This is a genomic window from Neobacillus sp. B4I6, assembly GCF_050434045.1.
Classification (GTDB): Bacteria; Bacillota; Bacilli; order Bacillales; family Cytobacillaceae; genus Neobacillus.
The window spans coordinates 749729-807399 of the sequence record NZ_JBNPWB010000002.1 but is presented as its reverse complement, the minus strand read 5'-3'; the positions used below and the strand labels follow the sequence as shown (position 1 = coordinate 807399).

At 37.5% G+C, this 57671-nt stretch carries 61 protein-coding genes and 1 other RNA gene (2 of these 62 running past the window's edge); 13 read left to right on the top strand and 49 right to left on the bottom strand.

Annotated elements, in window-relative coordinates; translation table 11 throughout:
* Nucleotides 1-754 carry the 3' end of a b(o/a)3-type cytochrome-c oxidase subunit 1 gene (locus QF028_RS05940; protein WP_429464504.1) on the top strand. The gene continues 911 nt to the left of window position 1, outside the view, so 754 of the gene's 1665 nt are visible here — the last part of the coding sequence; its start codon lies beyond the left edge, outside the window; its stop codon occupies nt 752-754.
* A gap of 252 nt (nt 755-1006) precedes the next feature.
* Here QF028_RS05940 and QF028_RS05935 read toward each other — a convergent pair whose 3' ends face one another.
* Nucleotides 1007-2530: a carboxypeptidase M32 gene (locus tag QF028_RS05935; RefSeq protein WP_429472198.1), complete on the bottom strand. Its 1524-nt coding sequence runs from the start codon at nt 2528-2530 to the stop codon at nt 1007-1009.
* 553 nt (nt 2531-3083) lie between these two features.
* The gene (locus QF028_RS05930) at nt 3084-3317 is read right to left on the bottom strand and encodes a DUF2249 domain-containing protein (protein ID WP_215010457.1); all 234 of its coding nucleotides are present in this window, start codon (nt 3315-3317) and stop codon (nt 3084-3086) included.
* 117 nt (nt 3318-3434) lie between these two features.
* On the opposite strand from QF028_RS05930, the gene QF028_RS05925 reads away from it, so the two are divergent.
* The gene (locus QF028_RS05925; RefSeq protein WP_429464503.1) at nt 3435-3587 is read left to right on the top strand and encodes a hypothetical protein; all 153 of its coding nucleotides are present in this window, start codon (nt 3435-3437) and stop codon (nt 3585-3587) included.
* 17 nt (nt 3588-3604) lie between these two features.
* On the opposite strand, the gene QF028_RS05920 is transcribed toward QF028_RS05925, so the two are convergent.
* On the bottom strand, nt 3605-5968 hold the full coding sequence (locus QF028_RS05920; RefSeq protein WP_429464502.1) for a nitric-oxide reductase large subunit: 2364 nt from the start codon (nt 5966-5968) through the stop codon (nt 3605-3607).
* Nucleotides 5969-6193: 225 nt separating this feature from the next.
* Between QF028_RS05920 and QF028_RS05915 the strand changes: the two genes are divergently transcribed.
* The 5 genes from QF028_RS05915 to QF028_RS05895 are packed head-to-tail and all read left to right on the top strand — an operon-like array spanning nt 6194 to nt 8966.
* Nucleotides 6194-6886, top strand: coding sequence for a Crp/Fnr family transcriptional regulator (locus tag QF028_RS05915; RefSeq protein WP_429464501.1), 693 nt, complete (start codon nt 6194-6196; stop codon nt 6884-6886).
* Nucleotides 6887-6932: 46 nt separating this feature from the next.
* Entirely contained in the window at nt 6933-7166 is a 234-nt protein-coding gene (locus QF028_RS05910) for a DUF2249 domain-containing protein (protein WP_429464500.1), read from the top strand.
* 21 nt (nt 7167-7187) lie between these two features.
* Nucleotides 7188-7394: a DUF2249 domain-containing protein gene (locus tag QF028_RS05905; RefSeq protein WP_168244874.1), complete on the top strand. Its 207-nt coding sequence runs from the start codon at nt 7188-7190 to the stop codon at nt 7392-7394.
* Nucleotides 7395-7408: 14 nt separating this feature from the next.
* On the top strand, nt 7409-8653 hold the full coding sequence (locus QF028_RS05900) for a hypothetical protein (protein ID WP_429464499.1): 1245 nt from the start codon (nt 7409-7411) through the stop codon (nt 8651-8653).
* A gap of 13 nt (nt 8654-8666) precedes the next feature.
* A complete protein-coding gene (locus QF028_RS05895; RefSeq protein WP_429472195.1) occupies nt 8667-8966 on the top strand; it encodes a metal-sulfur cluster assembly factor in 300 nt (99 codons plus the stop codon).
* Nucleotides 8967-9025: 59 nt separating this feature from the next.
* Here the strand turns inward: QF028_RS05895 and QF028_RS05890 are convergent, their stop codons facing one another.
* From QF028_RS05890 to QF028_RS05855, 8 genes are all read right to left on the bottom strand, one after another.
* Complete coding sequence (locus QF028_RS05890) at nt 9026-10948, bottom strand: ATP-dependent DNA helicase (protein WP_429464498.1); 1923 nt, start codon at nt 10946-10948, stop codon at nt 9026-9028.
* Nucleotides 10949-11008: 60 nt separating this feature from the next.
* The gene (locus tag QF028_RS05885) at nt 11009-12163 is read right to left on the bottom strand and encodes a THUMP domain-containing class I SAM-dependent RNA methyltransferase (RefSeq protein WP_214997605.1); all 1155 of its coding nucleotides are present in this window, start codon (nt 12161-12163) and stop codon (nt 11009-11011) included.
* A gap of 172 nt (nt 12164-12335) precedes the next feature.
* An RNA gene (gene rnpB, locus QF028_RS05880) (RNase P RNA component class B) lies at nt 12336-12741 on the bottom strand.
* Nucleotides 12742-12820: 79 nt separating this feature from the next.
* On the bottom strand, nt 12821-13123 hold the full coding sequence (gene gpsB / locus QF028_RS05875) for a cell division regulator GpsB (protein ID WP_066257064.1): 303 nt from the start codon (nt 13121-13123) through the stop codon (nt 12821-12823).
* 146 nt (nt 13124-13269) lie between these two features.
* A complete protein-coding gene (locus QF028_RS05870) occupies nt 13270-13827 on the bottom strand; it encodes a DUF1273 domain-containing protein (protein WP_214712116.1) in 558 nt (185 codons plus the stop codon).
* A 130-nt stretch (nt 13828-13957) separates the two neighbouring features.
* Complete coding sequence (locus tag QF028_RS05865) at nt 13958-14404, bottom strand: CotD family spore coat protein (protein WP_429464497.1); 447 nt, start codon at nt 14402-14404, stop codon at nt 13958-13960.
* Nucleotides 14405-14850: 446 nt separating this feature from the next.
* Nucleotides 14851-16107, bottom strand: a complete 1257-nt coding sequence (locus QF028_RS05860; protein ID WP_429464496.1) for a ribonuclease H-like domain-containing protein — start codon at nt 16105-16107, stop codon at nt 14851-14853.
* Between the two features lie 16 nt (nt 16108-16123).
* Nucleotides 16124-18400, bottom strand: coding sequence for a DEAD/DEAH box helicase (locus tag QF028_RS05855; protein WP_429464495.1), 2277 nt, complete (start codon nt 18398-18400; stop codon nt 16124-16126).
* Between the two features lie 210 nt (nt 18401-18610).
* Between QF028_RS05855 and QF028_RS05850 the strand changes: the two genes are divergently transcribed.
* Entirely contained in the window at nt 18611-19309 is a 699-nt protein-coding gene (locus tag QF028_RS05850; RefSeq protein ID WP_429464494.1) for a Crp/Fnr family transcriptional regulator, read from the top strand.
* Between the two features lie 34 nt (nt 19310-19343).
* On the opposite strand, the gene hcp is transcribed toward QF028_RS05850, so the two are convergent.
* Complete coding sequence (hcp, locus tag QF028_RS05845) at nt 19344-20642, bottom strand: hydroxylamine reductase (RefSeq protein WP_429464493.1); 1299 nt, start codon at nt 20640-20642, stop codon at nt 19344-19346.
* A 191-nt stretch (nt 20643-20833) separates the two neighbouring features.
* On the opposite strand from hcp, the gene QF028_RS05840 reads away from it, so the two are divergent.
* Nucleotides 20834-21316 carry an Hsp20/alpha crystallin family protein gene (locus QF028_RS05840; protein ID WP_088088761.1) on the top strand — a complete coding sequence of 161 codons (483 nt, stop codon included), beginning with the start codon at nt 20834-20836 and terminating at the stop codon, nt 21314-21316.
* A gap of 211 nt (nt 21317-21527) precedes the next feature.
* On the opposite strand, the gene QF028_RS05835 is transcribed toward QF028_RS05840, so the two are convergent.
* On the bottom strand, nt 21528-22091 hold the full coding sequence (locus tag QF028_RS05835; RefSeq protein WP_410886048.1) for a YppG family protein: 564 nt from the start codon (nt 22089-22091) through the stop codon (nt 21528-21530).
* 191 nt (nt 22092-22282) lie between these two features.
* Here QF028_RS05835 and yppF point away from each other — a divergent pair, with 191 nt between their 5' ends.
* Nucleotides 22283-22492, top strand: a complete 210-nt coding sequence (gene yppF / locus QF028_RS05830) for a YppF family protein (protein ID WP_098931669.1) — start codon at nt 22283-22285, stop codon at nt 22490-22492.
* 33 nt (nt 22493-22525) lie between these two features.
* Here yppF and QF028_RS05825 read toward each other — a convergent pair whose 3' ends face one another.
* The 3 genes from QF028_RS05825 to QF028_RS05815 form a co-directional block, all read right to left on the bottom strand.
* A complete protein-coding gene (locus tag QF028_RS05825; protein ID WP_429464492.1) occupies nt 22526-22882 on the bottom strand; it encodes a DUF1798 family protein in 357 nt (118 codons plus the stop codon).
* Between the two features lie 180 nt (nt 22883-23062).
* The gene (locus tag QF028_RS05820; protein ID WP_168244888.1) at nt 23063-23338 is read right to left on the bottom strand and encodes a hypothetical protein; all 276 of its coding nucleotides are present in this window, start codon (nt 23336-23338) and stop codon (nt 23063-23065) included.
* A gap of 351 nt (nt 23339-23689) precedes the next feature.
* Entirely contained in the window at nt 23690-24667 is a 978-nt protein-coding gene (locus QF028_RS05815; protein ID WP_429464491.1) for a DUF2515 domain-containing protein, read from the bottom strand.
* 196 nt (nt 24668-24863) lie between these two features.
* Between QF028_RS05815 and recU the strand changes: the two genes are divergently transcribed.
* Both recU and QF028_RS05805 read left to right on the top strand, forming a co-directional pair.
* Complete coding sequence (recU, locus tag QF028_RS05810; protein ID WP_429464490.1) at nt 24864-25475, top strand: Holliday junction resolvase RecU; 612 nt, start codon at nt 24864-24866, stop codon at nt 25473-25475.
* 29 nt (nt 25476-25504) lie between these two features.
* Nucleotides 25505-28147, top strand: a complete 2643-nt coding sequence (locus tag QF028_RS05805; RefSeq protein WP_429464489.1) for a transglycosylase domain-containing protein — start codon at nt 25505-25507, stop codon at nt 28145-28147.
* A 24-nt stretch (nt 28148-28171) separates the two neighbouring features.
* Here the strand turns inward: QF028_RS05805 and QF028_RS05800 are convergent, their stop codons facing one another.
* The 18 genes from QF028_RS05800 to QF028_RS05715 all read right to left on the bottom strand — a co-directional run bounded on the left by QF028_RS05800 (nt 28172) and on the right by QF028_RS05715 (nt 43899).
* Complete coding sequence (locus QF028_RS05800; RefSeq protein WP_429464488.1) at nt 28172-28534, bottom strand: YpoC family protein; 363 nt, start codon at nt 28532-28534, stop codon at nt 28172-28174.
* A complete protein-coding gene (nth, locus tag QF028_RS05795) occupies nt 28527-29189 on the bottom strand; it encodes an endonuclease III (RefSeq protein ID WP_168244893.1) in 663 nt (220 codons plus the stop codon). The genes QF028_RS05800 and nth overlap by 8 nt, the downstream gene beginning before the upstream one ends.
* Before the next feature lie 61 nt (nt 29190-29250).
* Nucleotides 29251-29952, bottom strand: a complete 702-nt coding sequence (locus QF028_RS05790) for a DnaD domain protein (protein ID WP_429464487.1) — start codon at nt 29950-29952, stop codon at nt 29251-29253.
* A gap of 116 nt (nt 29953-30068) precedes the next feature.
* Nucleotides 30069-31265 (bottom strand): pyridoxal phosphate-dependent aminotransferase, encoded by a 1197-nt coding sequence (locus tag QF028_RS05785; RefSeq protein WP_429472193.1) that lies wholly within the window; start codon nt 31263-31265, stop codon nt 30069-30071.
* Nucleotides 31266-31298: 33 nt separating this feature from the next.
* Complete coding sequence (locus QF028_RS05780; protein WP_429464486.1) at nt 31299-31772, bottom strand: DUF5590 domain-containing protein; 474 nt, start codon at nt 31770-31772, stop codon at nt 31299-31301.
* Between the two features lie 14 nt (nt 31773-31786).
* Nucleotides 31787-31957, bottom strand: a complete 171-nt coding sequence (locus QF028_RS05775) for a YpmA family protein (RefSeq protein WP_088088772.1) — start codon at nt 31955-31957, stop codon at nt 31787-31789.
* Between the two features lie 117 nt (nt 31958-32074).
* On the bottom strand, nt 32075-32929 hold the full coding sequence (locus QF028_RS05770; protein WP_429464485.1) for a hypothetical protein: 855 nt from the start codon (nt 32927-32929) through the stop codon (nt 32075-32077).
* A 78-nt stretch (nt 32930-33007) separates the two neighbouring features.
* Nucleotides 33008-35809 (bottom strand): ATP-dependent DNA helicase DinG, encoded by a 2802-nt coding sequence (gene dinG / locus QF028_RS05765; protein WP_429464484.1) that lies wholly within the window; start codon nt 35807-35809, stop codon nt 33008-33010.
* A 167-nt stretch (nt 35810-35976) separates the two neighbouring features.
* Nucleotides 35977-36360, bottom strand: a complete 384-nt coding sequence (panD, locus tag QF028_RS05760) for an aspartate 1-decarboxylase (RefSeq protein ID WP_429464483.1) — start codon at nt 36358-36360, stop codon at nt 35977-35979.
* Nucleotides 36361-36389: 29 nt separating this feature from the next.
* Complete coding sequence (panC, locus tag QF028_RS05755) at nt 36390-37238, bottom strand: pantoate--beta-alanine ligase (protein WP_429464482.1); 849 nt, start codon at nt 37236-37238, stop codon at nt 36390-36392.
* Nucleotides 37235-38071: a 3-methyl-2-oxobutanoate hydroxymethyltransferase gene (panB, locus tag QF028_RS05750; protein WP_429464481.1), complete on the bottom strand. Its 837-nt coding sequence runs from the start codon at nt 38069-38071 to the stop codon at nt 37235-37237. Before panB ends, panC begins: the two co-directional genes overlap by 4 nt.
* A 241-nt stretch (nt 38072-38312) precedes the next feature.
* Nucleotides 38313-39290: a biotin--[acetyl-CoA-carboxylase] ligase gene (locus QF028_RS05745; protein WP_429464480.1), complete on the bottom strand. Its 978-nt coding sequence runs from the start codon at nt 39288-39290 to the stop codon at nt 38313-38315.
* Nucleotides 39275-40474, bottom strand: coding sequence for a CCA tRNA nucleotidyltransferase (locus tag QF028_RS05740; RefSeq protein ID WP_429464479.1), 1200 nt, complete (start codon nt 40472-40474; stop codon nt 39275-39277). Before QF028_RS05740 ends, QF028_RS05745 begins: the two co-directional genes overlap by 16 nt.
* A gap of 10 nt (nt 40475-40484) precedes the next feature.
* Complete coding sequence (gene bshA, locus QF028_RS05735) at nt 40485-41612, bottom strand: N-acetyl-alpha-D-glucosaminyl L-malate synthase BshA (protein WP_429464478.1); 1128 nt, start codon at nt 41610-41612, stop codon at nt 40485-40487.
* A gap of 2 nt (nt 41613-41614) precedes the next feature.
* The gene (gene bshB1, locus QF028_RS05730; protein ID WP_429464477.1) at nt 41615-42325 is read right to left on the bottom strand and encodes a bacillithiol biosynthesis deacetylase BshB1; all 711 of its coding nucleotides are present in this window, start codon (nt 42323-42325) and stop codon (nt 41615-41617) included.
* Entirely contained in the window at nt 42318-42734 is a 417-nt protein-coding gene (gene mgsA, locus QF028_RS05725; RefSeq protein WP_168244905.1) for a methylglyoxal synthase, read from the bottom strand. The genes bshB1 and mgsA overlap by 8 nt, the downstream gene beginning before the upstream one ends.
* Nucleotides 42735-42745: 11 nt before the next feature.
* Nucleotides 42746-43549, bottom strand: coding sequence for a 4-hydroxy-tetrahydrodipicolinate reductase (gene dapB / locus QF028_RS05720; RefSeq protein ID WP_429464476.1), 804 nt, complete (start codon nt 43547-43549; stop codon nt 42746-42748).
* A gap of 5 nt (nt 43550-43554) precedes the next feature.
* Nucleotides 43555-43899, bottom strand: a complete 345-nt coding sequence (locus tag QF028_RS05715) for a nucleotide pyrophosphohydrolase (RefSeq protein WP_214997579.1) — start codon at nt 43897-43899, stop codon at nt 43555-43557.
* 196 nt (nt 43900-44095) lie between these two features.
* On the opposite strand from QF028_RS05715, the gene QF028_RS05710 reads away from it, so the two are divergent.
* Complete coding sequence (locus QF028_RS05710) at nt 44096-44968, top strand: YitT family protein (protein WP_429464475.1); 873 nt, start codon at nt 44096-44098, stop codon at nt 44966-44968.
* 46 nt (nt 44969-45014) lie between these two features.
* On the opposite strand, the gene ypjB is transcribed toward QF028_RS05710, so the two are convergent.
* The 15 genes from ypjB to aroC all read right to left on the bottom strand — a co-directional run.
* Entirely contained in the window at nt 45015-45809 is a 795-nt protein-coding gene (gene ypjB, locus QF028_RS05705) for a sporulation protein YpjB (protein WP_429464474.1), read from the bottom strand.
* A 66-nt stretch (nt 45810-45875) separates the two neighbouring features.
* Nucleotides 45876-46469 carry a DUF1405 domain-containing protein gene (locus QF028_RS05700; protein ID WP_214997577.1) on the bottom strand — a complete coding sequence of 198 codons (594 nt, stop codon included), beginning with the start codon at nt 46467-46469 and terminating at the stop codon, nt 45876-45878.
* A gap of 81 nt (nt 46470-46550) precedes the next feature.
* Nucleotides 46551-47324 carry a menaquinol-cytochrome c reductase cytochrome b/c subunit gene (locus QF028_RS05695; RefSeq protein WP_214997576.1) on the bottom strand — a complete coding sequence of 258 codons (774 nt, stop codon included), beginning with the start codon at nt 47322-47324 and terminating at the stop codon, nt 46551-46553.
* Nucleotides 47325-47387: 63 nt separating this feature from the next.
* Entirely contained in the window at nt 47388-48062 is a 675-nt protein-coding gene (gene qcrB / locus QF028_RS05690; RefSeq protein WP_214997575.1) for a menaquinol-cytochrome c reductase cytochrome b subunit, read from the bottom strand.
* Between the two features lie 2 nt (nt 48063-48064).
* Nucleotides 48065-48571 carry a ubiquinol-cytochrome c reductase iron-sulfur subunit gene (locus QF028_RS05685; RefSeq protein WP_251033374.1) on the bottom strand — a complete coding sequence of 169 codons (507 nt, stop codon included), beginning with the start codon at nt 48569-48571 and terminating at the stop codon, nt 48065-48067.
* Nucleotides 48572-48714: 143 nt separating this feature from the next.
* Nucleotides 48715-49179 carry a YpiF family protein gene (locus QF028_RS05680; protein ID WP_429464473.1) on the bottom strand — a complete coding sequence of 155 codons (465 nt, stop codon included), beginning with the start codon at nt 49177-49179 and terminating at the stop codon, nt 48715-48717.
* A gap of 124 nt (nt 49180-49303) precedes the next feature.
* Nucleotides 49304-49870 (bottom strand): ReoY family proteolytic degradation factor, encoded by a 567-nt coding sequence (locus QF028_RS05675; protein WP_214997573.1) that lies wholly within the window; start codon nt 49868-49870, stop codon nt 49304-49306.
* Between the two features lie 32 nt (nt 49871-49902).
* Nucleotides 49903-51168 carry a tetratricopeptide repeat protein gene (locus tag QF028_RS05670; protein ID WP_429464472.1) on the bottom strand — a complete coding sequence of 422 codons (1266 nt, stop codon included), beginning with the start codon at nt 51166-51168 and terminating at the stop codon, nt 49903-49905.
* A 21-nt stretch (nt 51169-51189) separates the two neighbouring features.
* Nucleotides 51190-52092 carry a hypothetical protein gene (locus QF028_RS05665; protein ID WP_429464471.1) on the bottom strand — a complete coding sequence of 301 codons (903 nt, stop codon included), beginning with the start codon at nt 52090-52092 and terminating at the stop codon, nt 51190-51192.
* 332 nt (nt 52093-52424) lie between these two features.
* The gene (gene aroA / locus QF028_RS05660) at nt 52425-53714 is read right to left on the bottom strand and encodes a 3-phosphoshikimate 1-carboxyvinyltransferase (RefSeq protein WP_429464470.1); all 1290 of its coding nucleotides are present in this window, start codon (nt 53712-53714) and stop codon (nt 52425-52427) included.
* A 27-nt stretch (nt 53715-53741) separates the two neighbouring features.
* The gene (locus QF028_RS05655; RefSeq protein ID WP_429464469.1) at nt 53742-54848 is read right to left on the bottom strand and encodes a prephenate dehydrogenase; all 1107 of its coding nucleotides are present in this window, start codon (nt 54846-54848) and stop codon (nt 53742-53744) included.
* Between the two features lie 27 nt (nt 54849-54875).
* The gene (gene hisC / locus QF028_RS05650; RefSeq protein WP_429464468.1) at nt 54876-55973 is read right to left on the bottom strand and encodes a histidinol-phosphate transaminase; all 1098 of its coding nucleotides are present in this window, start codon (nt 55971-55973) and stop codon (nt 54876-54878) included.
* A 54-nt stretch (nt 55974-56027) separates the two neighbouring features.
* Nucleotides 56028-56399 (bottom strand): chorismate mutase, encoded by a 372-nt coding sequence (aroH, locus tag QF028_RS05645; protein WP_429464467.1) that lies wholly within the window; start codon nt 56397-56399, stop codon nt 56028-56030.
* Nucleotides 56400-56413: 14 nt separating this feature from the next.
* Nucleotides 56414-57484 carry a 3-dehydroquinate synthase gene (gene aroB / locus QF028_RS05640; RefSeq protein WP_429464466.1) on the bottom strand — a complete coding sequence of 357 codons (1071 nt, stop codon included), beginning with the start codon at nt 57482-57484 and terminating at the stop codon, nt 56414-56416.
* Nucleotides 57484-57671: the 3' end of a chorismate synthase gene (aroC, locus tag QF028_RS05635; RefSeq protein WP_429472192.1), read on the bottom strand. It continues 985 nt past the right edge of the window; the window shows 188 of its 1173 coding nt (coding positions 986-1173); its start codon lies off the right edge, out of view — the gene reads right to left on this strand; the stop codon is at nt 57484-57486. The genes aroB and aroC overlap by 1 nt, the downstream gene beginning before the upstream one ends.

Sequence of the window (57671 nt, the reverse complement as noted above, 5' to 3'; positions counted from 1 at the left end):
GACTGCCTTCTCTCTTTTCGCAACCTTCGAGAGATATGGTCGCTCAAAAGGAGCAAAAGGACTGTTTGGCTGGTTTAAGGTTCTGCCATGGGGAGATGCTCGTTTCACAGTTCCATTTATTGGTATGGCATCATTTATTCCTGCTGGAGCTGGCGGTATTATCAATGCATCCAACCAAATGGACCAGGTAGTTCATAATACTATTTGGGTGACAGGTCACTTCCATTTAACTGCTGCAACATCGGTTGTATTAACGTTCTTTGGAATCTCCTATTGGTTGGTACCACATTTAACTGGACGTAAATTGACAAAGGCAATGAATAAATTAGGAATAATCCAAGCATGGGTTTGGTTTATTGGAATGGCATTCATGTCAGGTGCAATGCACTTCCAAGGTCTCCTTGGCGGTCCAAGACGTTCCGCTTTCTCTACATACGGCGGGGCAAAGCAAGCAGCAGAATGGATTCCTTATCAAATCGCTCAAGCAGTCGGCGGGACTATTTTATTCCTAGGAATTATTCTGGTAATTATCATATTTATCAATCTTGCCTTCTTTGCTCCAAAAGGGGAAGAAGAATTCCCTGTTGCTGTTGCAGAAAATCTTGAAGAAAAAGCACCAATGGTATTTGAAAACTGGAAATTGTGGCTTGGAATTGCAGCAGCCCTTATTCTTTTTGCTTACACGATTCCGTTTATCGATATTATTCAAAATGCCCCTCCAGGTTCAAAAGGATTTCAGACTTGGAGTAAATAGTAATAAGAAAAGCGCAAGCGCCCGATTAGCGGCGTATGGACTGGAGCACTTTGACTGAGATAAAGGAAACACGGAGAGCGCTAGCGCATTCGTGCTTGACTTATCGTAGGGAAAAGGGCGAAGTCCATACGCCGCTGGGCGCTGGAGCTAGACAGTTATCTAAGTTCAAAAACTTATATTTTCTTATCTTGTAGGAAAAGGCTTCAATCTCATCGATTGAAGCCTTTTTGTATCATTGTTACATTGCTTTAATCACAATGAGCCTTTTTTATTTAACAAATAAATCTTTCTATATTTCTCATAAAGATAATCAATTAAATATTTAGGATTTAGGCCTTCTCCTGTAACATCCTGTAAGATTTCAAACGGTTTTTTCATTTTTCCATATTGGTGGATATTTTCGGTCAGCCATTCTTTTATCGGCAGAATGGTACCGTCTTCGACTAATTGATCAAAATTTGGAAGATTATCCATCATTTTATGCTTAAATTGTGCTGCATACATGTAGCCTAAGGCATAAGATGGAAAATAACCAAAGCTGCCTCCTGCCCAATGGACATCTTGAAGAACTCCCTGTGCATCATTTTCAGGACGAATTCCTAAGTATTCTTCGTACTTGTCATTCCAAATAGTCGGTAAATCCTTCACATCGATCTCATCATTGAATAAGCCTTTTTCAATTTCATAGCGGATAATAACATGAAGCGGGTATGTTAATTCATCTGCTTCAATTCTAATAAATGAGGGTTTAGATTCGTTTATAGCGCGGTAGAAATCTTCAATTTCCACTTGGTCAAATTGACCATTTGCATACTCTTTTAAAAGATCGTAGTTATTTTTCCAAAATGGTAAACTTCGTCCAAGGATGTTCTCATAAAAAAGAGACTGAGATTCGTGAATTCCAGTTGATGTTCCTGAACAAAGAGGAGTCCCAATCAAGTCTTTTGAAACATTCTGTTCATATAAAGCATGACCGCCTTCATGAATCGTACCAAAAACTGCTGTCCGAAAGTCGTATTCGTCATATTTGGTGGTAACGCGGACATCGCCAGGATTTAACCCAATTGCAAAAGGATGAACGGTTTCATCCAGTCTTCCTGCTTGAAAGTTATAACCTATTTTGTCAAGGATCTTCAAACTAAATTCACGTTGTTTTTCCTTTGGAAATTTTTCAAATAGAAAATCCGTTTTTGGTTTATGTGAAGATTTTGAAATTTGTTTAACCAAAGGAACTATTTTATCTCTTAATTCACCAAATACTTGATCTAAAACTTTCATTGTGATGCCAGGTTCGTACATATCTAATAACACATCATATTTATTATCTTCATGACCCCAATAAGTGATAAACTTTTTTGTCATCGCGACAAGCTTTTCTATGTAAGGACTAAATAAGGCAAAATCCGAATTTCCCTTCGCCTCCTCCCACACACTCTCTGCCTTTGACTGGAGAATCACAAATTCCTTGTATTCTTCAGCTGGGATTTTTTTATTTCTTTCATATTCTTTTTTACATTCTTCGAGGATTTTGCGTGTCTTTTCTGACAGTGATTGTTTTGATAAATTAGCTATGTATGCTGCCATCTCTTCAGAAGTAGACATTTTAAATACTTCGGACGATAACATCCCAATTACCTCGGACCGTTGTTCCACCCCTTGCTTCGGGGCCCCAGTTCTTAGATCCCAATAAACTAATCCAAGTGCTTCGTTGTAGGCAGACATCTTTTTCACATAATCTAGAAATTCTTTTTCTAATAGTTCATATTTCAAAGCAATCCCCCCCTTTTAATTCCCATTAAAATTTTAACACATTATTCTGAAAAGTATGCAAAATACTGTTCACAAGTGAATAAAAAAAACAACAGAATGAATTTCTGTTGTCAGATTGTCGAGAAAGGGTATTTTTCTCGGCAATTTTTTATTCTCAGCATTTAATTATTCATTGTACCTGCTAATGGGCCTGTTGATTTCCGCGGAAGGTACGCAGACTCCTGCGGGAGGACGGGGCTGGGGAGACCCCGCAGGCGCTAGCGCCGAGGAGGCTCCCCGGCACGCCCGCGGAAAGCGAAGTGCCTGGAGCGAAAATCAACAGACATGTTGCAAAGCCTATATATTAATAATATTATAATAAATTAACGCGGTGAATGGTTAAAGTTATTGTAGAAAATAAAAGGCTGTCGAAAGTTTCTCGACAGCCTGACAACAGAATGAATTTCTGTTGTAAAATAAATTTATAAGGAAAAGAGGATGTTAGATGGAAAAGAACTAAATAAAGCACTACGAAATGGTTAAAAAACTGGGATTGTTAAGAAGTCACTTTTTTCACCGATTACTTCTTAGCAATGGCTACTCTCCATGTTTCTGGACCTTCCTCAAGGTACTCCCAAGAGAATTGCTCAGGTCTTTCCATCATGAATTGATATAATAGTGGTCTAGGGTCATGGTCATTTACAATCATCATTGTCTCACCTGATGCTAAACCGTCAAATCCGCCAAAGATTGTTGGATGTTTTTCACGTGGTGGAAAATCTGGTACATTAATGACTTTTGCGTAAGTTTGCATTATTATCACTCCCATTAGTTTGTTAACTTCTTTTTTATTATAAGGAAACTTGGTCTAAAACTTAGTGAGTGGTATCACACCAATAAGATGATTTTGTTAATACAGGGGGTATGACCTATGAAGGAACTAATTGGAAAGTGTAACTCCTGCAGTAAAGAAATTTATTGCTTAGATGGCTTCTTTAACGGTATCCATACCGAGGAGAAAGAGATTTATTGTTTTGAATGCCACGAAACATTGATTTTGAACAAAGAAAATCCGCAAAGCTGACCTTTGCGGATTTTCTATTAATCTTCGTCAATTGAAAGATCTATAACAGGAAGTTTTTCTCCTTCTTTGTGGGTTGGCTTCCGTAAATTAAAGATTGCTTTAGTACAGAATAACAATAATACTACCACTCCGATTAAGAAAATGGTGTCAGGCACCGCACGCCATGTTAATAATGTTTCAACAATATCCTTTTGTAGGAATGATGCTGAACGAGAAGCAGCATAACCATGATTAAAGGCTTCTTTGATTTGGATGAAACCAACAGGAAGCAAGGATAGGAAAACCATTCCTGCAAGTCCAACGTTTAACATGATACAGCTAAATTTAATCCACTTATCATTCCATGCCTCTGGTTTTACAATGTTTCTCAATGAGTAAAGTAATACTGCACATGCAAACATTCCGTACACACCCATCATGGATCCATGACCGTGAGCAGGTGTTAAGAATTGTCCGTGTTCAAAATAGCTGACTGCTGGTAAGTTAATTAAAAATCCAAGCACACCTGCGCCAACTAAGTTCCAAATAGCAACAGAGATTAAGAACCAGAACGTTCCTTTGTAAGGAAAATCTACTCCACCCTCTCGCATCATCTTATATTGCTCATATGCTTCAAGGATTAACAATGTTAACGGAATTACTTCTAATGCTGAGAATACAGCTCCAAGAGCCAGCCAAACTTCTGCTGAACCATTATAGTAGTAGTGGTGACCGATTCCAATTACCCCACTGCCTAAGAGCAGGATCAATTGGAAATAAAGTTGTCTTACTGTAGATTTTTTCGTTACAAGACCGAGTTGAACCAATAAGAAACCAATAACAACAACCGCAAAAACCTCAAAAATACCTTCTACCCATAAGTGAATAATCCACCAGCGCCAGTAATCTGCAAATGTGAAGCTTGTACCTGGGTTGATAAACAAGGCAAAGATATAGAATGCTGGTACCGCGATTGCTGAGTAGAATAATAGGTGAATAAGTCCGCCTTTATCATTCTCTCTCTTCAGACCAGCCCTGACACCTCTATAAACAATAAACAGCCAAATTAGCATACCGACAATCAAAATAAGCTGCCAGATACGTCCAAGCTCAATGTACTCCCAGCCAGTATGACCAAATAAGAACCAGTTGTTTCCTAAGTAGCCATTTGCACCTAGCCATTCTCCGATCATACTTCCGACAACAAGGACAACCAGTGCCCAGAATAAAATATCTACTAATAACCCTTGTTTCTTAGGCTCATAACCTCCAACTAGCGGCGCTACATATATTCCCATTCCAAGCCATGCCGTAGCGATCCAGAAGATAGCAAGCTGTAGGTGGTAACCTTTTGTAATATTAAATGGAAGAATATCGTGAATCCACTTCATACCAAAGAAACTATCAGGTTCAATATAATAGTGAGCTAGTAACGCCCCAAACATACACTGGACAAAGAATAATGCTGCCACAATGACGAAGTATTTTCCTGTTTTCACCTGAGAGCTCGTCACCGGTACTTTCCGTAAATCAATTCGTGGGAAATTACCTTCTTTATAGGCTTCCTGCATACCAAATTGATAACGGTAGAAAACAAATAGGATAACTCCAACCATTAATACAAATAATGTTATGCTAGCACCGCTCCACCAAATAGCAGAAAAGGATAATTGGTTTCCTGCGTCTTCATAGTAAGGCCAATTATTAGTATACGTGATTTTATCACCTTCACGGACTGTACTTGAAAGCCATGCAGTCCAGAAAAAGAAATCAGATATTTGGGTGATTTGATCCCCTTTTGCAACATAAGCTCGATCGTCTTTAGGCATATCCCCTTCTTTAATAAGGTTTGCCTTTAACCCCCAACCGTCGCCTTTAGTAAATATCTTTTTATAGTACTCTCTTACTTTTTCAAGTCCATACGCTTGAGCATTTGTTAGTTTCATTGTATCGCTATTGCTATCATAACGATTTTTACGCATTTCTTTTATTACTTTATTTTTTATAACAGATTTTTGATCTTCATTTAATGAAGCATAATTTTTACCGAATTCAGCATTTGCTTTAAAATCTTGCATTCCTTCAGTATAGAGCTTTAAAGCTTCCGCTGTATAATCGGGACCCATATAAGAACCGTGACCTAAAACGGTACCATAATCCATTAAACCGTACTTTTGAAAAACGGCCTGTCCGCCCATAATTGTATCTTTTGTAAATAAAACGTCACCCTTTTCATTGGTAACTTCTACAGGTCTTGGTGCCTGCTCTTTAAAGATCCAATAGCCACCTACTAGTAATACCGTGAAGTTCAGTAAAATGGTTATAACTAATATTGATTTAAGCATTGCATTTTTATTTGTCTTCACCACTTTTTTTGTTGGTGTTCCCCGTTGTATTTCCATTCCAAATTCACCCTTTCATAGTTTGTCACAAATCGTATTGTAACTTTCACAAGACCGTCACACAGTGAAGCAACTCATCGTACTCCTGTGATATTTCCCACACTACAGTTCCGACTGAGAATTATTTTCATAAAAACGAGTTATCTATGACGGAGGTCACATAATTACAGTGAAAACACTGCTACAATTTAGTCAAACAGAATTACTAATACGAAGGTGATGTTAATGAAGCAAGAGGACATAGTAAAAAGATTATCTGAGGTCCCAATCTTCAAAGAATTATCGACAGAAGAATTAGAGCCCATCGTGAAGATTGCACAAACTCGTTTTTATAAACATAAGATGTATATTTTTATGCAGGACGATCCACTTGACCGAGTTTTCTTTATTCATAGTGGAAAAATAAAGATCTGTAAAACAGACCAATCAGGGAAAGAACAACTAATTTCCGTGCTTGAACCTGGTGAAATGTTTCCCCATGCAGGATTTTTCAGAAAAGGAAATTTCCCAGCTCATGCGGAAGTGATGGAAGATACAAATCTGATTGTTATTCCAATAGATAAGTTTGAAGAAATACTTATATCCTATCCAGAGCTTTGCATCAAGTTATTCAAAGTATTAGGAGAAAAAATAGTAGATTTACAGGGAAGATTAGAAGCACAAGTTCTCCATAATACTTTTGAACAAATAATTTTACTACTAATTAGGCTCTGTAAATCAAATGGCGAGATGGTTGGCGAGCGCTATAAGCTAACAACGCAGTTCACCAATCGCGAATTAGCCAATATGATTGGCACTTCAAGAGAAACTGTCAGTAGGACGATCAATCATGTGAAAAAGAAAGACTATGTTGCCTTGAATGAGGATGGTTTTTATCTAATTAACAGGGAAGCACTTCAGCGGGAATTATTCTATTAATTTAGCAGGCTTTGATTTATAAAATATAAGAGGAGTTGTAACTACGATGGAACAACGAATTATCGAACTTGATGTACGCGAGGATTTAAATTATAAAATTGAACCCTTTCAAAAAATAATGGAGGCTATTAAGGAAGTAAAGGATAATGATATATTTATCCTTCATGCCCCCTTTAAACCAGTACCACTATTCGCGGTTTTAAAAGCAAAAGGCTTTACTCATGAAGAAGAAGAAATTGAGAGTAAACATTGGAAAGTAACTTTCACAAAGAAAGCGTAATGGAAGAAGGGGGGAATATTCATGATTTTGGATAATCGAGGTTTAGAACCCCCACAGCCAATGATGAGAACCTTGGCCGCCTTGGAAACCCTTGGGGAAAATGAGGTTTTGACAATAATTAATGACCGCAGGCCGATGTTCCTTTATGAGCAATTAGAAGAATTAGGCTATCAGCAGCGTACAGAACAACAAAATGACGGAAGTTTTAAAATTGAAATCTTCCGGTAAGAGGGTGAAATGTCATGCTTCCTCAAAATATGGGAAGTGAAACGAATATTAAGCTTCCATTTTCATTTATCTTGTTTAGTTTAATTGCCTTGGTGTTTTCGCAAATTCTTCTTTTAGTAAATGGTCAATTGATGGCGGATGGGAGCTTTAGAATCCCAGTAATTTGGTCTTCAGCCCATTTATTAATTATAGGGTGGGCATTAATGGCAGCAATGGGAGCGATGTATCAGCTTGTACCTGTTGCATTCCTAACTAAAATATGGAATGAAAGATTTGGTTTTATACAATTTTTTCTTACTGCGATTGGTATAACATCATTTTCAGCAATGTTATATTGGTCACCACAAAATGCAATGATTCCTGGTGTCCTTACTTTACTCGGCATCTTAATGTTTTTATTCCAAATGTTTATGACACTAAAAAAACAAGCAAAACCAACTATTCTTACCGCTTTCGTAGGTTCGTCCCTTGTTTGTTTATTTATTACGATTTCTTTAGGGATTACATTGATTTATTGCTTAAAAACAGGATTTGCCGGTGAATATTATCAATCGATCTTTAAAGCCCATTTATTAATGGGAGTTACTGGTTGGTTTACATTGTTAATTTTTGGATTTTCATATAAGATGGTGCCAATGTTTTCTCTATCTCATGGTTTTCCGATGATTCAAGCTAAGTATGTTTATGTTTCTTACCTTTCTGGTCTTGTCGTATCGCTGGTTTCCTTCTTTACTAATAACAATACCCTTTTGAAAATTGGTTGCTTGCTGCTTTTAATAGGATTTTCCATTTTCAGCTTGCATATCAGAATAATCATCAAAAAAAGATTGAAGAAAACATTAGATAAACCTTTTACGTTTACACTAGTGGCTATTGGATTTGGAAATGTAATTCATTTTGCAGCTTTTATTATGCTTTGGAATCATGATGTTAACACTTTTACTGGTCCGCTTATCTACGCCTATTTATTACTTTGGATTGTCCTAAGTATTGTTAGTTATTTATATAAAATAGTTCCATTCCTTTGGTGGACTTACAAATACAGTAAGGAAATCGGGAAAAATAAGGTCCCTTCATTAAAAGAGATGATGAATGAAAAAATGGTTATGCCGTTATTTTCTTTATTTATCGTCGCTATACTGATAGTTTTTTGCGCTCTAGCTTTTCATATTGCTATTCTCTTTAATGTTGGACAGTCCGTACTTTCGATTGTTTTTATTATCATTGCAATTAATATCCTAAGCGTTTTAAAAAAATAGTGAGGTGTTTATGATGAATATAAAAGAAAAGATCCTAACTGGGTTAAAGAGTGTTTACGATCCTGAATTAAATATAAATGTCGTTGACCTAGGCTTAATTTATAATGTAGAAGTAACAGAAACCGCTGATGTTACTATTACCATGACGTTAACAACACCCGGCTGCCCACTCCATGACAGCATAACCAGCGGGGTACGTTATTGTGTGGAAGGAATGGAAGAAACTAAAAAAGTTGAAGTAAATCTTGTCTGGGAGCCGGCCTGGTCACCAGAAAAAATGACACCTGAAGGCCTACGATTATTAGGTAGATAAAATACAAAGCGGAAGAACCCTCAATGGGTCCTTCCGCTTTTGTTTATTCTTCATGCTTATCAATCTTTAGCCTCTGTTGGCAATACTTCTTTAATTTTCTGTAAGACAATTGTGTCGATATCTTCATCAATTAAAATATGAACCGTTCCTTGATCCTTTTCACTCCTGATCAAGCGGCCAACGCCTTGACGTAAGCGGAGAAGCATATACGGCAAGTCAACTTCCGTAAATGGGTTATCTACACCGGCCTTTTTTGCGGTAAAGACAGGATCATTAGGTGGAAAAGGAAGTGAAAATATCAAGACATTTTCAAGTGATCTACCCGGAATATCAAGACCTTCCCATAGATGAAGTGAACAAAGTATCGCATGTTCTTCATTCTGAAATTTAGAAACAAGTGTGCTTATTTCTTCATCGCCTTCAAAATAAACTGGATACGGGACTGCTCCTAATAGCTTTTTCTTTAGTTGTGCCAATTCCTCTTTATTATTTAATAGAACTAATGCGCGTCCCTCTGATTTGCGAATTTCCTCTAAAATATATTCTAATTTCCCTTCAATATCAGCATCTTTAAATTTTGGAAGGTAAAGCTCCATCCTATCATCATAATCAAAAGGAGATGTCACTGAAAAAGATAAGTAGTCATCAACGCCAATACTAGAAGCAATATAGTCGAACGACTTTTGATTTGCTAGCGTCGCAGATGAGAAAATAAACGGCTTTTTCTGAGTGAAAACTTCTTCCCGCATTACTTCCTCGACCATTTTAGGCATAATAACCAGTGTGCGTTCTCCCCCTTTTTCCTCGAACCAAGTGATTCCGTTTAATTCCTGAAGAAAAAGTGATAACGAATAGGTGATTTGCTCTAAATATTCCTCGACAATTTTCAGATCGTACTCATTAATGACATATAACTCACTTTCAAACACTAATTCCTCCTCTAATCCTTGAAGGGTTGAAAGTAACTTTCTGCATGTTTTTAATACTAATGGATGCTTCGTAATCATTTGTTTTTCAGAACCTTGTGAAAGAGAGGAGAATTGTGAAATCGCATCAAAAAATGCCTCGTTATCTAATAAAGCCTCATCAATCGTATACAAGGTCTTCTCACGTACTTCATTTTCCATTAACCTCGTAAGCAGGGTTTCTAATGTATAATCAGTAAACCGATAGCTCAATGCTTTTTGCGCTGCATATTCAAGCAGATGCCCTTCATCAAAAACAACGGAAGAATGCTCAGGTAAAAGCGGAAGCTGCCCTTCTCGCTTTCTTGATTCCTTTGTCCAGATATGCTCCATATAAAAATCATGGGAACAGATAATTAAATCCTCTGAATGTCGATAATAATCACGGTGCAATGTCAGCCCACAGCGATGACGCTTTTCACAAGAAAAACAATCTTGGACAGCATCCCAATTAAGTTCACTCCATTTTTCATCTGATAAAGCTGGATAATCTCTTCTGTCACCATATCTTTCAAATGTTTGCATGGAGCCAACAGAATGAACAAAATCAGGCAGTTTTTCATAAATATCTGAAATTTCATCTGAAAAATCAGTATTCCTGGTCAGATCTAGCTTTTTTAAACACAGGTATTGATCTCGCGATTTTGCCAAGCGGACATCGATATCTAGTCCAAGAATCTTCTCCAGCTTTGCGATATCTCCCTCTTTTTTAACCAACTGCTCAATTAAAGTCTCATCCGCACAAGCAATAACAGCCGGACGATTGGTATAACGTGCATACATAATCGCATAAAGCAAATATACAATGGTTTTCCCTGTTCCAACCCCTGCTTCTGCAAACATTACTTTTTTATCCTTGTAGGCATTTTCAAGTTGAAAAGCCATAAATATCTGTTCATCTCTCAGTTCGAATCCAGCTTCAGGCAAAATATCATAAAATAAGTCACCAATCCATTCACCTAATTTATCATAAAAGGATTCAGTTTTTGCAATCTCAAATGGCATGCGTTTTTGCATAGTACCCTCCCCAAAAAACTTTCATGTGTTACCACAAACATAAGTATATTAATCGATTGATTATTCTAGATTCAGTTCATTTTGACGAGGAGGTTTCTTTCCCCAATATTGATAAAGGTCAGTACGAATAAAGCCATTAAATAGCTTTCTCTTCCTAGTCGCTGGCTTTCCATAAAATTGTTCGAACTGTTCATTAGAAGTCAGGATATAAATTGACCATGTATCAAGCGCATTGAATGCTTCACCCATTTCTTTATACATGTGTTCGACCGCTTTTTTATCCCCTAGTCTTTCACCATAAGGTGGATTTCCGACTATGACACCGTACTGTTTATTGGTAGAAATATCTTTAACCTGCATTTGCTTGAAATGAATTAAGTCAGCGAATCCAGCTTCAAAGGCGTTTTCTTGGGCAATCTTCACCATTCTATGGTCGATATCAGTGCCTAATATGTCTAATGGTTGATCATAATTTGCAAGGTCCTCTGCTTCATTTCTAGCGTCCTCCCAAACCTTTGCAGAAAACCAATTCCAACGCTCAGAAACAAATTCTCTGTTAAAACCTGGAGCGATATTTTGCCCTATCATTGCCGCTTCAATGGGAATAGTCCCCGAGCCGCAGAAAGGATCCATAAAAGGACGGTCTGCCTTCCAATTGGTGAGTAGGACAAGTGCAGCAGCAAGTGTTTCCTTTAGGGGTGCCTCCCCCTGATCGAGACGATAGCCGCGTTTATGAAGCCCTTGACCACTAGTGTCAATGGTGATCGTAGCAACATCTTTTAATAGTGCGACTTCGATGCGAAAATAAGCACCGGTTTCCTCAAACCAGGTACTTCGTTTATAATGTTGTTTCATTCGTTCTACCACTGCTTTTTTAACAATTGCCTGGCAATCAGAAACACTAAAGAGCTTTGACTTTACAGATTTACCAACCACAGGAAATTCCGCGTCTTCAGGTAAGAATTTTTCCCACGGGAGTGCCTTGGTTTTCTCGAATAATTCATCAAAGGTATATGCCTTAAATTCTCCGACCTTGATCTTAATTCTGTCCGCTGTTCGGAGCCATAAATTACTGCGGGCTATCGCATATTCATCACCAGTGTAGGTGACTTTGCCATTTTCAACTTCACAGTCATATCCTAATGATCGTACTTCTTTGGCAACTAAAGCTTCAAGTCCCATTGCCGCCGTAGCTATTAATTGATAATTTCCCATTTTTTCACCCTTAATTCATTTGTATGTATGTTTATGTTTAATAAAAATAATCTTAATTCGCTTTCATTATTGACAAAAAGTCGACAACGAATGCAATATGTCCCGTAATAATAAAAAGCTCTCCTTATCAGGAGAGCCATTTAATATCCAGCATACTTTCCCATTAATAACGTTCTGTAAGCCATGTTCTGTACCAGTGTACTACAAACGACACGGGTGTGTCTCGTACTTAGGTGGTAATCATCTATCTACAGGCTCAGATTTGAACCTGTCCTTCTCCTTGTTCAATTCCTCAGAGAAAGTGCCCCTACCATTATTTGGGTTTCTCGCTCGTGGGGTTTACCCGTTCCACCCTTTCCATTTCTGGAAAGGCTACGTCACTGTGGCACTTTTATAGGTATTCATACCATATCCCCAAAAGGACTTAGGTATTTTCCCGGCCGTCAACTGGATGCTAGCCCCAGCTGCCCTAGCTTATGAATTCGCTAGGCACGAACACTACGAGCATCTCAGCTCGTGCGAGCATGGACTTTCCTCTGCAAGAATGCAAATGCTTCTTACAGCGATTACCCGAACGTTATTAATGAATACAATTTATTATATGTATTTCACGCTGGTAATTCAATGGTTATTATTAGGAAATTTTAATACATCCTGTTAATCGTAGAGCTTGTTACCAAAAACATGTTTTTCAAGATTGGATAATCGTTTCAAGATATCAAAATTTGTGGTACCCGCAGGTTGTGCTGCCGGCTGCCTTTTTGAAGTTTCTTCAAGCTGTTTCCGAAGCCGAAGATTTTCCTGTTGTAGATCTTCAACCTCCTGATGAAATGTTCCATAATCTTTAATGATTAAATCCAAAAACTTATCAACATCTTCTTGTTTATAGCCGCGTACACCAGTCTTAAACTCTTTTTCTAAAATATCCTTAGCTGTTAATTTCACTTTATCTGACAGCATTCTATTCACCTCAGTATTCGCCAATCACTACCTATTATTTTTTCAAAAATATGTAGTTTTGTCAATTTTCATTTGTTTTGCTAAATTTTTGATTTGATAAATCATTTCAATATATGAATTTGTACTTAAAAAAATGACTAATAAGGTTAAAAGTCAGCGAGTTTCATTTGTTCTTCCTCGACAATCATCTGCAAATCATAAAATGTAATTAGCTCAATCGGATATAGATGTTTTTTTTGGTACTCAAGAGCCATTTCATATAGATATTTTGGGCTTCCATCCCTTTCCTGATCGTAAAGTAGGAGGAGTCCCTCACTTTTTTCTACAAAAAATTGATTTTTCAGCCTAAATTGCCATGGCTTTTCATATCCCTTTTTTGTAACAGAATCAATGAAATCAGCTTGTGCAAGGACTGACTCATACCATTCCTGATTATTTTCCTTCCAAGACGCTTGCTGATCTAAAAAAGGCGTTATTACTGCTAGTTTTAGATCTGGAAATTCCAATTGTAGTTCAAATACAACCTCAGCAGCCCACAGTTCCACACCTAATTGTCCACTAATCAGCACCCACTCTAATCCTTCGTCTATCATTGGAATAAGTGATTTTTTAATAGCAGCCTTGAGAAATAATACCGATGGATGGTCATTTTTAAAAATTCCTAATTCATAGGGTTTATAACCTGAAATGGCCAGAACTTTCATAAAGAATGTTCTCCTCACCAAGAAATTTTTTTTAAATGGACAAACATTTGAATGAAACAAGCATATCATATTAGTAAATAAAAATTAAAAAACAAGGGCTAAAAAGCCCCTGCAAAAGACATTACTTCAATTAACGTCTAGGACCCATGAATGGTCCTGGTGCAAAGCCTGGGCCTCCTGGTCCAAAACCTGGGCCCCCTGGTCCAAAACCTGGGCCCCCTGGTCCAAAACCTGGGCCTCCTGGTCCAAAGCCTGGGCCTCCTGGTCCAAAACCTGGGCCTCCTGGTCCAAAGCCTGGACCACCCATTCCTGGCATAGCATTTGGTAAAGCATTAGCTGCTGGCAATGGTACTGCGCTTGGTGCACACGGGTTACAGCAGTTAATTTGTTGATTGCATACCTCTTCAGCGCAAGAAGCAGTTTGCGGACAGTAATGTTTATGTTGATACAGATGGTGATTCACAGTGGTTGTGTGGACAGGGTGAATATGGGGAACCACTGTCGTTGAAAACGTATGGTTCACAATTTGTTGAGTCGGATGAATGACTGGCGGCATAAAATTAGTTCCAAGATACATATAAAAGTCTCCCTTCAATTATTTGTTTACATTACAGCCTATGTTGAAGGGATTACTCTTGTACTAATGAAAATACCTATTTTTTAGGTTTAATACGTTCATTGCTATGTTTTCAATATTTATATATGTTCAGATATGCCTAGTTTTGCTCAAAAAAGGGCTGCCACCCTAGACATATGTTTCATCTATAAAAAAGAATAAAAGCTATCTTTTAAACTCGTAAAAATAACTGCAGTCAAACAAACGACAATAAAAAATAAGAATAAAATCGCTTTATACATGTTACCAGCTCCAAATGTTTTGTTAGTCGTTTTTTTCTCAATCCAATTTCAAATTTTACCTCTTTCAACTATGATAAACAATATGGAAATGCTGGTTTTGTAAATTAATTTTCACTGATTTTGCGGCAATTAGATGAACTTTACAAAAAACAATAGTCAGACAGGTTATTTTGCATTTTTTCGCTCTAACCGGCTAAGACGGAATTTGAGTTGTTCTAAGCTATTTTGATTTGTAATTTTAGGTGGTTTTTCAAATTGGGATACGATCATAATCGCTTTTTGACAGTAATCCAACGCAAGTTGATAATCTTTTAGCCTATGTTCATGGATCTTGGTTAGCTCCAGGCATGCATCTAACATCATTGATTTATCACCCGAATCAACAACATCCGAAAACAATTTCCGTGCTCTTTCCCAGTCGCGTTCTTTTTTGTGTTGTATAGCTAAAGCATGCTTTGCTTTATAGGAAGTAAAATCACTTCCATTTGCAAGCTTGGTCAAAACTTTTTCTGCTTCATTTTGTTCTCCTAATGAAGCAAACCAGCGCCCTACCTCAAAGGACTCGGGTCTGGTTTGAGAAGTATCTGTTCCACATAGTTGAAAGGTTATATGTGTATACAAGGTAACAAGCGATAAAATATCAATTTCATTATGTTTTAGAATACCAAGCATTCCATCAGGCTGTTTACTATCAATAAACTCAAAGTAAATCATCGGGGCCAAAAAGCCAGGAATATCATCTACCCTTTCTACCCCAAGAACCTCTTTCTCCACAACAGCTAACTTTAAACGGTCTAATTTATGCTTCCATAGCCTTCTAGCCGCATGAAATAAATCGAAATGCCCAAACTGCGGCAGCTTTGGCACATGTTCTCTTACGAGCGTATGCCTTGTTTTTACCTGCGGCCAATCAAATGACTTCCCATTATAGGTAACTAGCGTTTTATAATTCACTTTTTCTAGAAAGCTTTGATATAAAGGGACCTCTGCCCCCGGATTCGGTAAAATATGTTGTCTTAAGATAAGGGAATCACCAGAAATGCTCGCATAGCCGAGTAAAAAAATCGTGTTTCCGACCCCACCGCTAAGTCCAGTCGTTTCAGTATCAAAAAAGAATAATTCTTCCGCTTGATGCCCTTCTGCTGATAAAGGATGATTTACGGGCTGTTTGTTCCATATTTCTACTGCGGTTAGAAAATCACGAAAACAGTAATGACCATGCTGATATGAGAGTGGATATTTCACTTCTCTGATTAAACAGTAATTTTGATCCATAAAATACGGAAAAACGTTTTCTTGCTCCCATTGTTCCTTGAAAGGAAACTCAATGTTAACCGCTAAAGGAGGAGTACTAATTTTTTCAGATTGAACGCCAACAGAAAGATGTGGTTTTAAACGATTTAATTTATTTTTTAACGACATCGCTAATCTTCTTCTCCTATATTGAGGGTTTTAAAAAGGCTTCAATAATTTTTAAGGTATCATTTTTTGCTGTATCACTAACGGTGTCTGTACCAATACATGACGGGCAGCCGGATCCGCATTGACAGCGAGTAATCATTTTCTTTGTTTCCTCAAATACTTCCGACATACCTGTGTGTATTTTCTCGCTTAATCCTATCCCACCTGGGTAGCGATCATAAAAGAAAATGGTTGGCTTTTCGTTATGGTCTGCCTTTACTTGCGGAATGACATGAATATCCTGAGGGTCGGCCATTACGAATAAGGGAGCTATATGGTTTAGTGCATGCGCAGTCCCGACAAGTCCCTGTTCGAGTCGCTCATGGCCCATTTCTGATATCGGATGGTTTAAGGAAATCCAGGCCGCATTTGTATGAAGCTCCTCTTCCGGTAAATGGATCGGTCCAGACCCTATATTTTCATGGGTTTCGAATTTAATTTTCTTAAAAATTGTGGCCATCGCCCTTACACTAACATCCCCATAACCGAATTCAGCATCATCTTTTGATTCAAGTTTGTCTACTTCCAGTACTTTTAATTGAACCGCTAAATTGGCATCAGTAAAATAGTCTACATCGACTTCCCTAACGAACGCCTTTTTCTCTTCCCAATCAAGCTTTTCTACCTGGAATTGAGTCCCTTGATGTAAATAAATTGCTTCATCATGGAGAAGTGTCATCGCTGAAAAACGATCCATTTCTCCAATTACTTTTACATTCGCAACATCTGACTGATCAACGATAATCACGTTCTCTTGTGATGCAGACCTTAAACTAATGTTATGTGCTGGAAAAGAATCATTCATCCAATACCATTTCCCGCCATTATGATAAAGGACACGTTCTTCTGTTAAATATTCTAGTAGTTCCTCTGTTTCTACACTTCCAAAATGCTCACCCGCTTTAAAAGGGAGTTCATAGGCAGCACATTTCATATGATCGATTAAAATAATTAAATTATCAGGATTAATCCTTGCTGTTTCAGGGCTTTTGTTAAAAAAGTAATCCTGATTCTGGATGATGTATTGATCTAGGGGACTGGAACTTGCAACCATAATGACTAGGGCTTCTCCATGCCTTCTTCCCGCTCTTCCAGCCTGCTGCCATGCGCTGGATATCGTACCAGGGTAGCCTGTCATGATACACACTTGCAACTGCCCAATATCCACTCCTAGTTCAAGTGCATTCGTACTGACCACACCGTATATATCACCTGAACGAAGCCCTTTTTCAATCTTCCTTCGTTCGGTGGGGAGATACCCGCCCCGATAGCCCATTATGGATTTTGCTCCCAACTGATTCTTTACTAATTCCTGCAAATAGGTCAAAATGATTTCGACTCTAACTCTGCTTCTCGCAAAAACGATGGTTTGAATTTTATTTTTTAAAAGTTCACCCGCAATTTTCCGAACCTCAAGTGTGGCACTTCTTCTAATGTTTAATGGTTTGTTTACAATAGGTGGATTATAGAATAGAAAATGCTTTGTACCACTAGGGGCCCCATTATTATCAATCAGGTTCATCTTTTCTTCTGTTAGGGTTTCTGCGAGTTCAAGTGGATTAGCAATTGTTGCTGACGTGCAAATAAATACAGGGTTACTCCCATAATACTTACAAATACGCTTCAACCTTCTGATCACATTGGCCACATGACTGCCAAAAACACCTCGATAGGTATGAAGTTCATCGATGACAACAAATTTAAGGTTCTCAAACAAAGAAACCCATTTTGTATGATGTGGCAGTATGGCTGAGTGGAGCATATCTGGGTTAGTAATAACCACATGCCCTGCCTGTCTTACTCGTTGACGAATATTAGCTGGTGTATCCCCGTCGTACGTATAGCTGTTAATCTCTACGCCAGCCGCTTGAATAATTTCATTGATTTCACTCTTTTGATCCTGAGCAAGTGCTTTTGTAGGAAACATATAAAGAGCTCGTGTACTTGGATTTGCTAGAATCGATTGTAAAACTGGAAGGTTATAGCAAAGGGTTTTTCCTGAAGCTGTAGGGGTAACAGCAACGATACTTTTTCCCTTAATAATTTTTTCATAGGCTGATTTTTGATGTGTATAAAGTTGTTCAATTCCCTTGCTCTTAAGAGCAGACTTTAAAACCGGATGAAGGTCTCTTGGCATCGGGACTGTTTGGGCCGGCTTTTCCTCGATGGTGTGCCATGTAACGATATTTTCCTTAAATTGATCATTTATTTTTAAGTCTGACAAAATTTCTTGCAGGCTTTTTCTTAACTTCATGCTTCCTCACCTCATTACTTCTATTTTAACGAATGAACGTTCGCAACAAAAGAAAAAACGACTTTTTTATTTCTTATATGCCTAGTACTTTTTTCCAAGCGTAAGAATAACTTTAAATTCTACTTAACCAATAAATATCAATAACATTAAACTATTGCTAGAATTTTTGTTACAATAGATAGTACGGAATCTATATTTGAAGGTGATTGGATGAAAATTGAAGAAATTAAAAGGGTGCTCGCTGATTTTACCCTTTTTCGTGAATTGAATGATTTTGAAATAACAAAAATCTCTGACATCGCTATTGCTAGGGAATGGAAAAAACATAGTCATGTGTTTCTCCAAGGTGACCCGCTTGAAAATGTCTATTTTATTTATGAAGGAAAAATTAAAATTTATAAAAGTGACATTAATGGCAAAGAACAAATCGTCGCCATTGCTAAAAAAGGTGAGATGTTTCCCCATGTAGGTTTTTTCAGAAAAGGCGAATACCCAGCCTATGCAGAAGTACTTGAGTCCTCAACTCTTATTGCTGTTCCAATTTCAAAATTTGAAACTGTACTGATTGAAAACCCTGAACTATGTATTAAAGTTTTTAAAGTATTAGGAGAAAAAATCGTTGATTTGCAAAATCGTTTAGAAGAACAGATTCTCAATAACACATACGAACAAATTATTAAACTACTGATTCGGCTCGCCCAGAAGCATGGTAAAGAACAAGAAGATGGTACGATCCTTTTAAAGTCCGAATTCACGAATAAGGATCTTGCCAATATGATCGGCACGACAAGAGAAACCATAAGCAGGACGCTAACAAAAATGAAAAAAGATGAATTAATAGAAGTAGATGAAGAAGGCAACATGATCGTAGATGTTGAAATTTTAATGGAAGAAATTAATCTAATCTAAAACCGCAGCAAATCTATGCTGCGGTTTATTATATTTATTTAATTGAGAGCTGTAGCATGTCTTCCATGTCTTCTATAGCTGTTCCAATCAATTTTAGATTAAAGGTGTCCTGAAGGACCTGTAATACCCCTTCAGAGATAAATTCAGGCGGCTTCGGGCCAATGCGGATATCCTGGATTCCTAAGCTAAATAAACCAAGCAAAATAGCACCTGCTTTTTGTTCAAACCAAGATAACACGATGCTGACCGGCAGTTCATTCACTTCACATCCAAATGCATCTGCAAGTGCTAAAGCAATCTTAACAGTTGATCCAGAGTTATTGCATTGACCTAAATCTATATACCGTGGAATATTGGTTCCCGGCACCACACCATAATCCACGTCATTAAAGCGGAATTTTCCACAAGAGGTTGTTAATATAACAGTCTCTGGCGGTAGTGAAGTGGCAAGTTCACGATAATAATTTCCGCCAGGTCCCGGTGCATCACAGCCTGCGATAACAAAGAAACGTTTGATTTTACCAGCTTTGACTGCATCAATTACTTCAGGTGCTAAGCCTAGAACCGTTTCATGATGGTACCCTGTTAACAATGTTTCTTCGGAATCAATTGCTGCTTCAGGAAGCTCTAAAGCTCGGTTAATTAATGGTGTAAAATCATCATTAATAATTTTCTCTACATTTTCAAGACCTGCTACTTCATATGTATACATCCTGTCTGCATATGACCCTTTAATTGGCATTACACAGTTGGTCGTTGCTAGAATCGCTCCAGGGAAATTTTCAAAAAGTCGTCGCTGGTCGTACCAAGCTTTTCCGATATTCCCTTTTAGATGAGTATATTTCTTCAATGCTGGATAGCCGTGCGCAGGTAGCATTTCAGAGTGCGTATAGATATTGATACCCTTTCCCTCTGTTTGCTTTAATAGTTCCTCTAAAGCAAATAAGTTGTGACCTGTAATAATAATACATTTTCCTTCAATTTTGTTTTGGCTGACCCGGATTGGCTCAGGGATGCCTAAACGCTTTGTATGAGCTTCATCTAGCATTTCCATTACGCGGACTGCTGATTGGCCAACTTTCATCGCCATGTCGATATGTTCTTGAACATTAAAATTTGAATTCGTTAAAGTCAAATAAAGGGATTCATGGGTGGTGGCATCGACAAAAGGATCTGTATATCCTAATTGATTAGCATGGGTTCGATAGGCTGCAATTCCTTTTAATGCAAAAATAATCGTGTCTTGTAAGCTAGCAATGGTTTCATCTTTACCACACACACCGATTACATTACAGCCGCCAGATGGAGTTTGTTCACATTGATAACAGAACATTTTAGTTCCTCACTTTCAATTTTATTTCTGCTTTACTATACTAATCGACCAAAATATTTAATGTGATTTACATCACATTTAAAGCAACTGTAATAAATCGTTCATAAAATTATTGCCATTTGATGACGGCACCTACCCAGTTTAGCCAGCATATAATAGTGAGTGAAATATTGGAAAGCGAGGGGAACTTAATGTCATCTAAGGTACCGAGTGATAAGAATGACCCTAAAAAGCCGAAAACAGAAGCTTTTGGCGAGTTAATGAAATCGATGAACGACTTTTTCAATGAAAAACCAATCAAAGGCTTCCTACAATCAATCGATGATTTTTTTAAAAGTCCATTTCCATCTGGATCGAGCTTTCATGTTGACACGATTGAAACAGGTGGGGAATACATCATCTCTGCAGAACTGCCAGGGATAAAAAGAGAGCAAATTCATTTAAACATTTCTGGAAACTATTTAACTATTTCTGTGGAAAATAACGAACTTGAAACCGAGGAAGACGAAATCAATCATTTATATCGACGTAAATACTTACGCCAAAAATCATCAAGAACGGTTTCACTGCCGCATACGATTAATGAAGAGAAAGTGAAAGCATCCTATCGTGATGGTTTATTAAAAATCCGTATTCCACAGGAAAAGGGGAAAATTATTGATATCGAAGACTAAATTCCATTTCCCTTCCATATGAAAAGACGGCTAGTAAAAAAGCCGTCTTTTTGCTGTTAAAACTTAGCTGTTGATTTCCACTCCAGGCGCGTGCGGATCGCGGGCGGTCCGGGGAGCCTCCTTTGGCGCTAAGCGCCTGGGGGGTCTCCCCTGCCCTGTCCTCCCGCAGGAGTCTTCGTGCCTTCCGCTCCCCAATCAACTGGGCTTTTTATTAAGCCTTAAATATTCCACCAAATCCCTTTACAAGTGATGATACTTGGTTAACCGCATTCATCATTTGACCTGCTGTATTCACCATTTTATTTATATCCACTGATCCATCTTGGGACTTGAAGGAATTCATAAACGATTGGACCCCTCCTTGCTGTTTTGGGGTTGCACTTTGCTTAGGATAAGGGTTCATCACTGGATAACCATTCATGGGCATATACTGTGGTTTTTGAACTATTTCTTCCTGTGGCTGTAAAGGGTTCTGGAATAGGAATTGCGAATCTTTTTGCGAAAATGGCTGGCTATTGTATGGCGTATTTTGAGAAACGTAGCCAGGTTGATAGTTTTGACCATATTGCTGGTATACTGGCGGGTAATAAGGAATTTGTTGATTGGGTTGTTGATAAGCGGTCCAATCATAGTTTTGGGGCTGAGCTTGGTAATGGAAGGGTTGATTACTATTAAAAAGCTGCTGATTCCTGATCTGACCAACTGGACCTTGCTGCATCATTTGCCCCGAATATTCATAATTGAGGTAATTAGCTGGCCTTTTTTTGCCAAACATGGGCAAACATCTCCTCCGCTTTTTTATCTACTACACATTATGAAGGAGAGAGAGGAAAGGTGATTCTTTTGAAAAACAATAATTATGTCAAAATGACGAGAATTTTGTCTGAAGTTTAAATATTTTAAAAACTAGGAATCCTTTATTTTCGTGATACGATAGAAAAAAGGATGAAGGAGGAGCTAATAGATATGGACATTCGCGAATTAAAAAGCAAATTTATTCAAAGTCGGGATTATACACCAGATGATGTTAATACATTAATGGATTTTGCTAAGAAAGCGTATATTCAAAACGATATTAACATTAAAGAATATCGTCTTCTTGTCCGTGAACTTGAAAAACAAGGCGCGGTTATACCTGAAACGGATAATGAAAACTCCCTCATCGAACATTCTTAATAATAATTAAAGAGATGCAGCTGCATCTCTTTTCTATTTTTTAACCTCTTTTAATATTTCCAAGAGGAAAAATTCAACCGTACGATTTGCATTTAAAAATCTCGTTTTGCTAGTTTCCGGGAAAAAGGATTGAATTGACAACTGGTCAATATGTTCAGATGTCGTGTCGATTTGCTTTAAATGAAGATGTTTATGGTCCGTTTCAGACAGCCATTTCTTCATGGCATGTTTCCATTGATCATTTATTTCCTTAACTTCATTTGCAAATGGCTTAATCACTTCATGAAAATCATGCTTGAGCCCTGACTCCCTTCCCTCTAGATAGTACTTCATGAATACACTATTATAAGCTAAAAGTTTTTCCGTTAATTGGATAATTTCTTCAGACATCTTTTTAATAAACCCTTTCTTTAAAAAATGGCTCTGTTATACTTGGCTGTTGATTTCCGCTCCAGGCGCGCTCCAATCAACTTGTGCCAAAATCAACAATAAGCTTTAACATAGCCTAAAAAATAAAAAGTAGCAAAGATCTTTATGCTACTTTAATCGTTACTATTATTTTATAGGCAATTAATAGCCCAATTCAAGTTGTAGGGCTCTAGACACATGATTTGGATTGGCACAGGCAATCTCTAAATTAGAAATGGAGTTAACTTTATCAATACTCCGTTCAAGTCCCATTAGTTTTTGTTTTGATACGATTAACTTAGCCTGCTCTTTCTTGTCTAAACTTTTGCGCAGGTCTGAGAAGGATGCTTCAAGCACCACTTCCAATTCTTCTAATTGATCGTATATTTCTGACAACATTGAAATCAACTTTTCCTTATCGGACAATGGCTTATTCATCTATTAAACCCTCCCAGCATTTTCTATTAAGTATAATTATTCTCTTTCTTTTTTCGGCTTCCTTCTACCCTGACAAAACTAGAAGCTATTCGTCAAAGGTAGTGGTAAAATGGCATTTTCCCCCATGTAATTCGACATCAATTAAATCCTGCATGAAAAAATAAAAAAGCGCACAAGCTATTGTTGGAGGTGTTTTTTAATGTCAAAAAATAATAAACAAAACAAAAAGCAGCAAACAGTTCAATCAGATGCAGCAACAAAAACAGGCTACGGTGATAAAAAGCTGGTGGGAGAAAACCGACCTGCCGAATAAAAACTAACCAAAAAGCAAGGGACACTTCCCCTGCTTTTTTATTTCCATTTTTTTAGATGCAAGGTCTTTTGGAGGGCCAACATTAATTGAAGTTGGTTTGATTTAGCAAAGTACCAATCAGTAAGGTGAATGGGGTGACGATGTCGTGCGGGAAGATACAACAAGAAGGGGGATACCCTGCGTTGCGTACTCCAATCCTCATATTTATGTTGATTATGCTTTATAACTGGGAAACTCACTCGCAAAATCGGGGTTTTCAGGCCAGTTTTTATTTTAAAATATTGTTCATAATCATTTCTTGAACCAGTATGCGGCGTTTTTTCAGCGAATTCATAAAAATAAGGAAATAGCCGTGGATGAAAAAGTATGCTGGCTAGTCTTTTACCCAAGTTGATTCTTTTTGAAAGTGATTTGAAACCATTTGCACTTGCCCCATATACTTCTCCCCCGCAGGTTGGAAATAGTACACAACTGAAATGAAACCAATCTTGAAAAGAAAAAAGCTTCGATTGGAAAACCTTTTTCTTATATAGAGGGTGATCAATAACCGGTGTTTGAATGACATTTTGTTCATTTATGATTAATGAAGTGGTTAGTCTGTTCTTATCATTTTCTTTCCAATATCGAAACCATTCTTTTTGGATAAACGAAGAAACATGAAAATAAGGGAGTAAATGAAACATTTTTCGATTTAATTTCGTCGAATATTGGTAGACCAATAACTGGGGATAGACATCATGGAAAATCAACCAATTTGCCCGCTCATAGGTAAGGAAAAGCTGCTTTCTCGTCATGTCCGTTAGTAATTGAGGAAATATTGAACCTTGGAGGTCACACATATTCCACCCCCCATTCCTAGATACCATGCTTGCTAAGAAAGACCAAATGATATCTGGATGTTTCTTAAAAAAAGAAAAGTATGCTTCAGTCCTTGAGATATTATCGACATTTTTTTTATTGGTTTCCTCTTGAATTTGACGAATGATTGTTCGTTCCTGTATTGTAAGATGATTCATATTCATCTTCCCTTAAGTTTTTTTAATAGATTATTAGTACTATGATTGAGTTTAAATTCTTTTATGAGAAATGCATCATGTATAAATTTAGCAGTCACAGTACAATTGTTATTAGAGTGTGTATGCAAATGTATTTTATACACCCCATTCTCTTCAAGATTTGATATGATAAGGAAGAGTTTGAGAGGTGTAAAACGTGAACTTTAACTATCCAAATGGAAAAAGATACTTACCAAGAGAACAGAACACAGAAAATATCAATAATAAAAAAAAGAAAAATGGCTCTTATAGTAACAGAGGAATGACACTTGAGGAAGATTTAAATGAGACAAATGAATATTACCGTGCGAGAAAAGTAGCTGTTATTCATAAGAAACCAACGCCGGTTCAAATTGTCCAAGTTGATTATCCAAACCGCAGTGCTGCTGTAATTAAAGAGGCATATTTCAAACTTGCCTCCACCACGGATTATAATGGTGTTTATAAAGGAAAGTATATTGATTTCGAAGCTAAAGAAACACAGAACCCTACCTCTTTTCCATTAAAGAATTTCCATCAACACCAGATACAGCATATGGAAGAAGTCCTGGATCAAGGAGGTATTTGTTTTGTTATCCTTCGTTTTACAAGATATGAGCAGGTTTTTTTACTCGAAGCAAAACACTTGTTAACATTTTGGAAACGAATGAATAATGGCGGCAGAAAATCAATAACCAAAGAGGAAGTGGAAAAACAAGGACATCAGATCCCACTTGGTTTTCAACCGCGAATTGACTATATTAAAATTATAGATAAGCTTCATAATTGAGAAAAGGCTTGAAAGGAAGGAATATTACCATGTCAGAACAGTACCAATCAAGAGAGGAGCGCCGAAAGAAACTCCAAACCAAAGGTAAACCAAAAACCAAGAAAAAATCGGGTGGATTAATAAAGAAAATTTTTCTAACCCTAGTGGCCCTTGGTATTATTGGAATACTTTCGGGAGTGGGGACTTTCGCCTACTTAGTAAAGGATGCTCCCGTACTTGACCCAAAATTATTAAAAGATCCAATCCCTTCGAAGATTTTAGATAAAGATGACAAGTTGATTACTGAAGTAGGTGCAGTTAATCGGGAATATGTAAATTACAACGACATACCACAAGTAGTTGAAAATGCCATCTTGGCAACCGAGGATTACCGTTTCTACAAACACCATGGTATTGACCCGATTAGATTAGGCGGTGCTGTGTTAGCTAATTTCCAACATGGATTTGGATCTGAAGGTGCCAGCACAATCACACAACAAGTGGTTAAAAACTCATTTTTAACTCCCGAAAAAACCTTAAAGCGGAAAGTCGAAGAAGCCTGGCTATCTTATCAGCTTGAACAGCAATATACTAAACACCAGATTTTCGAGATGTATGTAAATAAGGTTTATGTTTCTGAAAATAGCCATGGTATTGCAACTGCCGCAAAAATTTATTATGGAAAAGAATTAAAAGATTTAACATTATCAGAGGCTGCCCAAATTGCTGGGATGCCGCAAAGTCCCAATAATTATAACCCATTCGATCATCCTGGTTTAGCTGAGAAGAGACGAAATATTGTCTTGACGTTAATGCACCAGCATGGTTTTATTTCTAAGCAAGAGATGGAAAATGCGAAAAAGGTTTCAGTTAAGTCGACCGTTCTAAATGAACAACAACGTAAAGTTAATGAAAAACCCTTTGATTCATTTGTGGATGCAGTTATTGATGAAGTGAAAGAAACATCTGATTTTGATATCTTTACAGATGGTTTAACAATCCATACGACTCTAGATCCAGATGCGCAATCATATGTTGAAGACATTCTTAATAAATCAGACATTGTTGATTATCCTGATGATGAATTCCAAGCTGGGGTTGCTCTCCTTGATACAAAAACTGGAGAAATTCGGGCAATTGGAGGCGGGAGGAACCAGAAAGTAAAACGTGGGTTTAACTATGCCATCGATACACAACGTCAACCAGGTTCAACAATCAAGCCTGTGCTTGATTATGCTCCCGCGATTGAATATTTAAATTGGGGAACCTTTGAAATGATTGAGGATAAACCAATAACCTATTCATCTGGGAAAAAGTTTGGGAACTGGGACCAAAGCTATAAAGGACCGATGACGATTAGAACTGCACTGCAATTATCACGAAACTCACCAGCCGTTCAGACTCTACAGCAGGTTGGTCTTGATAAAGCGAAAGACTTTGCAGTTGGTTTAGGTATTCCTTTAAAAGAAATTTTTGAATCCTACGCAATTGGCGGTTTTAAAACGGGGGTTTCCCCACTTGAAATGGCTGGTGCCTATAGCGCCTTTGGCAATAATGGCATTTATACAAAACCACATGCTATTAGAAAAATCAAGTTGCGTGATGGAACCTTTATTAGCACAGAACCTGAACCAAAAGTGGTAATGAAAGATTCGACCGCTTTTATGATTACCGATATGTTAAAAAGTGTCCTCGTATCTCCTGGGACAGGAACAAGGGCAAAAGTTCCAGGACTTCCAATCGCCGGTAAGACCGGTACAACGAATTATACAGATGAGGAAATACAAAAATGGGGTATTCCGAGCAGCAGGTCCGTTCCTGATGCCTGGTTTACTGGATATACAACTAATTACACTGCGTCTATTTGGACAGGATACAAAAACCGAAGTACACCTATCAACGCGGTCGGAAATAATCAACGTTTAGCCCAATTAATTTTTAAAAACTTAATGGAACATGTATCAAAGGATATCGATACACCTGACTTTACTATGCCAAACAGCGTTCAAAGAGTAAGTATTGAAAGAGGCTCGATGCCGCCGGTATTGGCAAGTAAATATACCCCTGGAAGTCAAGTTATTACTGAGTATGCTGTGAAAGGTCATGCACCTAAACGTGTCTCCCAAAGGTATGACAAACTGAATGCTCCGAAAAAACTAAATGCCAAATATGATGAAGTAAATAAAAATATTACCTTAACATGGGATTACAATAATTTAAAAGAGGCAAATGTTACTTTCTCTGTAACGGTAAATAGCGGGACTGGTCAAAAGCAATATAATCAAGCAGAAACATCTTTAAGCATCCCTGCAGTACCTGGTACTAAATATTCTTTCACGATTGTGGCAATCAGTGGTGATCGAACTAGTAATCCAGCAACTGCTGCAATTGACATACCACTACCTATTCAAGAAGAAAACCCAGGTAATACCAATCCTGGCAATGGTGCAAATCCAGGAAATGGAAACGGGAACGGCAATGGTACTGGTAATGGCAACGGTACTGGTAATGGCAACGGTACTGGGAATGGCAACGGTACTGGGAATGGCAACGATACTGGTAATGGTGATGGTACTGGTAATGGCACAGGTACTGACAACCAAGATGACGGCGTTACTACTCCACCAGATACCCCGGTCGACAATGGGACAGTAAATGGAGCAAATTCAGGTACACCTACAACATTACCCTAACTAAAAAGAATAGTAAAAAAGCGTCTAACCTTTAGGTTTAGACGCTTTTTTTAGTATACTTCTTTTCGAATACAGCTTTTCTTGCTCAACCATTAACTCTGATAACTGCCGATATGAATGATATAGATTTGGTCTAGACATGATAAAACCTAACCGTTCTTCCACATTGACAGGTTTAAACTCAAATTTATTAGAGTTAAAAGGTTCATCCAGAGTTGCAGGCAATTCATTTGACCAAGACAAGAACTGAATAAACATTAAAATTCCCTTTTCCATCAACACTTTTGCGTTTTGATAATCTCGTTCACGAAATAATGCTTCGAGCTGGACCTTACTATTTTCCCATTCCTTCAATAGGCTGGAAATGTTCTCAACCTTTTTATCCATTGATAGATACCTGACCTTTCATCCGCTTTTTACCCTCCCTGCATAGCCCTACTAGTGGGCAGCTTGGACATTGTGGATTTTGGGCTTTACAATGATAGCGGCCGAAAAATATCAAACGATGATGTGTAACTGACCATTCGTCTTTTGGAATCTTCCTCATTAATGTTTTTTCCACTTCGAGTACAGAATCCTTCCAACGGCAAATCCCTAAACGCTTACTCACTCTTTCAACGTGAGTATCTACTGCTATAGCAGGTACATTAAAAGCAACGGACACAACTACATTTGCTGTTTTCCTGCCCACACCAGGCAGCTTTGTTAACTCATCACGATCCATTGGGATTTCACCTTTATACTCTTCTAATACCATTCGGGAAAGGCTTTGAATGTTTTTAGCTTTATTTCGGTAAAGGCCAATCGAACGTATGTCGTTTTGTAATTCTTCTAGTGAAACCTCAAGATAATCCTCAGGTGTTTTGTATTTTTCAAATAACGATTTAGTCACTTTATTTACGAGCACATCGGTACATTGTGCCGATAAGGCCACAGCAATGACTAGTTCGAATGGATTTGAATGATTTAATTCACAGTGGGCTTCTGGAAACATCGCACCCATTTGATCAAGGCAATAACGGATTTGGGTATTATTCAACATATCTATCACCTACTACTATTAAAATGAATAAAACGAGAGATAACTCCCTCGTTAATCAAGATTATTGTTCTAACCAATTGTAAAAGGGCACAGTTGGTTGATGTGTTTCACCCTTCACAGTTCCTTTAGGTGTTTGCTTTTGACGAAATTTAAGTCCATGGGTTTTCGCTTGCTCTATCGTTTTTATCCCATTTTTCTTCCACTCAAAAAGAATTCTATCAATATACCGGAAGTTTAATTTTCCAGACATTACAGCTTCCCGTAAAGCTGCTTTGATAATAATTGGATCGTGATGATCATCATCCATCCACATGGCTAGGGATTCACATTCAAATGGAGATAACGGTCGGCCAAATTCCTTCTCAAAGCAAGTATAAAGGTCGGTTTCGTCTGCTTTCTTATCTGTTTCCTTATTACTTTTATTATTTTTCAAGAAATGCTCAACAAGTCTTTCCCATAAAGGGATGACAGAATACTTTTCATATCGGATACCTTCATTCGTATATTCATCGGTAATTTCGATAAAACCTCTTTGAATCAACTTTCTAAGCATTTCATTACATTCCGAAATGGAAATCGTCATTCGTGCCGATAACTCATCTGGTGTAGGGAATTCATGCCCCTTTTCTAAAAAGGTTAGTATATTTAATAAAAGAACAAGTTCAAATTCATTTAAATTTAGATTACGGTATTCAGAAAATAATAATGTTGGAACGGTGATATTACCTTCTTGAATCCATGCTAAAAAGTTTGTTTTCATCATTAGGACACCTCCAGTTAAGTATACCACGAACAAATTATCCGAGTAAGAGTTTTAGGCATCCATCTTTGGTAACTAAAAGCAAAAAGCCTGCAGACCTTAGCAGACTTTTTACGTTTTTAATTATTGACAATGCTTGATTTGGATGTAACAAATTGGTGAATTCTCTCCACTGCTTTTTCCAATAATTCTAAAGAAGTTGCATAGGAGAGTCGAATATTGTCAGGAGTTCCAAAGCCTGAACCTGGGATAACAGCGACTTTGGCATCGACCAGCAAGGCTTCAACAAAAGCATCAACATTTTGATATCCTGTCAATTCAGCAGCTTTTCTTACATTTGGATAAAGGTAAAATGCTCCTTGCGGTTTCACACATGTTACACCGGGAATCGCTACTAGTTTATCAAAAATAATTGATAATCTTTTTTCAAATGCCTGGCGCATATCTTCTACTGGCTGTTGTGAGCCATTGTAAGCAGCGATTGCTGCATACTGGGCTGTTGTTGTCGGATTAGATGTACTATGACTTGCGAGGTTTGTCATCGCCTCAATAATTACTTTATTTCCAGCCGCGTACCCGATTCTCCAACCTGTCATCGAATGTGATTTAGAAACGCCATTAATTACAATGGTTTGGTTTTTAAATTCTGGAGAAAGTTGTGCGATCGAAACATGTTTATTTTCCCCATAAACTAGCTTTTCATAAATTTCATCTGAAACAATGAGAATATTTTCCTCAAGACAAACTTTGCCTAACTCATAAAGTTCTTCTGCTGTATACAACACACCCGTTGGATTGCTAGGTGAATTAATTATAACAGCTTTCGTATTTTTCGTAATGGCGCTCTTTAATTGCTCTGGGGTTACTTTAAATTGATTTTGCTCTAATCCTTCGATATACACAGGAACGCCGCCTGCTAATTTGACTTGCTCTGGATAGCTGACCCAATATGGAGTAGGGATTATTACCTCATCACCATCATTTAATAGGACTTGAAATAATGTATAAAGAACGTGTTTAGCTCCATTTCCTACAATGATTTCATTCAGTTTATATGTTAACCCTTGGTCTGCTTCAAATTTCTTAATAATTGCTTTTTTTAATGCAGGTAAGCCTGCTGATGGGGTATACTTCGTATGCCCTTCATTCATGGATTGTGACGCAGCATCTAAAATATATTGTGGAGTATTAAAGTCAGGTTCACCTGCTCCCAAACCGATAACGTCTTCACCTTGTTCCTTTAATTCCTTTGCTTTTGCAGTAATTGCTAATGTTGTTGAAGGTGTAAGTGCCTTCACTCGATTTGCTAATTCCACTACCATAAATATTTCCTCCATTCTCCATTACATCTATAGGTTTTCGATTTTCTTTAGCCATTCACCTGTCTCAAAGTGAACATAGTAATAATTTATTAAATTATTATTAGAACGATAATATATTTCCCACAATGGGATATTTTTTTCCATGCCAAGTCTCACTGAAATAACCTTTTTAGGACTTTTTTCTTGTATAAGTTTCTGAATGGCTTCTTCTTTTGATAAACCATCCTTTGCTTTTTTCACGTAAACTTTTTTACTTTTTTCAGGAATCCAAACGATAATTTTTTCACCATTATTACTTTTTCCCTCAATGACATTAACAGTTTCTATGCCATTATATATATGAAAATCCTCAACTTCTTTTATAGATATTTCCTTGTTGGCTAGTGCGACCGCTTTTTTCTCTGCAGCTTTAACAGGATACACAGATGTGAAGTACACTTTTATTAATAAGCCAAAAATCACTACTATAAATATTACTATAAATATAATCCACTTTTTCATAAGCACTCACTTCTTTATGTACGATAAATGGTAAAAATCGCTGTATTTTTATCTTCTTGATCAAGTGCCAATCCAAACATAAGATCTTTTTGCTTCAAGGTTCGATTAAGGGCATCAACAATTTTATACAAATCCGGACTGTGCTGGATTTTTACTGTTGATAACACTTCAATTTTACTTTCCATCCGTTTTCCTCCAATATTTGCCTATTTCTCTACAATAATTGATAAATCTCAACCATTATTATAACAGGTGGAAGCAAAAAGCGGGTCTGTGATTATATGAATTTTTCTAATTTTTTCTTAGTTATCCTCTTCAACAGGGATCGTTATTACTTCATAGTTTGAATCGGTGAATTTTATCGTGACGGTACCATGTTTTTTGGTAGTATAGATTTCTGACCAAGTTTCATGGAGATCGACAAGAATATCTGGGTCATGCCCCTCTTCTTCCGGTGCAAATAGAATCGAAATTTGCGGATTTAAATACTGGATTAATTTTTCAGATAAAGAGTCCTCCATTGCACAATTAGGAATCTTAAAAACATTAATATTTTCCAAATTCTTCTTCATCAAGGTTTCCTCCGCATGTGGTGTAAATGAAGTCATCAGGAAAATGCGGTGATTAAAAAAATCCAGTGTCAAATCCATGCCCTCATTGGGTTCATTTCCAACAAATTGGACCACTGCAGTCAATTCCGGAAGAATGGTTTTTTTTGTGTCCTCACCCCAGGTGACGACTGCAGGTTTATTTGGTAAGCTTAGTTTGTTTGTTATTTGGGCAGATAACTCCGGTGTTGTGATAATTTCTTTAATACTATACTTCGTTATTAGCCTATTGATTTGTTTTTCTGAAAGCTCCAGATTGTTCTTTGTAAGAATTAGCTTCGAAATTTTCTTCACATCATAAAGATAAAGCCATCCTTCCAATTCTGCATCCGTCTCTTTCCCGCCGGCATTTACCAAGATATTTTCACCATTTGAGCCTTGAATAAGGGTTGAATCACCTTCAGACAGGCCTAAAAAAGTAACAGCAACTTCATGATCCTTAATATTTAAGTCAATGTTTTCAATATTATTTACAGTAGTCGTCTTTGATGCCTCTACCATGAGTGTCGATTGAATGAATATGGACAGTAATAATAGTAAGGTTCTCATGACACACCTCCCATAATATAGGATGTGTTTTTTACCAAATATTATCCAGTATATTAGACAATTGGTCCGACTGATTTATTATAACCAAGAGTCAATAATTTCAGCTAACTCATCCATCTTACCCTTTTTTATAGGAACATTGGGAATTGATTTCAAAAAGGCCTTACCATACTTGGTCGTTACAATTCTTTTATCAAAAACCACAATAATTCCACGGTCATTTTCCGTACGAATTAACCGACCAAATCCTTGTTTAAATCTTAGGACCGCTTCTGGTAGTGAGTATTCAGAAAAAGCATTACCCCCGCGTTTTTCGATTAACTGACATTTTGCCTCTGTTAAAGGTTCATCAGGGGGACTAAATGGCAGCCTAACAATTACAAGGCACGATAAGTCCTCACCAGGTATATCTACCCCTTCCCAGAAACTGCTTGTCCCTAGCAATAATGCCTTATCATATCTCTGGAAATTTCTAGTTAGCCTAGTTCGGCTGCCACTGGTTATCCCTTGGGCAATCATTGCATAGTCATGCAAAAAACCACTTTCTTTAATTAGTTCATAGGTTTTCTTTAGCATGTCATAGGCGGTAAATAGAATCAGCATTCTTCCTTTTGTTGCCTCTGCAATTGTGATGATATGCTCAGTAATTGAAATGACATAATCTTCTAACGATACCGTGTTTATTTCTGGTAAGTCTTCAGGTATTAAGAGTTGTACCTGTTGATTATATTCAAATGGCGACGGAATGTTCAACTGTATCGTTGAAACCGGATCAAGTCCAATTTCCTTCATGATATAGTCAAATGATTTATTCACAGTCAAAGTAGCAGAAGTGATCACTACCGCTTTTTTAAGTTGAAAAAATTGTGCCTTTAGTTGGTCGGCCACAGATGCTGGCTGAGCTAAAAAGGTTGTAACATTTTGCGGTGAACGAATATCTATTTCAATCCATTTTACATCGTTCGTTTTTTTAATAAAGGAATGAATAACCGTGTCTCTTAATTCTGATAGATCATTTAGAAAGGTTTGGATTTCTTCCATTTTATTTTCTTGGGAACGTGTTAACGAATTACTTTCCCTTTTGATCCATTCGAGTCGTTCAATAATGACTGAATGAAAATCCTTAAGTAAAAAGGCAAACCTTTCTGCACTATGTACAAGTGCCTTTTTTTCTTTTACCTCGTCTTGAAGAGAAAAGCGCACCTTGGCACGGTTAATTCCTCTTTTATTTGTAAGCTTGGCTTTTGCAAAAATTGCAATCAATTGAAAAAATTCGTCTGTTTCAAAAGCAAGGTCAACATTTATTTGATTTAACTTAGTTGCAGGTGCCATCATCTCAGGTTTCTTTGGTACAGAAGCAATTAGCTTCTCCAATTCATAAAAGAGCTGTTTTTGTTCTAAAACACCAAATTGACCCAATAAGAGCCGAGTGGATAAGTAATCTAATGTATGACCAAAAAACTGACTTGCTACTTTTTCAAAATGATGTCCTTCATCAATGATAGCGAAAGAAAAATCGGGCAAAATTGTGCCTTCTCCTTTAATATCACTTAATAGCAAAGAGTGATTGGTAATAATAATATCGGCAGTTTGCGCATTTCTTTTGGCCTTCAAATAAAAATCTCTTTCTTGCCAAGCTTGGTTCTGCATAAACATAGCGGGTTCGTTCTTAATTTTATTCCAGAATATTTGCCCGCCGCTTGATAGGTTTAACTCATCCCGATCACCTGTTTCAGTTTCAATCAGCCAAACAAGAATTTGCATTTTGGTTAACCCTGTATCGTAATTATCACTATCATCTGCAAGTGTCTGATTAAACTTTTCTAAACTAATATAATGATTCCTTCCCTTTAGGAGAACAGAGTTAAGCTTAAAGGGCAAAATTTTATCTAAGATCGGGATTTCATTTTTTAGAATTTGTTCTTGTAACTGAATGGTATGCGTGCTTACAACTATAGGAAGCTCCTTTTGCCTTGAAAAGTAGGCAATCGGCAGCAGGTACCCAAGTGATTTTCCGACACCGGTTCCAGCTTCAATCAATGTATGGTTTTCATTTTGAAAGGATTGATACACAGTATCCATCATGGTAAATTGGCCTGTCCTCTTCTCAAAGGCTGCAAAGGCTTGTTTTACTAGCTCGGTTTTTTCATCCTCACTTGCAGGATATTGATATTCTTTACCTTCATCCTTCGTTCCTGACTGCTCAGAAAGCCTTTTTAAGGCTATCCCCTTAAAAATCTCGAACGACTCCGAAAATTGTTCAATCGTGTCATCTTTGTTTACGAGTATTTCATCAAGAAACTGCTGTAGATCACTTTTGAGACCGCCAGAAAGATGTGCAAGCTGTTTTAGCGTTACTCTAGGTAAGGATGTCAAACGCTCTAAAAGAATTAAGAAAAGCTCAGCAGTTACCTGTGCATCACTATCAGCTTGGTGGGGGCGATCATGATTAAGATTTTCTTTCTCTGCTAAATCCGATAACTTATAACCATCAGCTGTCGGATAAAGTATTCTTGCCATTTCCACCGTATCAAGAACAGGGCCAAAGAACCCTTCCTGACCCGATTGGATTAATTCTTCCTGAAGAAAAGACAAGTCAAATAACACATTATGTGCAACAAAATAAGCCCCATCCAGTAAAGCCGTGACCTTTTCTGCTATTTCCGAAAATAGGGGAGCATCCTTCACCATGTCATCATTTAAGCCGGTCAATTCTTCAATAAATATTGGAATGGATCTTTTCGGATTTATTAATGACGAAAATGTTTCTGTGATTTTTCCATTTTCAATGACCACAGCAGCAAATTGGATGATTTTGTCACCCTTTTTTGGAATGTTTCCCGTTGTTTCCAAATCAATTACGACGAATTTATTTATCATTTCATTAACACCCCAAACCTTCGTTCATTAGAACGGTATCACATTATCTTCAAAAGAAAAAGTAAACAATACTAGGATGCTTCCCATTCTACCATTATCTTTACGATCTTTTTTATATTTATTATATAAAACAGTCGTAAAAAAAGAAAAATCCCCGAAATTGGGGATTACATGATGGTTAGAGCTGGTTCTGCATTGATTAGTTCTTTAATCCGATTGTCTTCATCCATGATCGCTACTTTAGGTTTATGTGCTGCTACCTTTTCTTCAGCAATAAGGGCGTAGGAAATGATAATAACGATATCACCTTTTTGAACCAAGCGGGCAGCTGCACCATTTAAACAAATGATACCACTACCTCTCTCGCCAGGAATAATATAGGTCTCTAGACGCGCACCATTGTTATTGTTAACAATTTGCACCTTTTCATTTGCAATCATTCCAACTGCATCTAATAAGTCCTCATCAATCGTGATACTGCCTACATAATTTAGATTAGCCTCTGTAACAGTTGCTCGATGGATTTTTCCGTTCATCATGTTGCGAAACATTATATTCCTCCCCCGTTCTCTTTTTTCTATCAATCTAAATTCGTAATGTAATTGTCTATTAATCGTACCTTCGTAAATTTTACAGCCAGTGCAATAATAATTGTACCCTCTAATTTTTCCAGTTGCTTTAATTGTGGATAGGAGTAGATTTGGACATAATCAATTGTACCCGTTGATTCATTGGTAATCATTTCACTAATCATACTAATTAATTTCGCTGGATTTCGCTCACCTTCATTAATTGCTGCCACTGCAGCTTGAAGGCTGTGATACAGTACAGGAGCTTCTTGTCTTTCCTTGGGCAGAAGATTAACATTCCGAGAACTCTTAGCAAGTCCATCATTTTCACGAACGATATCGACTGCAATAAGTTCCACAGGAATATTAAAATCAGAAACTAACCCTTCAAGAACTGCCACCTGCTGGGCATCTTTTTTCCCAAAATAAGCTCTTGTTGGCATGATAATGTTAAAGAGTTTTGTTATTACTGTAGCGACGCCATCAAAATGGCCTGGGCGTGATTTCCCACATAAAACATCCGTGCGATCACGGACGTTAACTTTAACCGAAGGCTCGTTTGGATACATTTCCTCAACGGATGGATGGAAAAGAAAATCGACCATTTCACTTTCAGCCAAGGCGCAATCACGATCAAGATCACGCGGGTATTCAGCATAATCCTCTTTTGGTCCAAATTGTAATGGGTTAACAAAAATGCTTAGAACAACGATATCATTATCTTGTCTTGCTTTATTTAAAAGTGTTAAATGACCTTCATGCAAAAATCCCATTGTTGGTACAAAGCCAATCGATTTTTCTTGGAGCTTATGTTTATTTATTATTGCCTGCATTTCCATAATGGTTGAGATAACCTTCATTTCGTACCTCCATAAAGCTCTTTCAGTTCCTGTTCCTTCATTGTGAAAGAATGTTTTTCTTCAGGAAACCGTTCATTTTTAACGTCAGCTGCATAGGCTTGAATTGATTCAATCATAAATGGATTGACAGCATGATATTGTTTGACGAACTTCGGTACGCGATTAACGCCATAGCCCAGAATATCATGATAAACGAGAACTTGACCATCGACCGCAACTCCGGCCCCAATACCAATAACTGGAATAGAAATCATTTGGGCAACTTCCTCGGCCAGTTGTTTTGGTACACATTCAAGAACGATAGCAAAGGCACCGGCTTCTTCACATTTCTTTGCGTCTTGGAGCAATTTCCTTGCTGCTTGGGCATCTTTCCCTTGTACTCTATATCCACCTAATACACCTACAGATTGAGGGGTTAACCCCAAATGGGCACAGACAGGAATACCGGCTCTAGTTAAAGCAGTAATTTTTTCAATAACATCATCTGCACCTTCTAGTTTAACCGCATGTGCACCCGTTTCTTGTATTAGTCTGGCAGCATTTAATAATGTATCTCGAACAGATAAATGATAAGTTAGAAACGGCATATCAGCGAGAATAAAGGTATCTTTTGCTCCACGTTTTACAGCTTTTGTATGATGGATCATGTCGTCAAGCGTTACTGGTATGGTTGAGTCATAACCAAGGACTACCATCCCAAGAGAGTCTCCCACCAATATAACGTCAACTCCGCCCTCTTCAGCTTGCTTAGCCGAAGGGTAATCATACGCGGTTAACATAACGATTTTTTCATTATTTTCCTTCATTTTCAAGAAATCTGTTGTTTGCTTCATCAATTTTCCCTCCTTTTATATGGGAGAGGGGATAAAAAGATTTTAAAAGAGCAAATAAAAAGATCCTTCTGAAGGCAGAGGATCCCAGTTACACTTTTAACATGCTTCATCCCTCTGTCCCGGTCCGCTATACGGATCTAGGCAGAAACCTTATTAATTGTTAGTTTCGTAAAGGTGCAGTTCTCATTGGATACTGCCCATTGGATAGAATTATAACAAATTCTACGAAAAGTTCAAGCTTTTAAAACTCAATATCCGCAGAATAGATATGATGAATCGTACCGGTCAAATCCTCTAACTGCAGCACTCCATCATTGGTTATTCCTAGTGCTTTTCCTTCAATGGTATTCGTAAGGGTTCTAGCTTTTATGTATTTTCCGATACTGCCGGCATAACCCTCCCATAAAAGCTTTATTGGAATAAATCCTTGTTCTAGATACAGCGTATATAATTTTTCAAAGTGTTTGAAAATAGATCTAATTAACTCTGCTCTCGAAACAGTTTCTCCATCCTCGATAAATAGGGAAGTAGCTATTTCTTGAAGTTCTAACGGGAAATCTTCTTTCTTCTGATTCACATTTATACCAATTCCTATGATAATTGAATGAATAAGGTCGGCCTCCGCTTGTAATTCCGTTAATATTCCCGTTACTTTCTTTCCGTTAATAAGAATATCATTCGGCCATTTTATTTCCGGAGTAAGGTCTGTCATTTCTTCAATGGCTTGAACAATCGCAACTGCTGCGAGCAATGTCAATTGTGGCGCATTGCTTAGGGGTATATTTGGACGTATAATCATACTCATCCATATACCTGTATATTTTGGAGAATGCCATTTTCGGGCCATTCTACCCCTGCCTGACAACTGCTCTTCTGCGATGATGACCGTGCCTTCCGGGGCATCTTCTGAAGCAAAGTGATGGGCAAGCTTTTGGGTAGACTCCACACTTTCTACATAATGGATATTTCTCCCTATAAAGTTTGTGGTTAAGCCAAGCCTTACCTCATCTGCAGTCACTTTCTCGGGAGTTTTTAGAATCCGGTAACCTTTGTTTCTAACGGCTTCTAATTCAAATCCTTCCTTCCTTAATTCCTCAATATGCTTCCATACTGCCGTCCTTGAGCAGCCAATGAGTTCTGCTAGATGCTGCCCTGATAAAAAGGTTTCACCTGCAGTTGTAAAGGCATCAATTAATTCTTTTCTTATTTCTGATTGCACTTCATTAGCCACTCCTTGATCTTTTCTTTGTCGTTATCTAGATTTCCGGCTAGAATATTTTCTTCGATGGTTAAAAGCGTCTCCTTAAGCCATGGTCCACCTCTTTTATTGAACCAATCCATTACGTCATTTCCAGTCACATTCATTTCTGAACGGTCTTTTATCGGCAGGGTTTCATACAGCTTAATCAAATGTTCAATCGATTGAACTTCGTTGGTCCCATTAATAACATGGTAGAGCTTTTCCGTTGATAGGATATGTTCACGACCAGCAGAATATAGGTGATATATGGTCCAATCTTGTTCAAGTCTTTTTGTAAGGAAATGAACAACTTGTTGAATCTCTCTTATTTCTTTAAGTGCAAGCCGCCACTCTTTTAAAAATAACTCTATCTCTTTTTCTTTTAAATTTATACAGAAAATTAAGAGTGACCACATTTCATTTTTATTAAGATTCACACTTTTAAAACTACGGAACTCCTCTAATTGCTGCCTCTTTCCCTTCAAACCTGGTAAATAAGAATAAATATTTGCTTCAAGGAGAATATTCAACGCTTTAGTCTTATTTTTACCAATTAAGAGTTTCTCAAACTCCGCCCTTTTTCTCTCTACAGCAATGTTATCAAGCAAGTGAACAAGCTTTGCTAATGCTTGAACCGTACCTCTTTCGATCTGAAAAGAGAGTTGGCTTACAAACCTAACTGCTCTCATCATTCTTAAGGCGTCTTCTTGGAAGCGGTCATTCGGACTTCCAACTGTTTGAATTATTCTTTCTTGAATGGCTATAAATCCATTAAATGGGTCAATTAATTTTCTATTTCTGTCCATTGCAATAGCATTCATTGTAAAATCTCTGCGCTGTAAATCCTCTTTTAAGTTGCGGATAAAGGTAACCTCTTTGGGTCTTCGATAATCTTGATAGTCTGATTCGGTCCTAAAGGTGGTAATTTCATATCCTCCATTATTTACAAGAACAAGAACTGTTCCATGTTCGATTCCAATATCCACTGTTTTTGGAAAAATCCTTTTCACTTCATCGGGGGTTGCGCTTGTTGCAATATCAACGTCATTAATCTCTCGTTTTAACAGAAAATCTCTAACGGAGCCACCAACAAAATAGGCTTCAAAGCCAGCATCCTCTAGCTTTTTTAATACAGGACTTGCTGCTAAAAATGGGTCAATCATTTACTTCACCTTAATTCAGTAAATTAAAATATATTTGTTCATATTGTTCAACAATTTGGTCAGCCTTAAATTTAGTTTTTGCTGTCTCCACAGATTGTTTGGAAAATTGCTGATGAAGGTCCTGATCAACTAAAATGGCTAATGACTTATTAGAGATATCGTCGATGTCGCCTACTTCACAAATAAATCCATTCATTCCATGATTAATAACTTCTGGTACACCACCAACATTCGTACCGACACAAGGAACTCCACATGCCATCGCCTCTAATGCAACAAGTCCAAAGCTTTCCTTTTCCGATAATAACAGCATTAAATCACTGATGGAGTACAATTCCTCTAGGCTCTCTTGTTTACCTAAGAAAATGACTTGATCTTCTAGTCCAAACTCTCTGACAAGTTTACAGATGATGGTCATTTCAGGGCCATCACCGACCAATAGTAGCTTGGCTGGCATTACAGATGCAATCTTTGCAAAGGACTTTACTACATCTTGTACCCGTTTCACTGGACGGAAATTGGAAACGTGAATAATTACCTTTTCATCTTCTTTTATCCCAAATTCTGACTTTAAAGCACGTGCATCACTTTTTTTATAAATGCGGTCATCAATAAAGTTATACACTGTTTCAATTTGTTTATCTGGATTGATCAACTCATAGGTCTGGTCCACTAAAGCCTTGGAAACTGCTGTTACCACATCCGATTTTTCAATTCCAAATTTAATCGCATCTGTCAAAGAAGGATCATACCCCAAAACCGTTATATCGGTACCATGTAATGTCGTGACAATTTTAATATCTCGATGACTCATTTGCTTTGCTAGTATTGCACATACAGCGTGAGGAATAGCATAGTGGACGTGTAGCAGATCTAATTTTTCCCGATTAGCCACTTCCGCCATTTTACTTGCTAAGGCAATATCGTAAGGTGGGTACTGAAACACGGAATATTGATTCACTTCAACCTGATGATAATAGATATTATGGTACATTTTATTTAATCTAAATGGGATACTTGATGAGATGAAATGAATTTCATGTCCCTTTTCAGCGAGCATTTTCCCTAATTCCGTCGCTACTACACCTGAACCACCTACTGTCGGATAGCAAGTAATACCAATTTTAAGTTTCCTCATGTTTATTCTCCTATCAAATCACGATTCAAAAGGATTGGAACTTTCGTTTTGAACCCTTCAGCAAATGTAACACCAACCAACTTACCAAACATTCTTTCCCTTGACTCAACAGTTTCAATATACCCATTTACAAGCGGAGTACTATAGGTTTTTTCTGTTTGCTCGAATTGGCTTTTGTACTCCCTCAATGCTTGGAGTTTTTTATCCATATATTGAGTAATATCAATGGTGAAATCTGGTTTATGAAAACCATTAATCATATAAAAATAAACTCTTTCCACCCGATGTGCAGGTTCATTACCTTCTGTTACATATTTTCTTATGGCAGATGAAAAAACAGCTTCCTCCACTAAACTAGCACAATGACCATGGTCAGGATGGCGGTCTTCAAAATAAGGTGCAAACACACTCTGAGGCTTGTATGTTCTAATAATCCTTGCAATCTCTCTTATGTATTCGTCTTTAAGAAATAATCCTCTATCTGGAAAACCCAGTGATGTACGCATAGAGACGTTTAGTATCCCTGCAGCCTTTGCCGCCTCCTCTTTTCTTAGGGGTACATTCCCATTTGAAGAAAGGTCGGCATCTGTTAAGTCACAGATACCAACTTGTTTCCCTTGGGAGGTCAATTTAGCAATCGTTCCAGCCATGCCAATCTCGACATCGTCCGCATGTGCACCAAATGCAAGGACATGAAGGTGCTGATTAATCATTGATTGCACCATTCTCTTTATTTAGATTTCTCCACTCAATAAGCCCCAGTTCTAGGCCTCTTATTAATAATTCTGCAGTTCCCATATTAGTAGCAAGTGGAATCGAGTATACATCACATAGTCTAACCAATGCTGTTACATCTGGTTCATGTGGCTGTGATGTTAATGGGTCACGGAAGAAGAAAACAGCATCCATTTTATTTTGGGCAATCATTGCTCCGATTTGCTGGTCACCGCCAAGGGGTCCAGATTGAAAACGAGTTATACTTAGACCCGTTGCCTCACTAATTCGCTGTCCAGTTGTCCCAGTCGCAAATAATGTATGCTTCGAAAATATATTTTGATAAGCAGTCGCGAACTGAACCAAATCATTTTTCTTTTTATCATGAGCTATTAAGGCGATATTCATATATTTACTCCCTATTCTAAAATATTTTCTAGTCCATAAACAAAAGTATTATGTGTCATTACAGATTCTACTGCCACTTTTACACCCGACATAAAAGAGCCGCGATGGTATGAATCATGCCTTATTGTTAGAGTCTGACCATCAGATCCAAATAACACCTGTTGGTGGGCAACAAGTCCAGGCAAGCGTACCGAGTGAATATGCATTCCATCGAACGTTGCACCCCGCGCACCTTGGATCGTTTCTTTCTCATTTGGGTGCCCCTGATTTTTTTCCTCACGAACTGCAGAAATCATTTCTGCTGTTTTTACAGCTGTTCCTGAAGGAGCATCCAGTTTTTGATCGTGATGCAATTCAATAATTTCTATATCGTTAAAATATTTCGCAGCCATTTGTGAGAATTTCATCATTAACACAGCACCAATGGCAAAATTCGGAGCAATAATACATCCCAGTTTTTTCTCATGACAAATATGTTCTAATTCCTCTAAATCTTTTGCAGTAAAACCTGTTGTTCCAACCACCGGTCGAACATTGTTTGTAAGTGCAGTTTTTGCGTGATGCATGCCCACCTCAGGTGTGGTTAGATCAATCAAGACATCCGCATGGACATTTTGCAGGCATGTTTCGATATTTTTATAAACGGGTACGTTATGTATTGAATGAAAGCCTTCCAAGTCGCTAAGCATCATTCCATCATATTTATGATCCACAACAGCTAAAAGTTCAAAATGATCAATATTCGTTACTAACTTCACTGCTTCACTGCCCATTCGGCCGCGGGGACCAGCGATGATAATTTTAATTTGTTCCATTAAGTTCACTCCATTTTTTCTTCATTAATTCTTGTCCACCGATTTTTGTCTCTTGTCTTAAATTTTTCCATTACATAATTATGTGCATCTTCTAAGCTGATATTTAAAGAGTTAGCAAAACAAATTAATACAAATAAAAGATCACCAAGTTCTTCTTCGATGGCCTTTTCAGTTTCACTTGTTTTTTTGGGTTTCTCACCATAATAATGGTTTACTTCTCTCGCAAATTCACCTAGTTCTTCTGTAAGTCTTGCTAGCATCGCAAGCGGACTGAAATACCCCTCTTTAAATTGACTAATGTACAAATCTACTTCTTGCTGAAGGTCTTTCATCGTCTTTTCTTTGGCCATGTATTTCACCTCATCAATAAGACTGATTATTATGTCCATATCCTTATTCTATTGTTTATGTTAGCTAAATTAACGCCGATTTACAAATGTTTTCATTTATATTACCCTCTTTTACTGTACTCATTGCCCTAACATTTTTTATTCGATATAATAAAAACCGCCATATAAGAGAATTTATGGTAGAGGGGGGTTATTAATGTTACATGGTCTTAAAGTAAAAAACATATTATTTATCCTATTGGGAGCAGCGATAATGTCGTTTGGCCTTGTCAATTTTAATATGCAAAACAAACTGGCAGAAGGCGGCTTCACAGGCATCGCACTTCTATTTTATTTCTTGTTTAAATGGGATCCATCCTATTCAAATCTATTCTTAAATATACCACTTTTTTTTATTGGGTGGAAATTGTTAGGACGTAATACATTTTTATATACGATATTTGGGACAGTCGGGGTGTCCATTTTTTTATGGATATTTCAACGCTATTCCATTGATATGCCACTTCAAAGTGATTTAACATTAGCTGCATTATTTGCAGGGGTTTTTACAGGCATTGGTTTAGGCGTGATCTTCCGTTATGGAGGAACTACAGGAGGAGTAGACATTATTGCTAGGCTTGTCCAAAAATATGCAGGCTGGAATATGGGAAAAACAATGTTCTTGTTTGATGCATGTGTTATCGCTTTATCTTTGGTAACATACTTAAATTATAAACAAGCAATGTACACACTCGTAGCTGTGTTTATCGGCGCTAGAGTAATTGATTTCATGTTAGAAGGTGCTTATTCAGCGCGAGGAGCTATGATTATTTCGGAAAAGAACGAGCAAATTGCCTCTAAGATTATGGAAGAAATGGACCGAGGAGTAACAGTCCTAAAGGGATACGGCTCTTACACTAAAAGTGAGCGTGAAGTCTTATATTGTGTTGTCGCAAAAAATGAAATAGTCAGTTTAAAAAATGTAATAACTTCCGTTGATCCCCATGCATTTGTCTCCATCACAATTGTTCATGATGTCCATGGAGAAGGTTTCACACTCGATGAAAATAAAATGCCTTTAGTAGACTAAAAAAGCAATGTCCGCGTTTGGACATTGCTTTTTCTTAACTTTTAAATCAATCCTTTAAATCTCTCGAACGGTCTTTTTTCATATTCTTGTCACCTTGATACTTTCTCCAGCCAACATAGGATAATGTCATGATAATAATGCTTCCTGTCGAAATAATAACCCACCAAATGTTTGGATCTGCCTCATCCTCTTCCATGTTAGAAAAGAGATTAACTAAGTCCGTATCAAGTTTTTCCAACTCCTGTTGGCTTTTAGAATCATTTACAACTTGGGAACGGTATTCATTAATAAAATCTATCCGTGCGTCTAGTCTTTGAACATTTTCTACAGACACATCAATTTTCATACTCGGATAGATCACGTTATACAAGGATAAAAAGGAATTAAAGTTTGAATGAAAGTGCCCTGAATCACCTTTAATTGCCGCATCTTTTGCTTGATGAAAAGCTGTCATTATTTGATCTTCCATTTCAATCCATAATGGTTGGTGACTTGTTGCAATGGCATCAATGACAAGACGAAATTTGACTAATTTATTTATTCGTTCCTCATATTTCATGTTGGAACTAACTGCTGCTTCCACTGCTTCATCATGGGAGGTATTAATTATTCTTACTTCATCCATTGTTAGCGACGGTTTATTACCAGTAATGCTTGTGAATTGATCCGAAAAATAATCAAGCAGTCTTTTAGCATCTTCATATCTATGAAACTTCACCATTTGGAGAGCTTCATCTGATATATCATCAAGCTTCTCCATAGGAGATTGTTGTTCTGCATTTACAGTTATGGGAGTAAGCATCATGATAATTGCAAAGAAAAAAAACCATTTGTTTCTCAATCCTTGTCCCCCCTTTCATTACTAATAAAATGTATGTAGGGGTGGACAAGGTTAGACCATCTGGGATTATTTTATTTCAAGTTTGTAACTTTTGGGACGAATTGAAAAATAATAGGCAAGTCCAATCGAAAGAATCGAAAGCCAGAAAGTAAAATAGCCAATTTGTGGTGTATAGCGATCAAGCATATGATAGCTTGGCAACATGAAAAAAACATAATCAATAACATCATTATGTAGTGTCCAAATAGCTGTTAGAATTAAATGCCGCCACTTAAATCTGTAAAATGGAGCATATAAAATACCTTGAACAGCCATTGCGAAATGGGACAAGATTAACATATAGCCAACCGCATCTAATTCTCCTTGAACAAAATAGACAAGGATATTCATGACTACTGCCCAGATTCCATATTTAAAGAGAGTAACAATTGCTAGCGCCTCTATTAAGGGCCAGTTTCTCCGTAATAGAAAGGCAACTAGAACAAAAACAAAAAATAAACTAGCCGTCGGGCTGTCAGGAACAAACAACAGAAAAATAGCAGGTGTCTCCTTTAGTTGCCACCCATACCAGTAGTACCCATAAATTGTTCCGGCAATATTAACAATCAATAACAGCTTCATTATCGATCGATTTGCCAAGAGAGGATAAATCCAACGCACAAAAACTCTCCTTTTATGTTTGTTTTTTTATCATGAAGAAAAAAGCTGACGATCTTTCGTCAGCTTTTTATCATTCGATTATTACTTACCAAGGTTTGCTATGAATTCGGAAAGTGTTTTGAGTTCCTCATCTGTACCTTTAAAGATACCAGGTGGCATTTTACCGCCTTTACCTTCTTTGGCAATCTTTGCAATATCTTCTGGTTTTAAGCCTGTACCGACTAGTGCGGGTGCACCAGCACCGCCTGAAAGGTTTTCACCATGACAAGTAATACATGTATTGGCACTAGCTATTTTATAGCCGGCACTTGATTTATCAATATCTACTTTTGCAACAATTTTACCTTGGCGTTCAGCAGCTGCCCAATCATGTGTCGCAACAGATTGCCAAGTTAAATATACGGTGGCAGCTAGTGCCAATAGCATAGCTGCAGTTGCAATCGGACGCTTCATTGGACGTCGTTCCGGACCAGAATCGAGGAACGGAGCTAATAATAACCCTCCAAAAGCAAGTCCTGGTATAATCATTGCTCCGATTACAGTGTATGGACCAGATGCAAATGTATATTTCAATAATTGATACAAGAACAAGAAATACCAGTCAGGTAATGGAATGTACCCAGTATCAGTTGGGTCCGCTATCCTTTCAAGCGGAGCCGGATGGGCTACTGTTAAACATAAAAAGCCGATAAGAAATACTGCTCCTACCATCCATTCTTTCAAAAGGAAGTTAGGCCAAAACGCCTCTGTTTTACCAGGGTATTCAGAGTAATCTTTCGGAATCATCTTTTTTCGTTCAGATGGTGCTAAAACACGTGAATCACCAACGAACTTTAAACCTTTACCGCGATGCATCGAGCAATCCCCCTCCTTTTTCCGTAGTTAATAGAAATAAACTGCGATTAGAATAAAACCGTTTTATAGTGGTCCGGAAATACCTTGTTTACGAATCATTAAGAAGTGAGCTCCCATTAGTCCAAGCAATACACCAGGCAGGAAGAATACATGAATTGCAAAGAAGCGGGTTAATGTTTGAGCACCAACAATGTGTTCATGACCAGCAAGTAAAACCTTAACTTGAGTACCGATGAATGGTGTCGCTTCGGCAATCTGCAGACCTACTTTAGTAGCGAATAACGCTTTCATATCCCAAGGTAATAGGTACCCTGTAAAACCTAAGCCAAGCATGACAAAGAAAATAAGTACCCCGACAACCCAGTTCAATTCACGAGGTTTTTTATAGGCGCCTTGGAAAAAGACGCGTAGAGTATGTAAAAACATCATTACAAGTACTAAACTTGCACCCCAGTGATGCATTCCACGTACAATTTGTCCAAAAGCAACTTCATTTTGAAGATAATAAACAGATTCCCATGCGTTTTTAATATCTGGTACATAGTACATGGTTAGAAACATACCAGAAAGAATTTGAATTACGGTTACGAAGAAAGTAAGACCTCCAAAGCAATATACAAACGCTGAAAAGTGGTGCGCTGGGTTAACATGCTCAGGTACTTCATGGTCTGCGATATCGCGCCACAAAGGCGTAATATCTAAACGTTCATCTACCCAGTCGTAAATTTTGTTTAACATAGTTACGCCTCCTTCCGTGGTTGAGCTTTACCGAGATAAAGATAACCATCTTTTTCCTTGAATGGATATACATCAAGTGGTGCTAATGGCGGTGTTCCTGGAATGTTTTGACCGTTTTTCTCGTAGCGGCCATAATGGCACGGACAGAAGAATTGACCTGGATGTTCCTTGTCAGTATTCCAGTTAACAGTACAACCCAAATGTTTACAAGTAGGCGAAAGGGCTACAATTTTCCCCGCATCATCCTTATAAACCCAGGCGATATTCGTTACTTCTGACTCATACCAGGCATCCTTTTGTTTAAAGGTAAAGTCAACTTTAACTGGATCTTTTGTTAAATCAGATACCTTTTGCTTTGTAGCAACAAAATCGCCGCCTTCTTCAGCCTTTAAAACAGGATCAACTGCAAATCTTACCATTGGCATTAGCATACCAGCCGCCATGAAGCCGCCTACCCCTGTTAGGGTGTAACTTAAAAATTGACGTCTTGAAACGCGTTGCTTACTCATGCTTATATCCCCCCCTCTATTCACGAAGTTAAGTCCATCGGACAATAATTTAACACATATAAAACTAGGACATAACAATGATATATCAATCTTCATGTTAGGTCAATATCATACTATTTTAAAAACATATATTATCGTTGGTTTTACTGATTTTCATGCCATTTTTGAGTAAAGAGCACTAAGAGCTGCTTAACTTGACTATCAATAACTCCTATTTTTTGCGAATCATTCAAATGCTCAAGCGGGATTGATGGAAGCCAAATTACCGTGCCATGTAGTTCTTTTTCCCGTGCTCTCCACTCTATTTCTGATGTTATGTAAAAAATATGTTTAAACTCCCCCTTTGCTAGGCTAGCCTCCCAATCCTTCAAATCACTTAAGGTACTTTCACCATTTTTGGAATTTAGATATGTAAATGGCGGGATTAATATTAATCTTCCCGTAAATTGCCTTTCTAAATACCCTGTTAATAAAGTGATAAACTCTGCTGCTGCCGCTGACTGCTTTATCTCCCCCCCTATGGAAACTGAAATTAACGGAACAACAGCTGTGTCCACATACTCTTTGGCATTCAAATACGTCTCAATATCTTGAGGTATCCACTTCATATCTTTGCACCAACCTTTAATTTCACTATTAATATAATATCATTTTCCACATTAACAATAAAAGATAAAGAGGAATATTTAGTAAAATTCTTATGTTAGAAAAAAACAAACAAAAGGAAGCTGCTCATCGCAAACTTCCTTTTTGTTCAGTCATTGTCAAATTATTTAATTTTTGTGTTAAGCTTTGGAATGCTTTGCGATCGTGTTTATCTAGTGCCTCGTCAATCAATTGAAGAATTTTCTCACGTTGAAAGTGTTCGATGCTGTGCTGCAATAATTGTTCTGCAACGATTCCATCCTTTTCATTTACTTGCAAATGTTTAGGAACGTATAAATTTTCTTCTAGAACAGCAGCATACTGGTGTGCCTGATTGGCAGCATGAAAGTTTAATTGGATAAAAATATCCTCGTCTCGATTTAAACGAATATCGTGAAAGGATTTTTCTGCGTCCGTCGTCATCACATTTTCTTTATAGAATCGAAACGGAACTTTATCCACACAATGTGTAGACATAATCAAACCTCTCGGACAATACTGTGCTTGCTCAACGAAATGAACCTTTTCCATCAGTTGATCGTGGCTCATAAGATAGTTGAGGATCCATACACATTCTCTTCTTTTTAATTGATAATGATTTAGAAACCAGCGAATAAAGTCCTTCTTCTCGTTGACAGAAACAGGGGTTGCCATGATAGTTTCCCTCCTCTGCAGAATCAGCTATTTTAATCTTTCAACCCTGTAAGACGTTCAAGTAAATCCAAATACTCGACGTTTGTTGGATCTTCATTAAGCAGTTGTTTAAAAATTTCGGCAGCGCGGTCGGTTTTTCCTTCTTCAATTAAAAAATAACCGTAATCATGTAAAAATGTTTCATTTCTCTTAAAAAAAGTATATGCACTTTCATATTTGTCTAATGCGTAAGAAAATTTTTCCAACTTATGAAAGCTAAGTGCAGAATCCCATAAAAGCTGGGGTTCTTCATCTTCCTTAATGTCAAGTTGAGCAATTAACTCAATGACATCCTCATATCTTTCTTGGAGGAAAAAGAGCTTATTTAATGTTAGTGCAGCTTCTGTAAATCCTGGATCAAGGGCAAGTGCATCACGAAAATATTTTTCTCCTTCCTCCACTTTTCCTAACTTGATGGCAATTTTCCCACCAAAGAAAAATAACTCTTTATTAAATTCATCTTGTTTTATGCCTTCTTGAATCGTGAGTAAACTATTCTCAAGCTCTTCCTCCCGTTCATAAGCTAACGCAAGATGTAAATAAAGTGAATGATATTCAGAATCTAGCGCTTTTAATTCAATGAATTTTTCTATAGCAGTTCGATTATATCCAGCCTGAAGAGCTGTAAAAGCGTATCCGAATAACGTGTTAATCTCTAATTTTTCATTAATTGCCTTCTCGTAATAAACCAAGGATTCCTCAAACATTCCAGATGCACTTAAAAGATCTGCAATCCGTTGGTCAATATTCACTCCAGCTATTTCATTTACCTCTTTTAAAACCTTTTCATACGCATCCATTGCCTTTGATATTTCACCTTGTTCACTGTAAAGTTCACCTAATGCAAAATCTATGATTACTTCATCAGGCAATATCGCCTTTGCCTTTAGAAGCTTTCGTTCACAAACTTCATATAAACCCTGAACTTGATAAAGATCGGCTAACAAGAGTAATGATTGTCCAAAATTTCCATCATGTTCTGATATCTTTTCAAGGACAAGTATCGCTTCTTCATCTTCCCCAGCCTCGACTAATATTTCACCTAGCAGAACAAGGAGCTCACCTTCCTCGGGGAATATCTCTAACAAATTTTCAACTAATGCCTTTGCCTCATCAAGGAAACCATATTGATACATTTCTTCTCCTAGAAGAAATTTCTCATCTGGCATTCCACTTTTTAATACAACATTATATTCATTTAAAGCATCATTATGTTGGCCGTTTTCTAACATGTTAATAATTTTATTTACTCTTTCCATTGACACTTACCTCTCGTTCTCCTAGATTGACAGAGAAAAATAAGATGGGGTTTGCACCCTAACATGTTCTCCATTACCAGGTTTAAATATCACGTTATCACCTGCACGTTGAACCGTTCCCTTGTGAACAGTCACTACGAGTCTATCACCATGATAATGAAATAAATTCACTTCATCAATATTCTTGATCTCATTTATTTTTGTGTATAGATTATAACTTACCTCAGTACCACTCATTAAACTAGCTTTTTGAGGGTATAAACCGATTTTATTTAATACAGTAATAGTCAATGGGTAATTTTCTTCTATTTCTTCGTATAGTGCAGGGATATTTTCTCTTTTCATGATACCTTTCCATTTCGACAAAACTGTCTTAACTTCCTTCTTCTGGACGGAAGAAATTATTGGAATTAAAGGACTGTTGAATGGAAACATGGCTTCTTTAATCCAGCCCCAAGGTATTTTTTCTAATTCATCAAAGTTTTGCAGGTCAACAAAAATAGCTGGTATTTTTTCCTTCTTACATTTCCTAATGAACGATTGTGTTATCAATCGAATCGGTACTCTTACCCCTATTAAATAGTCAATAGGACTACTTAATAGAGCCGTTTTTAGTTCGGTAATTTTAGTGGTTAATTCATTTTCATAGGAAACATTTACATAGGTAAATAAGGTGGTGCATCCTTTCAACATAAATTCCTTAATCAGACACCTTTTTAATTCTTGAAAGGGTTTAATTTGTGGGATACTTGAATTAAAAAGAACATATGACGGGGTCATGATAAATGGACCAGCATTCATTTTTATCAGTCTATAATGACTAAAATGCGAATCAATTTTAGCTATGCGATTTTTTTTAATTAATAGCGAACATGTTTTCAACTGCTTGTCTTTAAGGAGATTGGCATTTTCAATGATATACATCGTCCACCACCCTATTCATTTCTTTGCTACCTTTTACTTTATTTCCTTATGACAAGCTATGCGCAAAATTAATAAACTATGACATACTAACAAAATCAAATCATTTAAAAATAATGTTGGTTAAAGGTTACTGTTGATTTTATAGCCAAGTTGATTGGAGCGGAAGGCGCGAAGACTCCTGCGGGAGGACGGGGCAGGGGAGACCCCGCAGGCGCGCTTAGCGCCGAGGAGGCTCCCCGGACCGCCCGCGGAAAGCGAAGCGCCTGGAGTGGAAATCAACAGCCAAGTTTAACAGAACCAAAAATAAAAAAAAGCTGCATTAAAATGCAGCTTTACTTTATGAGACTGTTTAAATGAGCAAAGAAGTTAGGATAAGAAACTGAAATTGCTTCGGGATTCACTAGTTCTGCTTCATTCTCACATAGGAGTGCTGCTATTGCCAGCATCATCCCAATCCGATGATCGCCATGACTTGAAACCGTTCCACCGCTTAATACGGATTTCCCGTATATAATCATTCCATCTTCAGTCGCTTCGATTTTAGCACCTAATTTTTTCAACTCGTTAACCACTGTATCTATTCGATTTGTTTCCTTAACTTTTAATTCCTCAGCATCTTTAATAATGGTCGTCCCTTCAGCTTGTGTTGCTAAAAGGGCAATAATTGGTATTTCATCAATTAATTTTGGAATTAAATCACCTTCAATGACTGTACCTTTGAGACTGGATGTCTTTATAATGAGGTCACCAAATGGTTCAAAAGAGGTTTCCTCATTTTGAACAATCTCTAAGTCTGCGCCCATCTTTTTCATAACCTCGATAATGCCCGTTCTGGTAGGGTTTAGGCCAACATTTTTCAGAACAATTTCACTGTCAGGAATAACAGCACCAGCGACAAGAAAGAACGCTGCAGACGATATATCCCCAGGTACATGAATCGACGTTGCTGTCAGCTTTTGACCACCCTTAACCATAATATTTTGGTTATCCTTATGGATTTCTCCACCAAATTTTTTGATCATTCTTTCAGTATGGTCGCGAGTTTCCTCTGGCTCAATAATAATACTTTGTCCTTCTGCTTGCAGTCCCGCAAGGATAAGAGCAGATTTCACCTGTGCACTAGCAACTGGAAGGTGGTAGTTTACAGGTTTTAGCCCACCACCACGGATGGAAATCGGAGTGAAGGAACCATCTTTTCGCCCATCTATTCTTGCACCTATTTCTGATAATGGGTTCGTAACCCTGGTCATTGGCCTTTTTCCAATCGACTCATCGCCCACAAGAGATGAGAAAAATGGTCTTCCTGCCAAAATACCCATTAATAAACGGATCGTTGTTCCTGAATTACCAACATCCAGTACTTCAGTCGGTTCAGTTAATCCCTCAAAACCTTTTCCAATAATGCGAAGTTGATTATCAGATTCCTCAATAATAACTCCGAGTTTTCGAAAGCATGAAATTGTACTTAAGCAATCTTCTCCAGGCAAGAAATTAGTTACCTTGGTTTCACCATATGCGATCGAACCAAACATAACAGATCTATGCGAAATCGATTTATCCCCTGGAATTGTTATCTTACCATTTAAACCATTTATGTTAGTTTTAAGTTTTAATGACGTCATGAAAAATCACCTTTTATTCATATCATTTTAGGAACCAATAGATGTTGCATAGTTGGAATAACTGCCAATACAGCGTTCAGCATTTTGCCGATCCTCTTCGGTTTGAAAACTAATCACTAAGACTCCATTAATATCTTCTCGTGTTTCTAGAATCCGAATATTTGTAATGCTAATTTCTTCCTTTGCTAAATAGCCAGTAATTTCCGAAATCACACCCGGGTAATCTGGAATATCGACAAATAAATCATAAAATGCCGGAATCGCACCTTTTTCTTTCAGTGGCAAGCCATCACGAAATTGCTTTGCTTGCTGAAAATAGTCGTAAATTTCAGAACTATTTTCATTTTCAAGTAATGCTTTAACCCCATTCATTTCTTCTTGCCATTGATCGAGTAATTCAATTAAGATTTCACGGTTGTGCAGGAGAATATCCTTCCACATCTTTGGGCTGCTCGAAGCAATCCTAGTTATATCCCTAAATCCGCCAGCTGCTAGTCGTGGAATAAGACTTTCTGCTTCTGCTAGTTTTTCAGTTTGGCGAACAATAGAGGCAGCGATGATATGAGGGAAATGACTGACAATTCCAGTGAGATAATCATGGTTTTCTGGTGTAATAGTTAAAAACTTAGCATTGGTGCCATATAACCATGCTTTTAATAATTCTACCTTTTTATTTTCTACATGTTCTTGCGGTGTTAACAGGTAAAAGGCATTTTCAAATAATATTTCTTTGGCAGCAGATACACCACTTTTATGGGAACCGGCCATTGGATGCCCGCCAATAAAGGTGATTCCACGGTCCTTTAGGCTTTTGGCACTTCCGACAATCTTACTTTTTGTACTTCCTGTATCTGTCACGATTACCTCTGGATGGAGAGGGAGGCCCGCAAGGAACTGAATAATTTCCTCTGTTTCATTTACAGGTGCAGAAATAATAATTAAATTAGCGTTAATTGCACCACTGTAGATATCTTCAGCTATTTCATCAATGACTCCAAGCATTTTTGCAAGCCTTGCTTGTTCACTATTAATATCAAATCCTACAATAGTTACATCCTTATGCTCCTTTTTTATACAAAGGGCTAGAGAACCGCCAATTAATCCTAAGCCAATTACAAATACACGGCCTTTCAATGATAACTCCCCCTAAACAACAAAGCACTACTCTGTTTTACTAATAGCTAAGGATTCTCCAAGTGCTTTTAGGACACCGACATTTTGTTCATAGGAGCCTACTGTAATTCTAACACCGGTTGGAAAACCAAGAGCTTTTCCGGAACGGACGATATATCCTCTCTCCAATAAATGTTGGAAAACCTGATCCCCATCCATTTTACAATCGATTAAAATAAAGTTAGTTTGTGATGGATAAAAATCAAGTTCATTCTCACCACAGAATTGATAAAACTGTTCAAGCCCCTGCCTATTTTTTTCTTTACAGACTTTTATAAATTCCTGGTCCTTGATTGCTGCAGATGCTGCTAATTGACCTAAAGAATTAACATTAAACGGCTCCCTTGCAGGTTCAAGCGCTTTTATAATCGAGCGATTGGCAACCCCATATCCAATTCTCAAGGCAGCAAGTCCATATATTTTAGAAAAAGTTCTTAGGACAATTAAATTTTCATACTTACGAGCTAGGTTAACGGAATCATAGTAATCATCAGCAACAACATATTCAAAATAGGCTTCATCCAATACAACCAGAATATCTGATGGAACTTTTTCTAGAAAAGCGATTAATTTATTTTCTGGTATATATGTACCGGTAGGGTTATTAGGGCTGCATAGCCAAATAACATTGGTCTGTTCATCAATAGCTGCAAGCATTGCCTCTAAATCATGTTCTCCGTTTAGCAGCGGTATTTCCTTACTAACTGCCCCTTCAATAACAGCATTATGCTTATATTGTGAAAAGGTAGGTGTCGCCATAATTGAATTGGCGTTCGGATGTAAAAGTGCCCTTGAAATTATTTGGATAAGATTATCTGAACCATTACCAAATATTAATTCATCTTCGTCAACCTGTAAAAATGAAGCAAGTGTCTCTCTTAAATTTGTAGTGTACCCATCAGGGTAAATCGCTAAACTTGTTTGATTCGATTGAAGAGCGGTCAACACCTGTTCTGAACATCCAAAAGGATTTTCATTTGATGCTAGCTTAACAATTTGGTCGAGTTTATATTGCTTCTTTACTGCCTCTATTGATTTACCTGGTTGATAGGGAGTCAGTGTTAATAACTGCTCTTTCCATCTCATATTTATACACTCCATTCTTGTAGACGTATTCTATCTTTCAAAAAGATCCTCCCATTACGCTAAACTATTGCTTAGGTCGGGTCTAAGGACTTTAGCCCCTTTTAAGTATACATGGTTAATTTCTTCTTGAGATTGTGTTGTATTTACATGCATCATGATTCTAACACACATTTTCAAGGAATTTGGAACAGGCATTTCCTGCATGCACATGACAGGAACGTAAGTCCACCCCTCAAATTTACGCAATGCCTTTGCCGGGAATACCGCATTAATATCCTCTGTTGTTGAAATGAAAACAGATGCAACTAATTCAGGTTGGATATGGTTTTTCTCAATTATCTTCTCCAGCAGTTCTTCTGTGGCAGTAATAATTGCTTCCTCTGTGTTCTGATTAACTGTGATTGCTCCCCTCATCCCTCTTATCAAGACAAGACCCCCCTTTAAGAACTTTTTAACTCTTCAAATAAAACTGTTTCTGATATTTCCTTTAGGACTGGCTGACCCAATTGTTCGAGTAATACAAAACGAATCGAATGCAAAACAGATTTTTTATCCTGCTTCATTTTATTAATTAAATTTTCATGAGATAGATTTTCAGGTATTTTCGATGCATACCCAAGTCTTTCAATCCAGTTGGTGAATTCTTCTAAATCGAATGAAAGCCCTAGTAATTTTTTACTTACCTTTAATGCAAAAATCATCCCTACCATTACTGCTTCCCCATGAGTAAAATTCCCATAACCCATTTCTGATTCAATAGCATGACCTAACGTATGACCTAAATTCAAGTAAGCCCGAATTCCAGTTTCTTTTTCATCCTGACTAACGATTTTACCTTTTACCTTTATCCCTTTTATGAGGGATTCCGATAACAACTCCATAGGTAAGGTTTGAAGGTCTTCCACATTTTCTTTCAGCCAATCAAAAAAATCGGAATCATCAATAAGTGCATGTTTAATAACCTCTGCAAATCCCGAACGAATTTCATGAGCAGGAAGTGTTTTTAAAAATTCTAAATCATAAAAGACGGCTTCTGGCTGATGAAAGGCTCCTATCATATTTTTCCCGAGTGGATGATTGATCGCTACCTTTCCGCCAACAGCACTATCGTGAGCTAATATGGTTGTTGGGACTTGAATAAAAGGTATACCTCTCATAAAAGAGGCGGCAACAAATCCTGACAAATCTCCTACTGCACCACCGCCAAATGAAAGTATAACAGATTTGCGGTCAAGTCGGTTTTCAAGAGCAGTTGAAAGCGCAGAATAATAAACTTCAAAGGTTTTTGCCTTTTCGCCACTAGGGGCAGTAAAAATTACAGGATCAAACGATTTAAGCTCAAACAATAATTTTTCTAGGTGCATCTTAGCAACTGTTTCATCTGTAATAATTAATATTCTGGTTAGACCCTCAAAATGATTCTCTAAAAAAGGGCCAAGCTCCTTACTTACACCTTCCCCCACAAAGACATTATAGTTTTTTGACGCTGTTTGGATTTGAATGGTTTCCATTAAAACTCCCTCGCATATTCTCTCTGCCTTTTTATTTCAGTAGCAAAAGCATCAAAGCGGTCGCTGTAAAATTGTTCAATCAGGGCGTTTGCAAGTTCCCATGCAACAGCATTCTCTGCAACCACTGCAGCAGCAGGTACAGCACAACTGTCTGAACGTTCAACGCTCGCAGCAAATGGCTCCTTAG

Bases quoted from the DNA above. Each gene is read 5' to 3' on its own strand.
- QF028_RS05930 (WP_215010457.1), bottom strand. From the start codon at position 3,317: ATGCAAACTTACGCAAAAGTCATTAATGTACCAGATTTTCCACCACGT.
- QF028_RS05925 (WP_429464503.1), top strand. From the start codon at position 3,435: ATGAAGGAACTAATTGGAAAGTGTAACTCCTGCAGTAAAGAAATTTAT.
- QF028_RS05920 (WP_429464502.1), bottom strand. From the start codon at position 5,968: ATGGAAATACAACGGGGAACACCAACAAAAAAAGTGGTGAAGACAAAT.
- QF028_RS05915 (WP_429464501.1), top strand. From the start codon at position 6,194: ATGAAGCAAGAGGACATAGTAAAAAGATTATCTGAGGTCCCAATCTTC.
- QF028_RS05910 (WP_429464500.1), top strand. From the start codon at position 6,933: ATGGAACAACGAATTATCGAACTTGATGTACGCGAGGATTTAAATTAT.
- QF028_RS05905 (WP_168244874.1), top strand. From the start codon at position 7,188: ATGATTTTGGATAATCGAGGTTTAGAACCCCCACAGCCAATGATGAGA.
- QF028_RS05900 (WP_429464499.1), top strand. From the start codon at position 7,409: ATGCTTCCTCAAAATATGGGAAGTGAAACGAATATTAAGCTTCCATTT.
- QF028_RS05895 (WP_429472195.1), top strand. From the start codon at position 8,667: ATGAATATAAAAGAAAAGATCCTAACTGGGTTAAAGAGTGTTTACGAT.
- QF028_RS05890 (WP_429464498.1), bottom strand. From the start codon at position 10,948: ATGCAAAAACGCATGCCATTTGAGATTGCAAAAACTGAATCCTTTTAT.
- QF028_RS05885 (WP_214997605.1), bottom strand. From the start codon at position 12,163: ATGGGAAATTATCAATTAATAGCTACGGCGGCAATGGGACTTGAAGCT.
- gpsB (WP_066257064.1), bottom strand. From the start codon at position 13,123: ATGCTGTCAGATAAAGTGAAATTAACAGCTAAGGATATTTTAGAAAAA.
- QF028_RS05870 (WP_214712116.1), bottom strand. From the start codon at position 13,827: ATGAAAGTTCTGGCCATTTCAGGTTATAAACCCTATGAATTAGGAATT.
- QF028_RS05865 (WP_429464497.1), bottom strand. From the start codon at position 14,404: ATGTATCTTGGAACTAATTTTATGCCGCCAGTCATTCATCCGACTCAA.
- QF028_RS05860 (WP_429464496.1), bottom strand. From the start codon at position 16,107: ATGTCGTTAAAAAATAAATTAAATCGTTTAAAACCACATCTTTCTGTT.
- QF028_RS05855 (WP_429464495.1), bottom strand. From the start codon at position 18,400: ATGAAGTTAAGAAAAAGCCTGCAAGAAATTTTGTCAGACTTAAAAATA.
- QF028_RS05850 (WP_429464494.1), top strand. From the start codon at position 18,611: ATGAAAATTGAAGAAATTAAAAGGGTGCTCGCTGATTTTACCCTTTTT.
- hcp (WP_429464493.1), bottom strand. From the start codon at position 20,642: ATGTTCTGTTATCAATGTGAACAAACTCCATCTGGCGGCTGTAATGTA.
- QF028_RS05840 (WP_088088761.1), top strand. From the start codon at position 20,834: ATGTCATCTAAGGTACCGAGTGATAAGAATGACCCTAAAAAGCCGAAA.
- QF028_RS05835 (WP_410886048.1), bottom strand. From the start codon at position 22,091: ATGTTTGGCAAAAAAAGGCCAGCTAATTACCTCAATTATGAATATTCG.
- yppF (WP_098931669.1), top strand. From the start codon at position 22,283: ATGGACATTCGCGAATTAAAAAGCAAATTTATTCAAAGTCGGGATTAT.
- QF028_RS05825 (WP_429464492.1), bottom strand. From the start codon at position 22,882: ATGTCTGAAGAAATTATCCAATTAACGGAAAAACTTTTAGCTTATAAT.
- QF028_RS05820 (WP_168244888.1), bottom strand. From the start codon at position 23,338: ATGAATAAGCCATTGTCCGATAAGGAAAAGTTGATTTCAATGTTGTCA.
- QF028_RS05815 (WP_429464491.1), bottom strand. From the start codon at position 24,667: ATGAATCATCTTACAATACAGGAACGAACAATCATTCGTCAAATTCAA.
- QF028_RS05805 (WP_429464489.1), top strand. From the start codon at position 25,505: ATGTCAGAACAGTACCAATCAAGAGAGGAGCGCCGAAAGAAACTCCAA.
- QF028_RS05800 (WP_429464488.1), bottom strand. From the start codon at position 28,534: ATGGATAAAAAGGTTGAGAACATTTCCAGCCTATTGAAGGAATGGGAA.
- nth (WP_168244893.1), bottom strand. From the start codon at position 29,189: ATGTTGAATAATACCCAAATCCGTTATTGCCTTGATCAAATGGGTGCG.
- QF028_RS05790 (WP_429464487.1), bottom strand. From the start codon at position 29,952: ATGATGAAAACAAACTTTTTAGCATGGATTCAAGAAGGTAATATCACC.
- QF028_RS05780 (WP_429464486.1), bottom strand. From the start codon at position 31,772: ATGAAAAAGTGGATTATATTTATAGTAATATTTATAGTAGTGATTTTT.
- QF028_RS05775 (WP_088088772.1), bottom strand. From the start codon at position 31,957: ATGGAAAGTAAAATTGAAGTGTTATCAACAGTAAAAATCCAGCACAGT.
- QF028_RS05770 (WP_429464485.1), bottom strand. From the start codon at position 32,929: ATGAGAACCTTACTATTATTACTGTCCATATTCATTCAATCGACACTC.
- dinG (WP_429464484.1), bottom strand. From the start codon at position 35,809: ATGATAAATAAATTCGTCGTAATTGATTTGGAAACAACGGGAAACATT.
- panD (WP_429464483.1), bottom strand. From the start codon at position 36,360: ATGTTTCGCAACATGATGAACGGAAAAATCCATCGAGCAACTGTTACA.
- panC (WP_429464482.1), bottom strand. From the start codon at position 37,238: ATGAAGGTTATCTCAACCATTATGGAAATGCAGGCAATAATAAATAAA.
- panB (WP_429464481.1), bottom strand. From the start codon at position 38,071: ATGAAGCAAACAACAGATTTCTTGAAAATGAAGGAAAATAATGAAAAA.
- QF028_RS05740 (WP_429464479.1), bottom strand. From the start codon at position 40,474: ATGATTGACCCATTTTTAGCAGCAAGTCCTGTATTAAAAAAGCTAGAG.
- bshA (WP_429464478.1), bottom strand. From the start codon at position 41,612: ATGAGGAAACTTAAAATTGGTATTACTTGCTATCCGACAGTAGGTGGT.
- bshB1 (WP_429464477.1), bottom strand. From the start codon at position 42,325: ATGATTAATCAGCACCTTCATGTCCTTGCATTTGGTGCACATGCGGAC.
- mgsA (WP_168244905.1), bottom strand. From the start codon at position 42,734: ATGAATATCGCCTTAATAGCTCATGATAAAAAGAAAAATGATTTGGTT.
- dapB (WP_429464476.1), bottom strand. From the start codon at position 43,549: ATGGAACAAATTAAAATTATCATCGCTGGTCCCCGCGGCCGAATGGGC.
- QF028_RS05715 (WP_214997579.1), bottom strand. From the start codon at position 43,899: ATGGCCAAAGAAAAGACGATGAAAGACCTTCAGCAAGAAGTAGATTTG.
- QF028_RS05710 (WP_429464475.1), top strand. From the start codon at position 44,096: ATGTTACATGGTCTTAAAGTAAAAAACATATTATTTATCCTATTGGGA.
- QF028_RS05695 (WP_214997576.1), bottom strand. From the start codon at position 47,324: ATGCATCGCGGTAAAGGTTTAAAGTTCGTTGGTGATTCACGTGTTTTA.
- qcrB (WP_214997575.1), bottom strand. From the start codon at position 48,062: ATGTTAAACAAAATTTACGACTGGGTAGATGAACGTTTAGATATTACG.
- QF028_RS05685 (WP_251033374.1), bottom strand. From the start codon at position 48,571: ATGAGTAAGCAACGCGTTTCAAGACGTCAATTTTTAAGTTACACCCTA.
- QF028_RS05680 (WP_429464473.1), bottom strand. From the start codon at position 49,179: ATGAAGTGGATACCTCAAGATATTGAGACGTATTTGAATGCCAAAGAG.
- QF028_RS05675 (WP_214997573.1), bottom strand. From the start codon at position 49,870: ATGGCAACCCCTGTTTCTGTCAACGAGAAGAAGGACTTTATTCGCTGG.
- QF028_RS05670 (WP_429464472.1), bottom strand. From the start codon at position 51,168: ATGGAAAGAGTAAATAAAATTATTAACATGTTAGAAAACGGCCAACAT.
- QF028_RS05665 (WP_429464471.1), bottom strand. From the start codon at position 52,092: ATGTATATCATTGAAAATGCCAATCTCCTTAAAGACAAGCAGTTGAAA.
- aroA (WP_429464470.1), bottom strand. From the start codon at position 53,714: ATGACGTCATTAAAACTTAAAACTAACATAAATGGTTTAAATGGTAAG.
- hisC (WP_429464468.1), bottom strand. From the start codon at position 55,973: ATGAGATGGAAAGAGCAGTTATTAACACTGACTCCCTATCAACCAGGT.
- aroB (WP_429464466.1), bottom strand. From the start codon at position 57,484: ATGGAAACCATTCAAATCCAAACAGCGTCAAAAAACTATAATGTCTTT.